The organism is Massilia eburnea, from assembly GCF_009720745.1.
Classification (GTDB): domain Bacteria; phylum Pseudomonadota; class Gammaproteobacteria; order Burkholderiales; family Burkholderiaceae_D; genus Rugamonas; species Rugamonas eburnea.
The window spans coordinates 113,780-167,614 of record NZ_WNKX01000002.1; the positions used below are offsets into that span (position 1 = coordinate 113,780).

58 protein-coding genes and 1 tRNA gene (1 of these 59 running past the window's edge) are annotated in these 53,835 nt (G+C 61.9%); 28 read left to right on the top strand and 31 right to left on the bottom strand.

The features are described 5' to 3' along the window. Positions 1 to 51 precede the first annotated feature (51 nt). On the top strand, positions 52 to 300 hold the full coding sequence (locus GM658_RS02995) for a hypothetical protein (RefSeq protein ID WP_028101568.1): 249 nt from the start codon (positions 52 to 54) through the stop codon (positions 298 to 300). 190 nt (positions 301 to 490) lie between these two features. Beyond that, the gene (locus tag GM658_RS03000; protein ID WP_155452540.1) at positions 491 to 1,156 is read left to right on the top strand and encodes a PEP-CTERM sorting domain-containing protein; all 666 of its coding nucleotides are present in this window, start codon (positions 491 to 493) and stop codon (positions 1,154 to 1,156) included. Here the strand turns inward: GM658_RS03000 and GM658_RS03005 are convergent, their stop codons facing one another. The 4 genes from GM658_RS03005 to GM658_RS03020 all read right to left on the bottom strand — a co-directional run bounded on the left by GM658_RS03005 (position 1,157) and on the right by GM658_RS03020 (position 6,735). After that, positions 1,157 to 1,576, bottom strand: a complete 420-nt coding sequence (locus GM658_RS03005; RefSeq protein WP_155452541.1) for a gamma-butyrobetaine hydroxylase family protein — start codon at positions 1,574 to 1,576, stop codon at positions 1,157 to 1,159. It lies immediately after the preceding gene. Continuing rightward, complete coding sequence (locus tag GM658_RS03010; protein ID WP_155452542.1) at positions 1,573 to 2,028, bottom strand: HIT family protein; 456 nt, start codon at positions 2,026 to 2,028, stop codon at positions 1,573 to 1,575. The genes GM658_RS03005 and GM658_RS03010 overlap by 4 nt, the downstream gene beginning before the upstream one ends. After that, a complete protein-coding gene (locus tag GM658_RS03015) occupies positions 2,025 to 6,032 on the bottom strand; it encodes a DUF3683 domain-containing protein (protein ID WP_155452543.1) in 4,008 nt (1,335 codons plus the stop codon). The genes GM658_RS03010 and GM658_RS03015 overlap by 4 nt, the downstream gene beginning before the upstream one ends. Positions 6,033 to 6,240: 208 nt before the next feature. Continuing rightward, positions 6,241 to 6,735 (bottom strand): YqaA family protein, encoded by a 495-nt coding sequence (locus GM658_RS03020; RefSeq protein ID WP_155452544.1) that lies wholly within the window; start codon positions 6,733 to 6,735, stop codon positions 6,241 to 6,243. Between the two features lie 139 nt (positions 6,736 to 6,874). Between GM658_RS03020 and ilvA the strand changes: the two genes are divergently transcribed. From ilvA to rapZ, 5 genes are all read left to right on the top strand, one after another. Then, a complete protein-coding gene (gene ilvA / locus GM658_RS03025; RefSeq protein WP_155452545.1) occupies positions 6,875 to 8,407 on the top strand; it encodes a threonine ammonia-lyase, biosynthetic in 1,533 nt (510 codons plus the stop codon). 176 nt (positions 8,408 to 8,583) lie between these two features. Beyond that, entirely contained in the window at positions 8,584 to 9,414 is an 831-nt protein-coding gene (gene queF, locus GM658_RS03030) for an NADPH-dependent 7-cyano-7-deazaguanine reductase QueF (RefSeq protein ID WP_155452546.1), read from the top strand. A gap of 95 nt (positions 9,415 to 9,509) precedes the next feature. Further along, a complete protein-coding gene (locus tag GM658_RS03035) occupies positions 9,510 to 9,992 on the top strand; it encodes a PTS sugar transporter subunit IIA (protein WP_028101575.1) in 483 nt (160 codons plus the stop codon). A 2-nt stretch (positions 9,993 to 9,994) separates the two neighbouring features. Further along, a complete protein-coding gene (gene hprK / locus GM658_RS03040; protein WP_028101576.1) occupies positions 9,995 to 10,930 on the top strand; it encodes an HPr(Ser) kinase/phosphatase in 936 nt (311 codons plus the stop codon). 16 nt (positions 10,931 to 10,946) lie between these two features. Further along, positions 10,947 to 11,810, top strand: coding sequence for an RNase adapter RapZ (gene rapZ / locus GM658_RS03045; RefSeq protein WP_155452547.1), 864 nt, complete (start codon positions 10,947 to 10,949; stop codon positions 11,808 to 11,810). Between the two features lie 31 nt (positions 11,811 to 11,841). Here the strand turns inward: rapZ and GM658_RS03050 are convergent, their stop codons facing one another. After that, positions 11,842 to 12,858, bottom strand: a complete 1,017-nt coding sequence (locus GM658_RS03050; protein ID WP_155452548.1) for a GlxA family transcriptional regulator — start codon at positions 12,856 to 12,858, stop codon at positions 11,842 to 11,844. Between the two features lie 67 nt (positions 12,859 to 12,925). Here GM658_RS03050 and GM658_RS03055 point away from each other — a divergent pair, with 67 nt between their 5' ends. Beyond that, positions 12,926 to 13,405 carry a carboxymuconolactone decarboxylase family protein gene (locus GM658_RS03055; RefSeq protein WP_155452549.1) on the top strand — a complete coding sequence of 160 codons (480 nt, stop codon included), beginning with the start codon at positions 12,926 to 12,928 and terminating at the stop codon, positions 13,403 to 13,405. 10 nt (positions 13,406 to 13,415) lie between these two features. Beyond that, positions 13,416 to 14,162: an SDR family oxidoreductase gene (locus GM658_RS03060; protein ID WP_155452550.1), complete on the top strand. Its 747-nt coding sequence runs from the start codon at positions 13,416 to 13,418 to the stop codon at positions 14,160 to 14,162. Between the two features lie 89 nt (positions 14,163 to 14,251). Here GM658_RS03060 and GM658_RS03065 read toward each other — a convergent pair whose 3' ends face one another. Continuing rightward, positions 14,252 to 14,746: an arsinothricin resistance N-acetyltransferase ArsN1 family B gene (locus GM658_RS03065; RefSeq protein WP_155452551.1), complete on the bottom strand. Its 495-nt coding sequence runs from the start codon at positions 14,744 to 14,746 to the stop codon at positions 14,252 to 14,254. Positions 14,747 to 14,823: 77 nt separating this feature from the next. Further along, positions 14,824 to 15,198, bottom strand: coding sequence for a VOC family protein (locus GM658_RS03070; protein WP_155452552.1), 375 nt, complete (start codon positions 15,196 to 15,198; stop codon positions 14,824 to 14,826). A gap of 142 nt (positions 15,199 to 15,340) precedes the next feature. On the opposite strand from GM658_RS03070, the gene GM658_RS03075 reads away from it, so the two are divergent. From GM658_RS03075 to GM658_RS03085, 3 genes are read left to right on the top strand one after another with little or no spacing between them, the layout of a single operon-like run. After that, complete coding sequence (locus tag GM658_RS03075; protein ID WP_155452553.1) at positions 15,341 to 16,075, top strand: hypothetical protein; 735 nt, start codon at positions 15,341 to 15,343, stop codon at positions 16,073 to 16,075. 46 nt (positions 16,076 to 16,121) lie between these two features. After that, positions 16,122 to 16,451 (top strand): hypothetical protein, encoded by a 330-nt coding sequence (locus tag GM658_RS03080; RefSeq protein WP_155452554.1) that lies wholly within the window; start codon positions 16,122 to 16,124, stop codon positions 16,449 to 16,451. Positions 16,452 to 16,509: 58 nt separating this feature from the next. Continuing rightward, on the top strand, positions 16,510 to 17,526 hold the full coding sequence (locus GM658_RS03085; protein ID WP_155452555.1) for a metal-dependent hydrolase: 1,017 nt from the start codon (positions 16,510 to 16,512) through the stop codon (positions 17,524 to 17,526). A gap of 7 nt (positions 17,527 to 17,533) precedes the next feature. On the opposite strand, the gene GM658_RS03090 is transcribed toward GM658_RS03085, so the two are convergent. The 9 genes from GM658_RS03090 to GM658_RS03130 form a co-directional block, all read right to left on the bottom strand. Beyond that, a complete protein-coding gene (locus GM658_RS03090) occupies positions 17,534 to 17,995 on the bottom strand; it encodes an Lrp/AsnC family transcriptional regulator (RefSeq protein WP_130315875.1) in 462 nt (153 codons plus the stop codon). Continuing rightward, positions 17,992 to 19,077 (bottom strand): enoyl-CoA hydratase/isomerase family protein, encoded by a 1,086-nt coding sequence (locus GM658_RS03095; protein ID WP_155452556.1) that lies wholly within the window; start codon positions 19,075 to 19,077, stop codon positions 17,992 to 17,994. The genes GM658_RS03090 and GM658_RS03095 overlap by 4 nt, the downstream gene beginning before the upstream one ends. Positions 19,078 to 19,142: 65 nt before the next feature. After that, the gene (gene hpf, locus GM658_RS03100) at positions 19,143 to 19,502 is read right to left on the bottom strand and encodes a ribosome hibernation-promoting factor, HPF/YfiA family (protein ID WP_155452557.1); all 360 of its coding nucleotides are present in this window, start codon (positions 19,500 to 19,502) and stop codon (positions 19,143 to 19,145) included. 72 nt (positions 19,503 to 19,574) lie between these two features. Beyond that, positions 19,575 to 21,068, bottom strand: coding sequence for an RNA polymerase factor sigma-54 (locus GM658_RS03105; RefSeq protein ID WP_155452558.1), 1,494 nt, complete (start codon positions 21,066 to 21,068; stop codon positions 19,575 to 19,577). A 9-nt stretch (positions 21,069 to 21,077) separates the two neighbouring features. Further along, entirely contained in the window at positions 21,078 to 21,833 is a 756-nt protein-coding gene (gene lptB / locus GM658_RS03110; protein ID WP_155452559.1) for an LPS export ABC transporter ATP-binding protein, read from the bottom strand. A 2-nt stretch (positions 21,834 to 21,835) separates the two neighbouring features. Then, positions 21,836 to 22,465 (bottom strand): lipopolysaccharide transport periplasmic protein LptA, encoded by a 630-nt coding sequence (lptA, locus tag GM658_RS03115; protein WP_155452560.1) that lies wholly within the window; start codon positions 22,463 to 22,465, stop codon positions 21,836 to 21,838. A 12-nt stretch (positions 22,466 to 22,477) separates the two neighbouring features. Next, a complete protein-coding gene (gene lptC, locus GM658_RS03120) occupies positions 22,478 to 23,071 on the bottom strand; it encodes an LPS export ABC transporter periplasmic protein LptC (protein WP_155452561.1) in 594 nt (197 codons plus the stop codon). A gap of 12 nt (positions 23,072 to 23,083) precedes the next feature. Then, positions 23,084 to 23,620 carry a KdsC family phosphatase gene (locus GM658_RS03125; protein ID WP_155452562.1) on the bottom strand — a complete coding sequence of 179 codons (537 nt, stop codon included), beginning with the start codon at positions 23,618 to 23,620 and terminating at the stop codon, positions 23,084 to 23,086. After that, complete coding sequence (locus GM658_RS03130; protein ID WP_211841806.1) at positions 23,620 to 24,618, bottom strand: KpsF/GutQ family sugar-phosphate isomerase; 999 nt, start codon at positions 24,616 to 24,618, stop codon at positions 23,620 to 23,622. The genes GM658_RS03125 and GM658_RS03130 overlap by 1 nt, the downstream gene beginning before the upstream one ends. 81 nt (positions 24,619 to 24,699) lie before the next feature. Here GM658_RS03130 and GM658_RS03135 point away from each other — a divergent pair, with 81 nt between their 5' ends. Continuing rightward, positions 24,700 to 26,679, top strand: coding sequence for a monovalent cation:proton antiporter family protein (locus tag GM658_RS03135; protein ID WP_155452564.1), 1,980 nt, complete (start codon positions 24,700 to 24,702; stop codon positions 26,677 to 26,679). 51 nt (positions 26,680 to 26,730) lie between these two features. On the opposite strand, the gene GM658_RS03140 is transcribed toward GM658_RS03135, so the two are convergent. The 3 genes from GM658_RS03140 to GM658_RS03150 form a co-directional block, all read right to left on the bottom strand. After that, positions 26,731 to 27,870, bottom strand: a complete 1,140-nt coding sequence (locus tag GM658_RS03140) for a GGDEF domain-containing protein (protein WP_155452565.1) — start codon at positions 27,868 to 27,870, stop codon at positions 26,731 to 26,733. A 19-nt stretch (positions 27,871 to 27,889) separates the two neighbouring features. Further along, on the bottom strand, positions 27,890 to 28,741 hold the full coding sequence (locus GM658_RS03145; protein ID WP_155452566.1) for an MOSC domain-containing protein: 852 nt from the start codon (positions 28,739 to 28,741) through the stop codon (positions 27,890 to 27,892). Between the two features lie 86 nt (positions 28,742 to 28,827). Continuing rightward, positions 28,828 to 30,186 carry an NYN domain-containing protein gene (locus tag GM658_RS03150; protein ID WP_371865021.1) on the bottom strand — a complete coding sequence of 453 codons (1,359 nt, stop codon included), beginning with the start codon at positions 30,184 to 30,186 and terminating at the stop codon, positions 28,828 to 28,830. 95 nt (positions 30,187 to 30,281) lie between these two features. Here GM658_RS03150 and GM658_RS03155 point away from each other — a divergent pair, with 95 nt between their 5' ends. From GM658_RS03155 to GM658_RS03180, 6 genes are all read left to right on the top strand, one after another. After that, a complete protein-coding gene (locus tag GM658_RS03155) occupies positions 30,282 to 30,770 on the top strand; it encodes a nuclear transport factor 2 family protein (RefSeq protein WP_155452568.1) in 489 nt (162 codons plus the stop codon). Between the two features lie 145 nt (positions 30,771 to 30,915). Further along, the gene (locus tag GM658_RS03160) at positions 30,916 to 32,124 is read left to right on the top strand and encodes a glycosyltransferase family 2 protein (protein ID WP_155452569.1); all 1,209 of its coding nucleotides are present in this window, start codon (positions 30,916 to 30,918) and stop codon (positions 32,122 to 32,124) included. Between the two features lie 50 nt (positions 32,125 to 32,174). Then, on the top strand, positions 32,175 to 32,744 hold the full coding sequence (locus GM658_RS03165) for a class I SAM-dependent methyltransferase (RefSeq protein ID WP_155452570.1): 570 nt from the start codon (positions 32,175 to 32,177) through the stop codon (positions 32,742 to 32,744). Further along, on the top strand, positions 32,744 to 33,154 hold the full coding sequence (locus tag GM658_RS03170) for a GtrA family protein (protein WP_155452571.1): 411 nt from the start codon (positions 32,744 to 32,746) through the stop codon (positions 33,152 to 33,154). Before GM658_RS03165 ends, GM658_RS03170 begins: the two co-directional genes overlap by 1 nt. Before the next feature lie 8 nt (positions 33,155 to 33,162). Next, on the top strand, positions 33,163 to 34,311 hold the full coding sequence (locus tag GM658_RS03175) for a glycosyltransferase family 4 protein (RefSeq protein WP_170298646.1): 1,149 nt from the start codon (positions 33,163 to 33,165) through the stop codon (positions 34,309 to 34,311). Continuing rightward, positions 34,308 to 35,954, top strand: coding sequence for a hypothetical protein (locus GM658_RS03180; protein ID WP_155452573.1), 1,647 nt, complete (start codon positions 34,308 to 34,310; stop codon positions 35,952 to 35,954). The genes GM658_RS03175 and GM658_RS03180 overlap by 4 nt, the downstream gene beginning before the upstream one ends. Positions 35,955 to 35,960: 6 nt before the next feature. Here GM658_RS03180 and GM658_RS03185 read toward each other — a convergent pair whose 3' ends face one another. After that, the gene (locus GM658_RS03185) at positions 35,961 to 36,854 is read right to left on the bottom strand and encodes a LysR substrate-binding domain-containing protein (RefSeq protein ID WP_155452574.1); all 894 of its coding nucleotides are present in this window, start codon (positions 36,852 to 36,854) and stop codon (positions 35,961 to 35,963) included. Positions 36,855 to 36,972: 118 nt separating this feature from the next. Here GM658_RS03185 and GM658_RS03190 point away from each other — a divergent pair, with 118 nt between their 5' ends. Beyond that, on the top strand, positions 36,973 to 37,158 hold the full coding sequence (locus tag GM658_RS03190; protein ID WP_155452575.1) for a 4-oxalocrotonate tautomerase: 186 nt from the start codon (positions 36,973 to 36,975) through the stop codon (positions 37,156 to 37,158). Positions 37,159 to 37,190: 32 nt separating this feature from the next. On the opposite strand, the gene GM658_RS03195 is transcribed toward GM658_RS03190, so the two are convergent. Together GM658_RS03195 and ychF are read right to left on the bottom strand one after the other, a co-directional pair. Further along, entirely contained in the window at positions 37,191 to 37,625 is a 435-nt protein-coding gene (locus GM658_RS03195) for a hypothetical protein (RefSeq protein ID WP_155452576.1), read from the bottom strand. A 175-nt stretch (positions 37,626 to 37,800) separates the two neighbouring features. After that, positions 37,801 to 38,892 (bottom strand): redox-regulated ATPase YchF, encoded by a 1,092-nt coding sequence (ychF, locus tag GM658_RS03200; protein WP_155452577.1) that lies wholly within the window; start codon positions 38,890 to 38,892, stop codon positions 37,801 to 37,803. A 69-nt stretch (positions 38,893 to 38,961) separates the two neighbouring features. On the opposite strand from ychF, the gene GM658_RS03205 reads away from it, so the two are divergent. The 3 genes from GM658_RS03205 to GM658_RS03215 all read left to right on the top strand — a co-directional run bounded on the left by GM658_RS03205 (position 38,962) and on the right by GM658_RS03215 (position 44,254). Further along, positions 38,962 to 39,501 carry a DinB family protein gene (locus GM658_RS03205; RefSeq protein ID WP_155452578.1) on the top strand — a complete coding sequence of 180 codons (540 nt, stop codon included), beginning with the start codon at positions 38,962 to 38,964 and terminating at the stop codon, positions 39,499 to 39,501. 113 nt (positions 39,502 to 39,614) lie between these two features. Beyond that, complete coding sequence (locus GM658_RS03210) at positions 39,615 to 42,872, top strand: DUF2339 domain-containing protein (RefSeq protein WP_155452579.1); 3,258 nt, start codon at positions 39,615 to 39,617, stop codon at positions 42,870 to 42,872. Next, entirely contained in the window at positions 42,869 to 44,254 is a 1,386-nt protein-coding gene (locus GM658_RS03215) for a DUF3999 family protein (protein WP_155452580.1), read from the top strand. The genes GM658_RS03210 and GM658_RS03215 overlap by 4 nt, the downstream gene beginning before the upstream one ends. Here GM658_RS03215 and pth read toward each other — a convergent pair. The 3 genes from pth to GM658_RS03230 form a co-directional block, all read right to left on the bottom strand. Continuing rightward, positions 44,251 to 44,835 (bottom strand): aminoacyl-tRNA hydrolase, encoded by a 585-nt coding sequence (pth, locus tag GM658_RS03220; RefSeq protein ID WP_155452581.1) that lies wholly within the window; start codon positions 44,833 to 44,835, stop codon positions 44,251 to 44,253. The two genes, GM658_RS03215 and pth, sit on opposite strands and share 4 nt — an antisense overlap. Before the next feature lie 48 nt (positions 44,836 to 44,883). Beyond that, positions 44,884 to 45,249, bottom strand: a complete 366-nt coding sequence (locus tag GM658_RS03225; protein WP_155452582.1) for a hypothetical protein — start codon at positions 45,247 to 45,249, stop codon at positions 44,884 to 44,886. Between the two features lie 84 nt (positions 45,250 to 45,333). Next, a complete protein-coding gene (locus tag GM658_RS03230) occupies positions 45,334 to 45,798 on the bottom strand; it encodes a YybH family protein (RefSeq protein WP_170298647.1) in 465 nt (154 codons plus the stop codon). A gap of 114 nt (positions 45,799 to 45,912) precedes the next feature. Here GM658_RS03230 and GM658_RS03235 point away from each other — a divergent pair, with 114 nt between their 5' ends. The 4 genes from GM658_RS03235 to GM658_RS03250 are packed head-to-tail and all read left to right on the top strand — an operon-like array spanning position 45,913 to position 47,750. Continuing rightward, positions 45,913 to 46,215, top strand: coding sequence for an ArsR/SmtB family transcription factor (locus GM658_RS03235; RefSeq protein WP_155452584.1), 303 nt, complete (start codon positions 45,913 to 45,915; stop codon positions 46,213 to 46,215). Positions 46,216 to 46,219: 4 nt separating this feature from the next. Next, on the top strand, positions 46,220 to 46,477 hold the full coding sequence (locus GM658_RS03240) for a hypothetical protein (protein WP_155452585.1): 258 nt from the start codon (positions 46,220 to 46,222) through the stop codon (positions 46,475 to 46,477). Beyond that, positions 46,477 to 46,917: a hypothetical protein gene (locus GM658_RS03245; RefSeq protein ID WP_155452586.1), complete on the top strand. Its 441-nt coding sequence runs from the start codon at positions 46,477 to 46,479 to the stop codon at positions 46,915 to 46,917. Before GM658_RS03240 ends, GM658_RS03245 begins: the two co-directional genes overlap by 1 nt. 2 nt (positions 46,918 to 46,919) lie before the next feature. Beyond that, positions 46,920 to 47,750: an N-acetylmuramoyl-L-alanine amidase-like domain-containing protein gene (locus tag GM658_RS03250; protein WP_155452587.1), complete on the top strand. Its 831-nt coding sequence runs from the start codon at positions 46,920 to 46,922 to the stop codon at positions 47,748 to 47,750. Positions 47,751 to 47,814: 64 nt separating this feature from the next. Here GM658_RS03250 and GM658_RS03255 read toward each other — a convergent pair whose 3' ends face one another. The 6 genes from GM658_RS03255 to GM658_RS03280 form a co-directional block, all read right to left on the bottom strand. Beyond that, positions 47,815 to 48,408, bottom strand: coding sequence for a 50S ribosomal protein L25/general stress protein Ctc (locus GM658_RS03255; RefSeq protein WP_155452588.1), 594 nt, complete (start codon positions 48,406 to 48,408; stop codon positions 47,815 to 47,817). A gap of 112 nt (positions 48,409 to 48,520) precedes the next feature. Then, positions 48,521 to 49,471, bottom strand: a complete 951-nt coding sequence (locus GM658_RS03260; protein ID WP_155452589.1) for a ribose-phosphate pyrophosphokinase — start codon at positions 49,469 to 49,471, stop codon at positions 48,521 to 48,523. A gap of 110 nt (positions 49,472 to 49,581) precedes the next feature. Further along, positions 49,582 to 49,658, bottom strand: a tRNA-Gln gene (locus GM658_RS03265). A 77-nt stretch (positions 49,659 to 49,735) separates the two neighbouring features. Next, positions 49,736 to 50,614, bottom strand: coding sequence for a 4-(cytidine 5'-diphospho)-2-C-methyl-D-erythritol kinase (gene ispE / locus GM658_RS03270; protein ID WP_155452590.1), 879 nt, complete (start codon positions 50,612 to 50,614; stop codon positions 49,736 to 49,738). Beyond that, positions 50,611 to 51,210, bottom strand: coding sequence for an outer membrane lipoprotein LolB (locus tag GM658_RS03275; protein ID WP_155452591.1), 600 nt, complete (start codon positions 51,208 to 51,210; stop codon positions 50,611 to 50,613). Before GM658_RS03275 ends, ispE begins: the two co-directional genes overlap by 4 nt. Next, positions 51,210 to 52,991 carry a tetratricopeptide repeat protein gene (locus GM658_RS03280; protein ID WP_155452592.1) on the bottom strand — a complete coding sequence of 594 codons (1,782 nt, stop codon included), beginning with the start codon at positions 52,989 to 52,991 and terminating at the stop codon, positions 51,210 to 51,212. The genes GM658_RS03275 and GM658_RS03280 overlap by 1 nt, the downstream gene beginning before the upstream one ends. A 74-nt stretch (positions 52,992 to 53,065) precedes the next feature. Between GM658_RS03280 and mutM the strand changes: the two genes are divergently transcribed. After that, positions 53,066 to 53,835 carry the 5' portion of a bifunctional DNA-formamidopyrimidine glycosylase/DNA-(apurinic or apyrimidinic site) lyase gene (gene mutM / locus GM658_RS03285; protein ID WP_155452593.1) on the top strand. 64 nt of this gene lie beyond the right edge of the window, so 770 of the gene's 834 nt are visible here — the first part of the coding sequence; it begins with the start codon at positions 53,066 to 53,068; its stop codon lies beyond the right edge, outside the window.

The following is a 53,835-nucleotide window of genomic DNA, read 5'->3' on the forward strand; positions in this document are numbered from 1 at the left end:
CCTCGGGTCGTTTTATGGCTCAGACACTTTGTCGTACTTAGGAGATTTCAGATGGAGCTTCAGCAAAAATTGCCCGCGGACATTTTTTTCCCGGATATCGACGAAGCCACCAAGCAGTTCATCGATGCCACCCGCGCCCAGTCGCGCGCCCTGGCGTCCGCTGAACCGCATCCGATGACCTTCAACGTTGAGGCAATCCGCCGCCTGACTCCAGAGGCCCGCGCCGCCTTCCGCTATATCTGGGAACGCGAACAGCAGCGCTACGAAGAGTTCCAGCGCCGCAAAATGATGGTCAACTGATTCTCCTCCCAGCCACACCCGGCGTCCGCGCCGGGTGTCGGAAAATTTTACATTTCCACAACATTGCAACCGAGTCAGCCTTGCAATTTGCTTGCAAGTAATTGATTTGTTTCCGTTTTTCAGTCTGAGTTTCTAGGCTGGAACGAAGATTGCTCTTCCCTCAGCGTTCGTCCAATAACTGAGGGAAAATATGTTAAAAAAACAAATCGCAGCAATCGTCGCCGTCCTGGCTTGCGCCGGCAGCGCCCACGCAGCCTACCTGCCGGTTGGTCCGGTCAACGACGTGTCCTACAACACGGTCGTGAACAACTGGGGCTGGTCCCTGATCAGCAGCAGCAACTACGGCAGCAACGTGTCGATCGCCGACCTGTTTGCGGGCCACGGCGACTACGTGATGATTGGCGCCATGCATAAGGATTCCGGCGTGATCGACGTCCTGTCCGGCGCGCTTTACACCGACGTAACCACCTACACGACGCAAAACGCTGTGCACGTCGCCAATGGCACCGAATGGTATTTCAACGCTTTGTCGATGGGCTTTGCCGGCCTTGGCGATACCGTTTGCCAGACCACCGCTGATACCTGCGGCATGTCCGAGCGTGACCGTCTGAGCTGGCACACCACCACGCAGGCAAACACCTGGGCCCAGACTGACGCCGTGGCGCCATCGTACGTTTTCAACGGCTGGCGCAGCGGCGCCAACGTCTGGATTTACGATAACACCGACTGGACCCGCGTCGTGTTCACCGCCAGCGACCTGGCAGATCCTGCCAGCCAAGTGCCGGAACCGGCTTCCCTGGGCCTGGTCGGCCTGGGTCTCGCAGCATTGGCAATGCGCCGCCGCAAGTCCCGCTAATTAGTGGTGATGGCCGCAACCGTGCGGCTTGGCCGATGCGCCAGGCAGTACGGTTCCTGGCTCGCGGCCAGAGTCGCCCGGGAAACCGGCGGCTTCCAATCGCTTCAGGTAATCGGCCCAGTGGTGCTCCATGCGGGCGCCCAGGCCGTATAGATAATCCCAGGTGTAGAGGCCGGAATTGTGGCCGTCGTCGAAAGTCGGCTTGACGGCGTAATTGCCGACCGGCTCGAGGTTGGTCATCGCCACATCGCGCTTCCCGACTTGCAGTACTTCCTGGCCCGGTCCGTGGCCCTTCACTTCCGCCGACGGCGAATACACGCGCAGCAGCTCGAATGGAATATTGAAGCTCGCGCCATCGTCGAAAGAGATTTCGAGGTAGCGCGATTTGCTGTGGACTGTCAGGCCGGTTGGTGTGTTCATTTCAAGTTCAGGATGATCGCCGCGCGCAGGGCCGGCAGCAAGGCCGCGCGCGCTGCCACGGCGGCCGGATCGGCTTCGCGCTGCTTCGCGCCCCAGGTCGGGTTCGGGAAGTGCGCATCGTCAGTGTAACGCGGGATGACGTGCCAGTGCACGTGCGGCGTCATATTGCCGAAGCTGGCCACGTTGACTTTATGCGGCGCCATGGTCGTGCGCTGCGCCTGTTCCACCGCCCACACGGTTTTCATTACGTGGCCGCGGTCTTCCGGCGACAGGTCGGTCATCTCGCGCACGTGCTCATGCCACACCACGCGGGCGTAGCCGGGATAGCCCGGCTCGTCAACCAGCACGACAGCCAGGCGCTCGTCGCGCCAGACCAGCGGGCTCGCAGCGCCGGCAGGCGCCGCGTCAAAGCTGGCCAGCAGCTTGCACAGGTCGCAATTTGCGTTCGTCATACCAGGACCCTTTCGATGCCGCCATCATTGGCGCGCGCCACGTAATCCACCAGCCAGTTGTCGCCCAGCTTGTGCTTGGCGATCTCGATCACGATGTAATCGGCGGTAGTGCCGGAATCGTCGTTGTAGCGGGTCAGGCCCTGCATGCAGGATGGGCAGGACGTCAGGATCTTGACGTCGCCCTTGAAGCCGTCGGCGCGCAGCTTGTCCGCGCCCGACACCATCTCCTGCTCCTTGCGGAAGCGGACCTGGGTCGAAATATCCGGACGGGCATTGGCCAGCGAGCCCGATTCGCCGCAGCAGCGGTCGTTCTTCTCGATCTTCACGTTGTCGATGGTGGACACCAGCGCATTCACGGTCTTGATCGGATCCTGCTGCTTCATCGGCGTATGGCAAGGATCGTGGTACATGTAGCGCGTGCCTTCCACGCCTTCCAGCTTGACACCCTTCTCCAGCAGGAACTCGTGGATGTCCATGATGCGGCAGCCTGGGAAGATCTTCTCGAACTCATAGGTCGCCAGCTGGTCGTAGCAAGTGCCGCAGGACACCACCACGGTCTTGATATCCAGGTAGTTCAGCGTATTCGCCATGCGGTGGAAGAGGACGCGGTTATCCGTCATCATCTTCTCGGCCTTGTCGAAATCGCCCGCGCCACGCTGCGGGTAGCCGCAGCACAGGTAGCCTGGCGGCAGCACGGTCTGCACGCCTACTTCCCACAGCATGGCTTGCGTTGCCAGGCCAACCTGCGAGAACAGCCGCTCCGACCCGCAGCCCGGGAAGTAGAACACCGCCTCGGTATTGGCATTGGTCTTCTTCGGATCGCGGATGATCGGGATCATCTTGTTGTCTTCGATGTCCAGCAGCGCACGCGCGGTCTTCTTCGGCAGGTTGCCCGGCATCTTCTTGTTCACGAAGTGGATCACCTGCTCGCGCACGGCCGGCTTGCCGACCGTCGGAGGCGGCGCCTTGGTCTGCTTGCGCGCCACGGCCTTGAACACTTCGTGCCCCAGGCGCTGCGCCTTGTAGCCCCAGCCGATCATGGTCTGGCGGGTCGCGTTGATGGTCGCGGGATCGGTCGCGTTCAGGAAGAACATCGTCGCCTTCTTGCCCGGATTGAACGACCGCTTGTTCATCTTGCGCAGCAGGTTACGCATGTTCATCGACACGTCGCCGAAGTCGATATTGACCGGGCACGGCGTAGCGCACTTGTGGCACACGGTGCAGTGGTCGCTGACGTCTTCGAATTCTTCCCAGTGTCGAATCGAGATGCCGCGGCGTGTCTGCTCTTCGTACAGGAAAGCTTCGATCAGCGATGAGGTGGCGAGGATCTTGTCGCGCGGCGAATACAGCAGGTTGGCGCGCGGCACGTGGGTCGAGCACACCGGTTTGCACTTGCCGCAGCGCAGGCAGTCCTTGACGCTGTTGGCGATGTCGCCGATATCGCTTTGCTGCATGATCAGCGATTCGTGGCCCATCAGGCCGAAGGACGGCGTGTAGGCGTTTTCCAGCGTCGCCTCCATGCCCGGCAGGTTGAGCAGCTTGCCCTTGTTGAAGCGGCCTTCCGGGTCGACGCGCTTCTTGTACTCGCGGAATGCGCCGATTTCTTCATCGGTCAGGAATTCCAGCTTGGTGATGCCGATGCCGTGTTCGCCCGAGATCACGCCGTTCAGCGAACGGGCCAGCTTCATGATGCGCGCGACTGCCTTGTGCGCATCCTGCAGCATTTCGTAATGGTCCGAATTGACCGGCAGGTTGGTGTGCACGTTGCCGTCGCCGGCGTGCATGTGCAGCGCCACGAACACGCGGCCGTGCAGCACGCGCTTGTGGATCGCCTGCGCTTCTTCGAGGATCTGCTTGTAGGCGCCGCCGTTGAAGATCTGGCGCAGCTGGGCGCGGATTTCCTGCTTCCAGCTGATACGCACGGTGCGGTCTTGCGCTACGTCGAACAAGGTCGCTTGCGGCTGGTGCTGCAGGCGGTCGTCCAGCGCGCCGGCCAGGTGCTGCAGGCCCAGCGCCAGCAGGTCGCCGCGCACATCGGCCAGCGGTTTGTCCAGGTTGGCGAGGATGAACGTCCAGCGCGCGTGCACCTGGTCCACCAGCGCCAGCGCCTGGGCCTGGCGGTCGCCCAGCATTTCGTCGTAGCCGACCTTGTCGTCGGACGCATCGTCGCTCTTGCCGATCGGGAGCTTGTCAGCCGCCAGGAATTCGCGCAGTTCTTCCGCCAGCTGAAGCTTGTTCTTGATCGACAGCTCGATGTTGATGCGTTCGATGCCGTCGGTGTATTCGCCCATGCGGTTCAGCGGAATCACCACGTCTTCATTGATCTTGAAGGCGTTGGTGTGCTTCGCGATCGCCGCGGTGCGGGCGCGGTCCAGCCAGAATTTCTTGCGTGCTTCCGGGCTCACGGCCACGAAGCCTTCGCCGACACGGGTGTTTGCCAGGCGCACCACTTCGGACGCGGCCAGCGCCACGGCGCCTTCATCGTCGCCGACGATGTCGCCGAACAGCGCCATTTTCGGCAGCACGCCGCGCTTGGACTTGGTGGCGTAGCCGACGGCGCGCAGGTAGCGCTCGTCCAGGTGCTCCAGGCCTGCCAGGCGGATGGTCTTGAACTGCTCGCCCTGCGCCGGCAAGCCGTCCAGGTAATCCTTGATTTCGACGATCGACGGAATCGCATCGCGGGCCTGGCCGAAGAATTCCAGGCAGACGGTGCGCGTGAACTTCGGCATCTTGTGCAGGATCCAGCGGGCGGACGTGATCAGGCCGTCGGTGCCCTCTTTCTGCACGCCCGGCAGGCCGGCCAGGAATTTGTCGGTGACGTCCTTGCCCAGGCCTTCCTTGCGGAACTTGCGGCCTTCGATCTCCAGGATCTCGGTCTTGAACGGCTCGCCCTTGGCTTCACCACGGCCGTTCGGATGCGTCCATTCCAGCTTGAAGCGCGCCAGCGGCGTATCGTGGATCTTGGACAGGTTGTGGTCCAGGCGCGTGACTTCCAGCCAGTCGCCGTTCGGGTCCACCATGCGCCACGAAGCCAGGTTGTCCAGCGCGGTGCCCCACAGCACCGCCTTCTTGCCGCCCGCGTTCATGGCGATATTGCCGCCGATGCAGGAAGCGTGGGCCGAAGTCGGGTCGACCGCAAACACGAAGCCCGCCTTCTCGGCCGCTTCGCTGACCTTGTTGGTGATGACGCCCGCTTCCGAATGGACGGTCGCGTACTCGCGGTCCAGGCCGGGCAGCACTTTCATTTCAACGGCGCCCAGCTTGAGCAGCTTCTCGGTGTTGATCACGGCCGACAGCGGCGTCAGCGGAATCGCACCGCCGGTGTAGCCGGTGCCGCCGCCGCGCGGGATGATGGTCAGGCCAAGTTCGATGCAGCCTTTCACCAGGCCGGCCATTTCATCTTCGCTGTCCGGGGTCAGCACCACGAACGGATACTCCACGCGCCAGTCGGTGGCGTCGGTCACGTGGGTGATGCGCTTCATGCCGTCGAAGCAGATATTGTGCTTCTCGGTGTACTTGCCCAGGACTTTCTGCGTGCGCTTGCGCAGGTCGTACATCTGGCGGAATTCTTCGCCGAAGTCGGCCACTGCCTTGCTGGCGGCGCGCAACAGCTTCTCCACGTTGCCGCTGCGCTTCTGCGACTCGGCATCGGCGGCATCGACGGTGTTGCGGCGCTTGTCCACTTCCGTCAGGCGGTGGTGCAGCGCGTCGATCAGGGCCTGGCGGCGCTTGGGGTTATCCAGCAAGTCGTCCTGCAGGTAAGGGTTGCGGCGCACGACCCAGATATCGCCCAGCACCTCATACAGCATGCGTGCGGAGCGGCCAGTCTGGCGGGAAGCCCTCAATTCATCCAGCAACGCCCAGGACTCTTCGCCCAACAGGCGAATCACAATCTCGCGATCGGAGAAGGACGTGTAGTTGTACGGAATTTCCCGCAAGCGGGTAGGGGCGTGACCATCTGGCGATTCGGCGAGCAGTGCCTGGATTTGTGCTGGTGCGTTCATTATGCGAGGACGGGGGAGCTGACGCTGGGACAGGACATTCTATCTTATTGCGGCGCACAAGATGGGAACAGCCTTAGTAGGCATCAGGGTTCCGTTAACGTCAACCACCTGAATAATGCATGGCAAATGCGCAGCCAAACCATTGTTCATTCAGAAAATATCGCCAATTTCTCATCGCAATTTTGCATCATTGCTGCTATGCGGAAGTTTATCCGCCAAGCGTATGCGCCAGCGAGCGCCAGAAGCCATCCGGCACGTACAACAGCAGGGACGTCATGGTCAGGTAACGCACGCCTTTGCCGATCGCCATATACAGGGTCGATGGCCAGAACGGCAGCTTCAGCCAGCCGCCAAGCGTGCACAGCGGGTCGCCGATGCCCGGCACCCAGGACAGCAGCATGGTCTTGGCCCCATAGTGCGCCAGCCAGCCAAACCAGCGGCTGGAGCGTTCTTCAGTGAAGGCCTTCTTGGCGTAATAGCCGATCCAGTAATCGACCACGCCGCCCAGCGTATTGCCCAGGGTGGCGACCGCCATGGCCGGCCAGAACAGCTCGGGATTGGCTTTACAGACGGCAAAGACAGCGGGCTCCGACCCCAAGGGCACCAGTGTGGCCGAAACAAAACTGATGATAAATACCGAGGCCAGCCCCACTTCGGGCGCCGCCAAAAGGTTCAGCAGCCAGTGGATAGCGTGTTCAATCATGGCTTCAATTATAATCATCCATACCAAGCTCTCTGCACGTTAGACAGCCCGCCACCCGCATACCCGCATGGCAGGCGTGCGCCTCCTCCGGTTACCCGCCGTTGACAGTCTTTGCACCACACCTTTTACTTTGCAAACCATGACTATCGACTACCTGAAGAAAATCCTGACTTCCCGCGTCTACGACGTGGCCCATGAAACTTCGCTTGAACTGGCGCCGATTCTCTCGCAGCGAATTGGCAACCAGATTTACTTCAAGCGCGAGGACATGCAGGACGTCTTTAGCTTCAAGGTACGCGGCGCTTACAACAAGATGGCGAATCTGAGCGACGCGCAATTGAAGCGCGGCGTCATTTGCGCCTCGGCCGGCAACCATGCGCAGGGCGTTGCCCTGTCCGCAGCCAAACTCGGTTGCCGTGCACTCATCGTCATGCCGGCCACCACGCCGCAGCTGAAAGTTGAATCCGTGCGTCGCCGCGGCGGCGCCAGCGTGGAAGTGGTGCTGCATGGCGAGTCCTATACGGACGCCTACAACCACGCCCTGCAGCTGGAAAAAGAACAGAAGCTGACCTTCGTGCATCCGTTCGACGATCCGGAAGTGATCGCCGGCCAGGGCACGATTGCCATGGAAATCCTGCGCCAGCATTCCGGCCCGATCCATGCCATCTTCGTGCCGATCGGCGGCGGCGGCCTGATTGCGGGTGTAGCCGCGTATGTGAAGCAGCTGCGCCCGGACATCAAGGTGATCGGCGTGCAGACCATGGATTCGGACGCGATGGGCCGTTCGCTCAAGGCAGGCGAGCGCGTGACATTGTCCGACGTCGGCCTGTTTGCGGACGGCACCGCAGTGCGCCTGGTGGGCGAGGAAACCTTCCGCCTGGCGCAGCAGTTCGTCGACGAGGTGATCGTGGTCGATACCGATGCGATCTGCGCAGCGATCAAGGATGTGTTCACCGATACGCGCTCGATCCTGGAGCCTTCGGGCGCGCTGGCCGTTGCCGGCGCCAAGGCTTATGTGGAACGTGCTGAGATGAGCAAGTATCCGATCAAGGGCGAGACGCTGGTGACCGTGTGCAGCGGCGCCAATATGAACTTCGACCGCTTGCGCTTTGTGGCGGAGCGCGCGGAGCTGGGCGAGGCGCGCGAGGCGGTGTTTGCGGTCACCATTCCGGAACAGCGCGGCAGCTTCAAGCGCTTCTGCGGGCTGGTTGGTCCACGCAATGTGACCGAGTTCAATTACCGTATCAGCGACAAAGAGCAGGCGCACGTATTTGTGGGTGTGCAGATTGCCGACCGCAGCGAGTCGTCGGCCATTGCGCGGCGCTTTGAGGAGAATGACTTCAAGACGCTTGACCTCACGCACGATGAATTGGCCAAGTCGCACCTGCGCCACCTGGTGGGAGGCAAGAGCGAGCTGGCGAAAGATGAATTGCTGTATCGCTTTGAGTTCCCGGAACGCCCGGGGGCGCTGATGCGCTTCCTTGATTCGATGGAGCCGGAGTGGAACATCTCGCTGTGCCATTACCGCTCGCAGGGCGGGGACGTGGGGCGGATCCTGATCGGCTTGCAGGTGCCTGCGCAGGATGCGGAGAAATTCACCCAGTTCCTGGCGACGCTGGGGTATCGCTATTGGGATGAGTCGCAGAATCCGGTGTATAAGCTGTTCCTTTAAACCCGGTAAACCAGGGTCTGACCCAAGGGTCAGACCCTGTCTGCGCCGCCGCCAAGGGTTTGAGTTGTGCGCCGTTGATCTTCTCAACAAGAACCAACCCCGCGCCCCCAAGACCGTTGGGGGTCTGACCCTTGGGTCAGACCCGGGTTTACCGGGTTTCAGGTAAACTGTCGAACATGAACCTCCCAGAGCACTCCCCCCTCGGCAAAACCTCCGCCTACCGCACCGACTACGCGCCAGAACTGCTGTTCCCCATCCCGCGCCAGGGCAAGCGCGATGAGCTGGGCCTGAAAGGCACCCTGCCCTTCTTCGGCGTGGACATCTGGAACGGCTACGAGCTCTCCTGGCTGAACATGCGCGGCAAGCCGCAAGTGGCGGTGGCGCGCTTCACCATCCCGGCCGACTCGCCGAACTTGATCGAATCGAAATCTTTCAAGCTTTACCTCAATTCCTTCAACCAGACCAGGCTGGCCGGCCCGGATGCGCTGAAAATGCTGCTGCAGCAGGATTTGTCGGCCGCCGCCGGCGCCAATGTGCACGTCACCCTGACCATGCAGGAAGACTTCGCCAAGCTGGAAATGGGTGAACTCGAAGGCCAGCTGCTGGACCGCCTGGACATCGACGTCGACAACTATTCGCCGCAGCCGGAAACCCTGAAAGCCAACTTCGACGAACTGCCAGTAGAGGAAACCCTCGTTTCCCACCTGCTCAAGTCAAACTGCCTGGTCACCGGCCAGCCCGACTGGGGCAGCGTGCAGATCAGCTACTACGGTCCGCAGATCGACCAGGAGAGCTTGCTCAAGTACCTGATCGGTTTCCGGGAGCATAATGAGTTCCATGAACAGTGCGTCGAGCGCATCTTTACCGACATACTACGTCAATGCAAGCCTCAACATTTGACGGTGTATGCCCGATATACCCGTAGGGGCGGCCTTGATATCAACCCATGGCGCACCAACTTTAGTAGTGCACAGCGGCCGTCCAATTTGCGCAACGCCCGCCAGTAAAAGGTTTTTCCAACGGGAAACATTGCGTGAAATTCGAGTTACACGGCTGAGAAACAAGCCTATAATGCGCTCGCAACAGCACCTAATGTCGTGTCATGAATAACCTGAGCAAAATCCTTTCGCTAGAGAACGTCCAGCTCGACCTGGAAGTCTCCAGCAAAAAGCGCGCTTTCGAGCAAGCCGGCCTGATCTTTGAGAACAACTGCGGCATTGCTCGCTCCACCGTTTCGGACAACCTGTTCGCGCGCGAACGCCTGGGCTCCACCGGCCTCGGTCACGGCGTGGCGGTACCGCACGGGCGCATCAAGGGTTCCAAGAGCCTGAAGGCGCCGCTGGCCGCCTTCGTCCGCCTGGCTGAGCCGATTCCTTTCGAATCGCCGGACGGCAAGCCGGTGAACCTGCTGTTCTTCCTGCTCATCCCTGATCACGTGACACAGCAGCACCTCGAAATCCTGTCCGAGATTGCGGAAATGTTCTCGGACGATGCCTTCCGCCAGGCCCTGACGGAAGACCCGGACCCGAAATCGGTCTACAGCCGCATCGTCAACTGGCAGCCTAGCCTGCAAGCGGCAGGTTGAACATGCTGCAAACGCCGCTGACGATCCAGAGACTGTACGACGATAATCGCGAAACCCTGCAGCTGGGCTGGTTCGCCGGCTTCCCTGGCGGCGAGCGCCTGATCTCCGGCGACGTGGCTTCGGCCGCCGACCAGGTCGGCCACTTGAATACCATCCACCCTGGACGCATCCAGGTGTTCGGCCACCAGGAAATCAACTACTACCAGCGCCTCAAATCGCTGACGCGCGCCCATGTGATCGGTGAGCTGATCGCGGGCGGCCCACCGGCGCTGATCATCGCCCAGGGCCTTGAGACCCCGCCGGACATCCTGGCGATCTGCGACGAAAAGAATATCCCGCTGTTCTCCACCCCGCTTCCGGCGGCACAGGTGATCGACTTCCTGCGCGTCTATCTGTCGAAAAAGCTGGCGCAGCGCATCATCATGCACGGCGTATTCATGGACGTGCTGGGGGTGGGCGTGCTGATCACCGGCGACTCCGGCCTCGGTAAATCCGAACTGGGTCTTGAATTGATTTCACGTTCGCACGGCCTGGTGGCCGATGATGCGGTGGAATTCGCGCGCATTGCACCGAACATGATTGAAGGCCGCTGCCCACCGCTGCTGCAAAACCTGCTGGAAGTGCGCGGCCTGGGCCTGCTCGATATCAAAGCGATCTTTGGCGAGACCGCCGTGCGCCGCAAGATGCGATTGAAACTGATCGTGCACCTGGTGCGCCGCTCGGCGCTGGAAGAAGAAGTGGAGCGACTGCCGTTCCAGTTCCCGACCGAAGACGTGCTGGGGCTTCCGATCCGCAAGGTCGTGATTCCCGTCGCCGCCGGCCGCAATATCGCGGTGCTGCTGGAAGCCGCGGTACGCAACACCATCCTGCAGTTGCGCGGCATCGACACCCTGCAAGAATTCATGGAGCGCCAGCGCCAAGCCATGTCCGGCGACTGATGGTACTATCAGTCACATGCGAATCGTCCTACTCACTGGTATTTCCGGCGCAGGCAAGTCCGTTGCGCTGAACGTGCTCGAAGACACAGGTTACTACTGCGTCGACAACCTGCCGCCCGCGCTGCTGCCCGACCTGGTCAACCGCCTTGCGTTGGACGGCACGTCGGCGCTCGCCGTTGCGGTCGATGCGCGCAGTGCATCCAGCCTTGCCAGCCTGCCCGGTGAATACCGCAAGCTGAAAGAGGACGGCCACGAGGTCAAGGTGATCTTCCTTACCGCGAACACACACTCGCTGGTGGCACGCTTTTCGGAAACCCGCCGCAGCCATCCCCTGTCGCATGAAGTCCACCCGGGCCAGAATCCTGCCGGCCGCCGCACGCTGATTGAAAGTATCGCCGAAGAACGCGAACGCCTGTCTGCCATCCAGCAGCTTGGCCACGTGATCGACACTTCGGAGATGAGCGCCAACAAGCTGCGCGCCTGGATCAAGGACCTGGTGCACAGCGAAAACGCGCCGTTGACGCTGCTGTTCGAATCGTTCGCCTTCAAGGTTGGCGTGCCGCTCGACGCCGACTTCATGTTCGACGTGCGCGCCATCCCGAATCCCTATTATGACCTGGCGCTGCGTCCGCTGAACGGCCGCGACGCGCCAGTGATCGCCTTCCTCGATGCACAGGAAAGCGCGGAAGAGATGTTCCAGGATATCAAAAACTTCGTCACCAAATGGCTGCCGCACTTCAAGCGCGACAACCGTTCCTACCTGACGGTCGCGGTCGGCTGCACTGGCGGCCAGCACCGCTCAGTCTATATGGCTGAACGCCTGGCGCGCCATTTCGCACCGGTCGAAACCGTGGTGCTGCGCCACCGCGAGCAAACCTGAAGACCGCAGGTTCATCCAGCCACTTTGGCGCCTACACGGAGGAATCAGCCTTGACGGCAAAACACCTGCGGTAATCTCGCGGTGCCACGCCAAGGGTGCGCTGAAACACTGACCGTAGGCGCTCCTCGTTGCCGAAACCGCACAGCCGCGCGATTTGCTCCACTTTGCGCGGCGAACCCTCCAGCATGCGGCGCGCAGCTTCTATCCGCAACACCTCCACGCCCTTGGCAGGAGTGCGCCCCGTTTTCTGTTTATAGACGCGAGCGAAATTGCGCGGGCTCATATTCACCCGCTCTGCCATGACCTCCACCGACATCGGCTCAAGCGTCAAGTTATCCATGATCCAGAGATGCAGGCGTTCGAAAAGTTCCCCCTCCTCCGACTGCGCCAGCAAAAGTTCGCTGAACTGTGCTTGTCCACCGGGGCGCTTGAGGAATACCACCAGCTCGCGCGCCACCTGCATGGCGATGGCGTGTCCGCAATCGGCTTCCACCAGCGCAAGCGCGAGATCGACGCCCGCACTGACACCGGCCGAAGTCCACACCGCCTGCTGCCGCACGAAGATTGCGTCGCTATCGACTTCAACAGATGGGAAGCGCTCCCTGAGCAAGTCGCACATGGCCCAATGCGTGGCCGCGCGCTTGCCGTTAAGCAGCCCTGCCTGCGCCAGCAGGAACGTGCCGCTGCATACAGAAACCGTACGGCGCGATTGCGAAGAAGCCTGGCGCAACCAGTCCGTCAGCTTCTGTTGCAGCCACTGGATACGCGGCATGTGCGGCGAGCCTGGAACGACAATGGTATCGACGTCCATCGGGTCGAAGGCGTCGAGCGGCTCCGTCATGATTGCCAGCCCCTCTGCGGAGCCTACCAGTCCCCCACTCACACTGGCCGTATGCAGCACATAGCCTGCCTGGCCACGCGCGCGCAAGCGCTTGTCGGCTGCCCAGAACACGGTCTGGGGACCGGTCAAATCAAACAGGCCGACTTCCTCATAAGCCAGGAAAAGCACCAGGCGGGACGTTGGCAGGAATTCAGGGGTATTCGTCATTTCAGCTGATTCTCCGTCGCCTAACATGAGGCTGTCAATGTGACCCCGGCACCTGAAAGGATAGACCATGAGCCAGCGTATCAACTACTTCCAACAATCCCCGGAACTCGTCAAGAAGATGATTGAGCTCGGCAATGCACTGGAGTCCAGCAGCATCGAACAATCGATTCGCCATCTGGTGGAAATTCGCGCCTCGCAGATGAACGGCTGCGCCTTTTGCCTGGACATGCACATCAAGCAAGCCCGCATGCACGGCGAACGGGAACTGCGCTTGCACCATCTGGTGAACTGGCGTGAGTCGCCCCTGTTTGAACAGCGCGAACGCGCCGCGCTGGCCTGGACCGAGATCCTGACCAGAATTCCTGAACAGGGAGTCCCCACAGATGTCTATGAGCGCGTACGTACGCAATACTCGGAAAAGGAATTGTCCGACCTGACCTTCGTGATCATGTCCATCAACGCATGGAACCGCGCCAATATAGCCTTCACGCTGGTGCCGGGTTCGTTCGACAAGAATTTCGGCCTGGACCAATCCGGCCTGGTATAAGGAGCTTGAAATGAAAATCGTAATTATCGGCGGCACTGGCCTGATAGGCAGCAAAGTAGTCGCCATCCTGAGTGGCAAGGGTCATGCAGTGATTGCCGCCTCACCCAAAGGCGGTGTAAATGCGGTCACGGGCGAAGGCCTGGAAGATGCGCTGGCAGGTGCGGATGTCGTGGTCGACGTAGCCAACTCGCCCTCCTGGGCTGACGACGATGTAATGGCCTTCTTCACTGGATCTAGCCGCAACCTGCTGGCGGCTGAATCACAAGCGGGCGTGAAGCATCACGTGGCGCTGTCCATCGTCAACGCAGAGCGCATGCCAAATAGCGGCTACATGCGTGCCAAGGTCGCGCAGGAGAATATCATCAAGGATGGCCGAATTCCCTACACCATCGTGCGCGCCACCCAATTCATGGAATTCATGGCCGGGATCGGGCAAGGTTCAGTGGTAGAGGGGGCGATTCGCCTGTCGCCCGCGCTGATCCAGCCTATCGCTTCGGACGACGTCGCTGCGGCAGTAGCCGAAGCGGCCATTGCGGCGCCGCTTAACGGCACCGTGGAAGTGGCAGGTCCTGAACAATTCCGGCTCGACCTGATCGTCGGCCGCGCACTGGCGGCAATTGGCGAAACGCGCGCTATCGTCACCGATCCGAAAGCGCTGTACTTTGGTACGGAACTGGATGATACGAGCTTGGTGCCCGCATCCAACTCAAAAGTCCGCCTCGGCAAACTGCGTTATGACGATTGGCAGAGGCAATGAGCTCGGCCATTTCTGGGAAGTGGCAGTCGGCATCTGCGGCCAGTCCGCTGCGGCGCGCGATCTTGCGGGCGACAACGCCATTGGGGCCCTCACTCCAGCCGCAACTGCCAATAGCTGACGTCGATCCAGCGGCCGAACTTGCGGCCGACTTCCTTGAAGGCGCCAACAGGCTGGAAGCCCATTTTTTCGTGCAGGCCCACGCTGGCCTCGTTGGGTAACGCCACCCCGCCAATCACCAAGTGCACACCGCTTTGGCGCAGCAGGTTGAACAGATGCTGGTACAGCCTGCGCGCAAGGCCTTTTCCGCGCGCCGCCTGATGCAGGTAGATCGAACTCTCGACCGAAAAGCGGTAGGCGGAGCGTTCTTTCCATTTGCTGGCGTAGGCATAGCCGAGGATGTTGCCTTCCTGCTCCAGCACCAGCCATGGAAGCTTGGAAGAGATGACTTTCGCGATGCGGCTGGCCATGTCGTCGATGCCGACTTCCGCTTCCTCGAAAGTGATGGTGGTGGTAGCGACGTAGTGGTTGTAAATTGCCGCGATCGCGGCGGCATCGGCCGGGTGGGCTGAGCGGATGGTGGTCATGAGCGCTTCGGTAAAGTGAATGATCCAAGCGTTACAGCAAGATGCGGGCCAGCCGTCGGCCGGCCCCGTGCACCAAATTAGTCCATCCAGTGCACCACTTCGATCGTATGCTGGTCCGGATCGGTGATCATGGTCCCAAAATAGCGCTCGTTGACGTCAGGACGCAGGCCCGGGGCGCGCAGCGAGGCCGCACCTTGCGCGATGGCGTTGGCGTGGAAGGCGTGCGTCGCCAGCTGCGACTTGGCCCTGATGGCGATATGGCCGCGCTGTCCCACCAGGGGCGCGTCGCCTTGCGCCGGATAGATGGCGAAGGCCCAGTGGCCGTCTGCGCCGAAGATGGCCTGTCCAGCGTCCTGGTGCTGCACGCTGTAGCCGAGCGGCTCCAGGCAAGCCTTGTAGAATTCCACGGCGCGCGGCAGGTCGCAGGTGGCGATGGATACGTGGTCAATCATGATGCTCTCCTTTCAAACGACGAGCGCTCATCTTAGGCAGTCCGAGTGGAACGGTTTCCCGATTTCACACAGGCCAGTGGGAAATTTTTTCACTTAGCTTTATGCTAAGCTCACTTCTTCATGCGCGAAGGAGCGGAGAACAATGAGCTTACTCGTACTGCTGGCAGCTGCCGCCGTTGGCGCCGCCGGCGCCGATGTCGACCCTGATCCGGCTTGGCTCTGCACTGGGAAGTACTATGGGGCCTTCGTTTCCCCATCCGGCACCTCGGCCAAATGGCCCGTGCTGAAATCCTTGCCGGAACATCTGCGCGGCAAAAGCACCATCTTGCTTGCCACCCCGGGCGCATACGCCGGCGGCAAGTCGCACGTGATGTATGCGGATACCAAGAGCGGCAAGGCTTATATCGAGCAAGCCGCCGGGACGCTGGATTCCGTGGTGATCTTCGGCCCCTTGCCAAAGATCCCCTGTAGCGATCCCGCGGCCACCGACATCCTCGATCTTGCGCAGTTCTTCATGCGCACCTACGCCGACGACCTCGCCGCAGGCGACCGTAAGGCACTTGCCAACCGCTATTCCCGGCGGGGCACCATCTTCATTGGCGGAGAGTGGAAGGAAGAAGTTCCGTTCGACAAACTGTCGAAGGAATATGCGAGCAGCTGGAAACCGCCCGTCATGTTCCATTGGCAAGGATTAGCATTCGAAAAGATCGGCGACCAGGCGGTGATGATCACCGGCGGCGTCGCGCGTAGCGATCAGACCGGCGCAGCATCGACCTCGCACTCTTACGCCGTTCTGCTGGTCAAGGAAGACGGCGTGCTGCGCATCCGTATGGAAAGCGGAGCGCCACCAGCCAGGCCACAGCTCAGCCAAAGGTAACAAATTAATCTGATGCGTCACCAGACTATTGATCTATCATCAGCATATGGCGATCTCATTACTGCTTGCAGCAGCGCTAGGCTCTGCACCCGTTGAGCCGGACCCGATCTGGCGCTGCACAGCCGCGCACTACGGCCACTTCGTGTCGCCGTCCGGCACGCAGGAAAAATGGCCCACCGTGCCCAAGCTGCCAGAGCATCTGCGCGACACACGCCAGATCAACCTCAATTCCCCCGGCATGCTGCCCGGCGGCCGTGCACACATGATGTACATCGACACCGCCGCCAAAGTCGTCTACATCCTGCAGACTTCCGGCCCGCCGGAATCCGAAGTCGTGTTTGGTCCGCTGCCTCCAGTCGATTGCCCTAAAGAGTGACAGCGCAGCAAGCATTCCGGTCCGCAGTCCTCGTGCTCGCGCACTACGAGTAAGCACCATGCCGACTATTCTCACGCACGCCGCGATCCCGCTGGCACTCGGCTTCGCGCTCGGACCGCGACGCATTTCACGCAAGCTGCTTATCGCAGGAATGCTTGCTTCGATGATGCCTGACCTGGACGTCATCGGACTCAAACTCGGCATCGAGTACGGCGACCAATTCGGCCATCGGGGGGCTTCGCACTCGATCGTATTTGCGCTTGCATTGGGCATGCTGGCGGCCCTGTTTGCACCATGGTTGCATGCGGGCCGACGGACCGCAGCGGCCTTTGTAGCGTTCGCCTGCGTCTCGCATCCATTGCTTGATATGTGCACAACCGGCGGCCTAGGTGCGGCGCTTTGGTGGCCGCTATCGGAGCAACGAATGTTCTTCGCCGCGCAGCTCATCAAGGTTTCTCCTTTGACCGCGGATCGCTTCTTCGGCCCTGGCGGTGTCGCGGCCATCAAATCCGAAATTCTCTGGGTCTGGCTGCCATGTTGTGCGGTGATGCTGGCAGCCTGGGATCGGAGAACGCAGCTTCCTTCTTTCCACGTAACGCAACATGGCGTCTTCAAACCGATCGCCATGACCCGCGAGCTGGGTCTCTATGCCATCGGGGCTGCGCTGGCCCTGTTCTATCACTTCGCGGGCAACGGCCATTTGCTGGGGGCCGTTGGCATGTTCGTGGCCATGGCAATCATGCGCTGCTTCCAGATGCGCAAGCTCGGGCCGGATGGCGAGCCGATCGTCGCCGTCTTGGAACACACCCTGCTATTCCGAAATCCAGGATTCAGGCAAACAGTGGAAGCCATGCCCCTTGCAGAGATAGATCAGCTTAAAGTCTACGGCCAGCAGGGAAATCGGCACTATCGGTTTCTGCTTGCAGGGCAGGACGCGAAGGACCTTTCCCTGATGCAGAACAAGGATGCAGAGCAGGCCGTGATCGCATTCCTTGAAAAGACCCTGCCAGGGAAAGTCATCGTTGCCAAAGCGCCGCAGACATTCTTTGAAAAAGTACGCGGAGAGCAAATGTAATGCAAGCTCAAAGCGTCAGCTTGGTCTCGAACTTCGAGCAGTTCATGGCGAACAGGCTCTTGACGTTGATGACGTTGTGGTGGGAGGTGAAGACGCGGCGGGTGAAGGCGCTGTATTCTTCCATCGATTCCACTGTGACGATCAGGTGGAAGTCGAATTCGCCCGCCACTTCGTAGCAGGACATCACCTCCGGTTCGGAGCGCATGCGGTGCTCGAATTGCTTGAGGATGTCGGTGTTCTGCTTTTCCAGTTCTACCGACACGAAGACCGTCAGCGGGCGGCCAGCCAGCGCGCGATCGACCAGTGCGACCGCTTTCACCAGTACGCCGTCGGCGCGCAGCTTTTCGATGCGGCGCTGACAGGTGGCGACCGACGAATGCACGCGCTCTGCGATTTCGCGCAGCGGCGTGCTGGCATCTTCTTGCAGGATATTGAGGATGCCGCGATCGATCCGGTCCAGTTCCCTCATGCGAGATGGCGCAGCGGATGCGCCCAGGCCGGCCAGCATGGCTCGAAGAAGCGGGCCACCATCTCGGGTGAGACCTCGGCCAGCGTAGCGGGATTCCACTTCGGCTGGTTGTCCTTGTCGATCACCAGCGCACGCACGCCTTCATAGATTTCTCCGTGCTCGAAGTTGCGGCGCACGAGGTTGCGCTCCATGCGCAGGCAATCGGACACGCCCGATGCGGCGCCGCGCTTGAGCAGTTCGTGGGTCACGCACATCATCAATGGCGAACGCAATTCCATCGCTTTCAGGGACTTCTGCGCGAACGGATGGCTGTCGCCGCGCAGCGATTCCATGATGGCGGGCACCGAGCCTGCCGAGAAATGCTGGTCGATCAGCGCGCGTTGCACTTCCAGCTCGCTGTCCCCAGCAAAGGCGTTATGCGGGCCGGCGAAGACGGCAATCGCGTCGCGCAGAGACTTGCCGGGAGTGGATTCGACCAGCGCGGTCAGCGCGGCCAGTTCGGTCTCCGGCACGAAGTAGTCGGCCAGGTCCAGGTAAAGCGCATCGGCAGCGCCGACGGTCAGGCCCGTCAGGCCCAGCCACATTCCCAACTGGCCGGGCGCATGCGACAGGAAGTGGCTGCCGCCGACGTCCGGGAACAGGCCGATATTCACTTCCGGCATGGCCATCTTGGTGCGGCCGGTGACGATGCGTACGCCGCAATCCGGACCGCCCTGGGCGATGCCCATGCCGCCGCCCATTACCACGCCATCCATCAGCGCCACATAAGGCTTGGGATAGAAATGGATCAGGTGGTTGAGCGCATATTCTTCGGTGAAGAAGTCCTCCAGCAGTGCGCTGCCGCCTTGGGTGCTGGCGCGGCCGACATCGTGGAAGAAGCGGATATCGCCACCGGCGCACAAGGCGCGCTCGCTGCTGCTGCGTACGACCACCGCGGCCACGGACGCGTCGTCGCGCCAATCCAGCAGCGCCTGGGTCATTGCGCGCACCATGTCGAGGGACAGGGAATTAAGGGCCTTGGGGCGGTCCAGCGTGATGAAGCCGGTGCCGTTGGAGATATGGGTTTGGACGTGTTCGCTCATGCAATTATTTTAACCGCAAAAAAGGGCGCCAATTGCGCCCTTTGGTGTGCTACACGGCCAGTCCTTTATATGGCGGTGGGTGGTGCTTCGTACGTATCCGGGAAATGCTTGATGGCCGCATGATTGTGGTTCTGCACACGGTCTTTGTACTTCATGACCTGGCGATCCAGTTTATCAATCAGGGTGTCGATGGCGGCGTAGAGATCTTGCGACAGGCTTTCGACGTAAACAGTTTTGCCAGACATGCGCAGGTTGATTTCCGCTTTCTGGCGTTTCTCTTTCTCGGTGAGGTTATCTACAGTCAGGATGACAGCAATATCGATTACTTGATCGAAATGGCGCTTGACTCGTTCCAGCTTGTTCTGAACGTACTCGCGAATGGCCGGGGTCACTTCGACATGATGTCCACTGATGGTGAGATTCATACACACTCCTAAAGATGATGTCGCTCTCGAGTTCGTACGCGCCGTGGCGCACAGAGGAACCCATGCACTGCACTACAAAGATTTGCGGAGGCTTACCGGAGGGATTTTCAACGCTTCTCGATATTTGGCAACAGTCCGTCGCGCAATCACCATGCCTTGTTCTCCCAGCATGTCCGCAATCTTACTGTCGGATAAAGGATTTTTCGGGTCTTCTGCTCCTGTCAATTGCACGATCAGTGCCCGTATCGCGGTCGATGAAGCCTCACCCCCAGCTTCGGTCGCGACGTGGCTACCAAAGAAATATTTCAACTCAAACATGCCATGCGGGGTGAGCATATATTTTTGAGTTGTTACGCGAGAAATAGTGCTCTCGTGTAGTCCCAGTGTATCAGCAATTTCACGCAACACAAGGGGCCTCATGGCGACCGCGCCATGGCTGAAAAAATTCTTTTGTCTTTCTACTATCGCTTCCGCTACGCGCAGGATGGTGTCAAAGCGCTGGCGCATATTTTTGATCAGCCATTTTGCTTCCTGCAGCTGGCCGTTCATCTGCGACTCGCCCTTGCCCTGCTTGAGCAGGTTGGCGTACAGCGCATTCACGCGCAGGCGCGGCACCACATCGTTATTGAGCGTGACCAGCCAGCCGTTGCGGCCCTTCTTCACGATCACGTCGGGCACGACGTAATCGGATTCGCCGGACGCGAACTCGGCGCCCGGATGCGGATTGCACTGGCGGATCACGCACTGCGCCTCGCGCAAGTCTTCGTCGTCGCAGTCGAGCGCTTTTTTCAGCTTGTTGAATTCGCGCTGGGCGAACCAGGTCAGGTATTTCTCCACGATCAGCAGGGCCATGCGGCGCGTCACCAGCGGTACGCCGGGCATGCGCTTGATCTGCAGCGCCAGGCACTCCGAGGCATTGCGCGCAGCGACGCCGGGCGGGTCGAAGCTTTGCAGCAGCACCAGGCTGCAGCGCAGGTCATCCAGTTCGATTTCCAGCTCGGGCGGCAGGCGCTCATGGATTTCTTCCAGCGGTTCTTCCAGGTAGCCGTTGTCGTCCAGTGCGTCGATGATCATTTCCATCAGGGCACGGTCGCGCGGCTCCTGCACCGTCACGCGCATCTGTTCCAGCAGGTGTTCACGCAGGGTGCAGCCGGAGGCTTCCAGCTGCGGGCGGCTGTCTTCGTCATCGGCGGACTTGCTGCCGGAGCTGCTGCTCCAGTCGCCATCGTCGCCGCCGTTGCTGCCTTCGCCTTCGCCGCCTTCATAGCCTTCGCCTTCGGCGGCGGCCGCCGTTTCGCCGCCTTCGCCTGGCGGGCCTTCTTGCGCAGGCGTGGCGGGACCTTCCGCGCCATTGCCGCTGCCCTGGCTGATGGCGCCATCGGCCAGCAGGCGCACCGAGTGGTCGAGCGGATCGTCGAGGCGCTCCAGCATGGGATTGTCGCCAAGCAGCTGTTCCAACTCCTGGTGCAGCTCCAGCGTGGACAGCTGCAGCAGGCGGATGGATTGTTGCAGCTGCGGCGTCAGCGCCAGGTGTTGCGAGGTTCGCAGTTGCAGTGTTTGTTTCATGACTTTCGCTTACATGCGGAAGTGTTCGCCGAGATACACGCGGCGCACGGATTCGTTGGCAATGATGTCGTCAGGACGTCCTGAAGCCAGCACAGCGCCCTGGTTGATGATGTAGGCGCGGTCGCAGATGCCGAGGGTCTCCCGCACATTATGGTCGGTGATCAGCACGCCGATATTGCGCTCCTTCAGGAAACGCACGATTCGTTGGATTTCGATCACGGCAATCGGGTCGACACCGGCGAACGGTTCGTCCAGCAGCACGAAGCGCGGGTTGGTGGCCAGGGCGCGTGCGATCTCCACGCGGCGCCGCTCGCCGCCGGAGAGGGACAGGGCCGGGTTCTCGCGCAGCTTTTCGATCTGCAGGTCCGCCAGCAGCGCTTCCAGGCGCTGGTCGATCTCGGCCTTGCTGAGCGGCTTGCCGTCGACCCTCTGGATCTCCAGCACGGCGCGGATGTTCTCTTCCACCGTCAGCTTGCGGAACACCGACGCTTCCTGCGGCAGGTAGGACAGGCCCAGCGTGGCGCGCTTGTGGATCGGCAGGCTCGACACGTCGATGCCGCCGATATCGATGGTGCCGGCGTCGGAAGCCACCAGGCCCACGATCATGTAAAAGGACGTGGTCTTGCCGGCGCCGTTGGGGCCCAGCAGGCCAACCACTTCGCCGCAGTCGACTTGCAGCGAGACGTCGTGCACTACCTGGCGCTTGCCATAGGTTTTCTGGAGGCCGCGCACGACCAGCGTGCTTGCACAGGAATTTGCTTGCATGCTTACTTCTTCTCCGGCGAGGTAGGAGGCGTGGTGAGTGGCGTCGTGGCAGGCGTGGCCGGCTGCGCGGCCGGCTTGGCAGCTGGCGGCGTGGCAGGAGGTTCGGTGCGCGATGGCTGGATCACCATGGTGCCGCGGCCGCCGCCCGGCTTGCTCTCACCGGTGGCGGTATTGCGCACGCTGAAGAATTCCTTCCGGCTGTCATAGGAGATGAACTCGCCCTGCACTTCGTCGTTCTGCTTGCCGCCTTCCAGGCGACGGATCGTGGCCTTGGCGAACATCTTCACCAGCTCGGCCTGCTCGTCGTATTCGATGCGGTCGGCGTCACCCTCCACCCACTGGTCGCCGGCGCCGTCGCGCTTCTGGCGGAAGGTCGCTTTTTTGCCGTCGCCAAACAGGGTCACCTGCTGGAAGCCTTCCGGCGACTGCTTGACGAAGGCGCGTTCGGCCGTCATTTTCAGGGTGCCGCGCGTGAGCACGACGCCGCCATTCAGCACCGTCACTTGCTTGACATCGTCAATGTCGAGCGAGCCATAGCTGATGTTGGTCGGTTTGTAAGAATCGGCCTTTTCTGCCAGTGCAGGCTCGGCTACGCAAAGCAGCAGGGCGGCCGACAACAGTAGTCGTTTCATTTTCATTCCTTTTTATTGTGCCTTGGGCGGCAGCACCAGCGTGCCGGCGCCTTGCAGGTGAACTTCGCGCGTTGCATTGTTGGCGCGCATGCTGTTGGCGGTGGCAGTCGCGTCGCCGAGTTTCATTTTCACGGGCAGGTCGGTTTCCATGCGATCCTCGTCGGGGAAGACCACCAGTTTTTCCGTTGCCATGTGCATGGCTTGCGCATCCGGCGCCGCCGCGCGGTCGATGGTGACGGTGCCGTTCAGGGTGACGCGGCTATTGCCCTGGTCCACGCGCGCCGTTTGCGACAGGATTTCCATCGGCGGCTTGTCGCTGGCCAGGCTGTGCACGCGCGGCTTGTCGATCACCGACGAATCGTCGATCGGACGGTGCGTCAGCTTGTCGCCGGCAATGATGTAGCTTGGCTTGCCCTCCTTCGACATGTGCACGAAGGAGAAGTTTTCGATGATGTAATCGGGCTCATTGGCACGCTTGTCGGCCTGAATCTGCTCGCCCGCCCGGTTCAGCAACTGGAGCAGGTAGAAGCTGCCGAGCGCCGCCGTCAGCACCAGGACCATGCCGACTGAAAGGCGGAAGCGGTGGGCTATCCTCTGGTTGCGCATCGCTTGCTCCTCTTACACCAGGAACTGCGCCATGACGCGTTCGTAATTGCCGGTAGCGTGCAGCACGAATTCGCAGGCTTCGCGCACCGCGCCGCGGCCGCCCGCCGCTTCGGTGATGTAATGGGCGTGCTGCTGCGCTTCCTTGCGGCCGTTCGGCACGCTCACGGCAAAGCCGACGCGGCGCAGCAGGGGCAGGTCCACCACGTCGTCGCCGATGAAGGCGACCTGCTCTTCGCCCAGGCCCAATTCGTTCAGCAGGGCTTTAAATGGGGTCAGCTTGTCGTGGCCGCCCTGGTGCACGTATTCGATGCCCAGGTCCTTGGCGCGCGCCAGCACGATGGGGGTGCGGCGCGCGCTGATGATGGCGGTCTTGATGCCCGCTTCCTGCAGCAGCTTGATACCCAGGCCGTCGTGCACATTGAAGGTCTTGACCGTTTCACCGTCGGCGCCATAGGTCAGGCTGCCGTCCGTCAGCACGCCGTCGACGTCGAAGATGAACAGGCGTACCTTGGCGGCGCGGGCGGCCAGGTCTTCGCTCTTGATACTCATCAGATCACCTTGGCGCGGGTCAGGTCGTGGATGTGCAGCGCGCCGACCAGCGTGCCGTCCGGGTCCACCACCAGCATCTGGTTGATGCGGAATTCTTCCATCACCGCCACGGCGTCCACCGCCAGCTGGTCGGGGCCGATCGTGCGCGGGTTCAGGTGCATCACGTCCTTGATCACGACCTTGGTGAAGTCCTGCACCTTCTCGATCATGCGGCGCAGGTCGCCGTCGGTGAAGACGCCGACCGGCTTGTTGCCGGCGTCGACAACGGCGGTCATGCCCATGCCCTTCTGGGTGATTTCCAGCAGGGCGTCCGGCAGGCGCGTCTCCAGGCCCACAGCCGGGATGGCGGCATCCTTGCGCATCACGTCGCGCACATGGGTCAGCAGGCGGCGGCCCAGGGCGCCGCCAGGATGGGAGCGGGCGAAATCTTCTTCCTTGAAGCCGCGCAGCTCCAGCAGCGCCACGGCGATCGCGTCGCCCAGCGCCAGCGTGACGGTGGTGGAAGCGGTCGGGGCCAGGTTCATCGGGCAGGCTTCCTTGGCCACGGAGACGTCCAGGTGCACGTCGGCCAGCTTGGCCAGGCTCGAGGTCGGCTTGCCGGTCATGGCGATCACGTGGCCGCCCATGCGCTTGACCACCGGCAGGATGGCCATCAGTTCGGCCGCTTCGCCGGAATAGGAAATGGCGATCACCACGTCTTCCGGGGTCACCATGCCCAGGTCGCCGTGCGCCGCTTCGGCCGGATGCACGAACAGGGCCGGGGTACCGGTGGATGCCAGCGTGGCGGCGATTTTCTTGCCGATATGGCCAGACTTGCCGATGCCGGAGACCACCACGCGGCCCTTGCATTGCAGCAACAAGGACACGGCCTGGCCCACGGTCTCGTCGTTGGCCAGGCGCGCGTTCAGCGCGGCCAGGGCGTCGGTCTCGATCTGCAGGGCCTCGCGCGCCAGTTCCAGGGCGCGGGTTGCGGTCTTGGCATCAAAAGATTTCAGCATTGTTTTTTCATGGGTTACACTCATGCCCGAAGTATAGCCGAATTAGATAAGCAAAAAACTTGCCAGACGAAACAACAACGGATGTTCACACCCCTTGAACTGACCCTCCTCCTCCTGGGCAGCGCCGTGTTAGGCGTGGTGGCCTTCCGCATGATGCATTTACCGCCGATGCTGGGCTACCTGGCTGTCGGCATCCTGCTCGGCCCCCACGCCATGGGGCTGGCCGAGCAAAGCCACGCCACCGAGCTGCTGGGCGAATTCGGGGTGGTGTTCCTGATGTTCTCGATCGGACTGGAGTTCTCCCTGCCCAAGCTGAAGGCCATGCGCTCCGTCGTGTTCGGGCTGGGTATGGCGCAGGTGGTGCTGACCATTGCCGCCACCATGGTGTTTGGCTGGATCATCCACTTCATGCTGCCGGCCTCGATCCACCTCGGCTGGCAGGCCTCGTTTGCACTGGGCGGCGCGCTGTCCATGTCCTCCACCGCGATTGTGGTCAAATTGCTCACGGAACGGCTGGAACTGGAAAGCGAGCATGGGCGCAAGATCATCGGCATCCTGCTGTTCCAGGATTTGGCGGTGGTGCCGTTGCTGATCCTGATTCCGGCTCTGGCCCAGAATCCGGCCGACCTGCCCAAGACCCTGGGCCTGGCGGCGCTGAAGGCAGCCGTGGTGCTGATCCTGCTGCTGTTCCTGGGCCAGAAGGTGATGCGCAAGTGGTTCACCATTGTCGTGCTGCGCCGCTCGCAGGAACTGTTCATGCTCAACCTCCTGCTGGTGACGCTGGGTGCGGCCTGGATCACCGAGCAGGCCGGCCTGTCGATGGCGCTGGGCGCCTTTGTGGCGGGCATGCTGATTTCCGAGACCGAATACAAGCACCAGGTGGAAGAGGACATCAAGCCCTTCCGCGACGTGCTGCTTGGCCTGTTCTTCATCACCGTCGGCATGCTGCTCAATGCGCGCGTGGTGCTGGAGAACTGGTGGCTGGTGCTGGTGCTGTTGACCGGCCCGGTGCTGCTCAAATTTGCCCTGATCGCGGGCCTGGCGCGCCTGTTTGGCGCCTCCACCTCGACTTCCATGCGTACCGGCCTGGCACTGGCGCAGGCGGGCGAATTCGGCTTCGTGCTGCTGAACGTGGTGGGCGGCATGCAGCTGGTCGATCCCTTCGTGGTGCAGGTGGTGCTGGCCTCGATGGTGCTGTCGATGCTGCTGGCGCCCTTCCTGATCGAGCATTCGGACAAGATCGTGCTGAAGTTCTCCGCCAACGAATGGATGATGCAGTCGCTGAACCTGACCAATATCGCGGCGCGCACGATGTCGGCGCAAAAGCATGTGATCGTGGCGGGCTTTGGCCGCTCCGGCCAGTCGCTGGCGACCCTGCTGACTGAGGAGAAAATTCCTTACCAGGCGCTGGACCTGGATCCGATGCGGGTGCAGGAAGCGCAGAATGCCGGCGCCAACGTATCCTACGGCGATGCGGCGCGGCGCGAGTCGCTGGTGGCGGCGGGCATCAAGCGGGCGTCGGCGGTGGTGATTACCTATGCTTCGACGCCCTCCGCATTGAAGGTGCTGCACCTGGTGCACGAGCTGGCGCCGGAGTTGCCGGTGATCGTGCGCTCGCATGATGATTCGGACCTCGACCGGCTGAAGGAAGCCGGCGCGGCGGAGGTGGTGCCTGAGCTGATGGAGGGCTCGCTGATGCTGGCTTCCCATGCGCTGGTGATGCTGGGCGTCCCGCTGCGGCGCGTGGTGCACCGCGTGCAGCGCGCGCGTGAGGAGCGGTATGCGTCTTTGCGCGGCTACTTCCACGGCGCCAGCGATAGCGGCGAGGAGGCGGAGATGGTGCGCTTGCATTCGGTGCCGCTGGGGGAGCAGGCTTCTTGCATCGGCAAGTGCGTGCGGGACTTGCGGCTGGATGAAAACGGCGCTGAGATTTCGGCGATCCGGCGCGGCAAGACGCGGCTGGAGGCTGAACCGGGCATGACGCTGGAAGCTGGGGATGTGGTGGTGTTGCGCGGCACGGCGGAAGAGGTGGCGCGCACGGAAAGCGATTTGCTGGCCTGAACCGGTAAACCGTTGCCTGACCCACGGGGTCAGACATCGGGGTACCGGTTTTCAGGCAGCAAACCGGATCACGCGATTACGCCCGCCTTCCTTAGCCTGGTACAAAGCCTCATCCGCCTGCTCAATCAGCTGCGCCGCCTGTTCCTCCGGTTTGCCATCGGCCGGCACCTGCGCCAGGCTGGACACGCCGACAGAGGCCGTAATCGACACCTTCACCCCATGCGACAGCTCGATCATGCTGGCCGCAATCCCCGCGCGGATGCGCTCGGCCACATACGCCGCGCTTTCCAGGTCCGCATCAATCAGCAGCACCACGAACTCTTCACCGCCAAAACGCGCCAGCGCGTCCGACAGCCGCAGCTCCGCCTTGATCCGGTTGGCCACCTCACGCAGCACCTCGTCGCCGCCGCCATGGCCGACCGTATCGTTGACCCGCTTGAAGTGATCGATATCGATGTACATGAACGACACCGGATACGACTGCCGGCGCGCCCGCGAAATCTCTTCCAGCAGGCGCCGATCCACATAGCGCCGGTTGAACACGCCGGTCAGCGCGTCGGTCAGCCCCATGTACTTCAGCATCTCATTGGAGATCACGTTCTCCAGGCAGATGGCAATGATGGAGGCCATGTGCTCGACGAAATCGGTGCCCAGGCTGGGCGAGAAACGCGTCGGATCCGCGCTGCCCAGGTTCAGCGAGCCAATCAGGCGCTTGTTGCGCAGCAGCGGCACCACACCCACGCTTTGCAGGCGCGCGCCCGGCCGCGGGAACTGGCGCGCATGCTTCTGCGCGTCGAACATGCCAAGTTGTGGCTTGGGTGCTTGGCCCGGCTCGAGATCGAAGGCCAGCTCCGAAACATCCGGCACAAACACCAGGTCGGGGAATTCCGCGAAATCGACGCCCAGCTTTTCCATCACGGTGCGGATATCGTCGTCCACGTCGACCAGGGTCAAGGTGACCGCGTCCAGGTCGGAAATCACCGGCAGGGTGCGGAAGATGGTGCCAATCAGCTCGGGAAAGCTGGCCGCGCCAACGATTTCCAGGTCAAACGCCTGGTGGCGCATCATGATGGAGTGATTGCGTTCGGCCTGGTCGATCAGGTAGGCAAGACGGCCGCGCAGGGACTGGTTTTCCGCTGCCAGTTCCGCCTGCGACGGCTGTTTGCCCGTGATTTTCTGCGTGATCTCCATCGCCCGCCGCCATTCACTTCTAAAACGACAGTGTAACCGCGATTTGGTCGCCAACCGATAGTTTTAGGCCATCACCTGTTGTTACGATTGCATTCATGCCGAAACAGATGCCGCCATCGACTTCTTGCTTGGCGCGGTAGCTTTGCAGGATGTCCAGCGGGTCGGGGCCGAATTCACCGGTAATCTGGTCGACCGAGGGCATGGGGCAGCGCGCGCAGGGCTTGACCGGCTTGAGGACGGCCTCGCCGATGCGGAATTCTTCGGTGTAGTCCTCTTCGAAGGCGTCCAGCTCGCCCACCACCAGGTTGGGGCGGAAGCGGTTCATGGGCAAGGGCTGCCGGCCTTGCTGCTGCAGCTTTTCATTGAGGTCTTGCAGCGAGCCTGTGCCGATCACCAGGATCGGGTAGCCGTCCGAGAACAGCGTCGGGTGCTGGTCGCCATTGGTCCATTTGCCGCTGGTCAGGCGCTTGGCGTTGGCGTGGAAGCGCACCAGGCGGCATTCGATGCCGAGGAATTTGCTGAACCAGGTCGCGGTAAGGTCGTCGCAGTCGTAGGCCAGAACCGTGTCGTCCCAGACCTGCACCTGCAGCGACGGTGCGCTATCGGGGTCGGGCAGGCCGAGGGGGATCTCCAGCTGCAGCATGCCGGGAGCGCGCAGCTCCATGGTTTCCGCTTTCAGGCGCGGCACGATCAGAGCCATGCGCGGGTGCTCGCGCTGGGTCAGCGCGATGCCGTTGGCGTCGACCAGCATCCATTCGCGGTCGTAGATTTGCTCGGTCATCAGGCCGGCGCGGGTGAGCGTGGCGTGCTTCAGCGACAGGCCGGCGCAGGACTTGATCGGGTAGAGGGTGAGTTCGGAGATGAAGGGCATAGTGCCCTGGAGTATGGCAGAAAACCGGTAAACCTGTGTCAGCCCCGCAGGGTCTGACACAGGCACGCGGCCGCCGCGTGACCGGTTTAGGCCGCTTCTGCCTTCGGCTTCTTCGGCAGCTTGCTGCGTGCCGAAGGTTTGTGGGTGCCTGGCTTCTTGGCGCGCTTCGGCGCTTCGGCCTTGGCTTCCGCAGGAGCGTCCACCTGTGGTTCCGCGGCCGCAGCCAGCACAGCCTCCGCCTGCTGCACAGCTTCCGCCGCATCGGCAGCGGCTTGCGCTACCTTGCTGCCGCGCGAGCTGGCCTTCTTGGCGGCCGGCTTCTTGGCCGCAGCGCGGGTGCGCTTGGCCGGCGCTTCCACCGGCGCTTCGGCGACCGCCTCCACCACCGGCGCCGCCTCTTCCACCGCCGCTACTGCCGCAACTTCCGCGTCAGCCGGCACTTCCACAGCGGTTGGCGCCGCGTCACCCTCGCCGCGGCGTCCACGGCCGCCACGGTTGCCGCGGTTGCGGCGGCCCTCGCGTTCGCGGCGGGCATCGCCAGCTTCGACCGGCGCAGCAGCGCCAGCTTCGGCCGCGCCTTCCGCCGCTTCGGCATTGACCGCATCCACTGCAGCTTCCTGTTCGACCGGCGCTTCTACAACAGGCAGCACGACCGGCTGGCTGCTGCGGTACACATACGCGCCCGACTTTTCATCGCGGCCGAATTCCAGCAGGCCGCGCGCTTTCATTTCTTCCAGCAGGTTGCCGAAGGTACGGAAACCATAATACGACTCGCTGAAGTCCGGCTTGCGGCGCTTGATCGCTTCCTTCAGCACGGACGCCCAGATCTTGCCTTCGCCGCGTTCGGCAGCCAGCGCGTCGAAGGTGGTGTAGGCAATCTCGACGCACTGGTTGCGGCGCTTGTCCATCTCTTCGCGGCGGCGCTTTTCCTCTTCCGGCGACCGCTTAGGCTGCTGCTCGCGGTCGTTGCGGGTGGCCTGGCGCTGGCGGCGCGATTCACGCACCAGGTCGTCGTAGAAAATGAATTCGTCGCAGTTGGCCACCAGCAGGTCGGAAGTCGAATCCTTCACGCCCACGCCGATCACGCGCTTGGCGTTCTCGCGCAGTTTGGACACCAGCGGCGAAAAGTCCGAATCGCCGGAAATGATGACGAAGGTGTTGACGTGGGATTTGGTGTAGCACAGGTCCAGCGCGTCGACCACCATGCGGATATCGGCCGAGTTCTTGCCCGACAGGCGCACGTGCGGAATCTCGATCAGTTCGAAGTTCGCCTCATGCATCGGGCCCTTGAAACCCTTGTAGCGGTCCCAGTCGCAGTAGGCCTTCTTGACCACGATGCTGCCCTTCAGCAGCAGGCGCTCCAGCACCGGCTTGATGTCGAATTTCTCGTAGTTGGCGTCGCGGACGCCCAGTGCGACGTTTTCGAAGTCGCAGAACAGTGCCATGCTGGCATTTTCGTTGGGTGAAGCCATTTTTTTACTGGAAGCTGTGCACAATCCAACGATTATACTATTTCGCTAACATGTACCGAGGAGACAATATGAAGCGCCTGCTAATCGCTGCCGCCACTGCCCTGATGATGCAAAGCGCCCTGGCGGCCGATCCCGACACCGAGTTCCGCCAGCAGGTCAACGCCTTCGTCGACAGCTGGCACGACGATGCGGCCAACACCCGTCCCGGCTATTGGGACAAGTTCACGCCGGATGCCGTCTTCATCGGCACCGACAAGAGCGAAGTGTGGAGCTATAAGGAATTCAAGGCCTGGGCCAAGCGCTTCTGGGACCGCAAGAAAGCCTGGAACTTCACCGCGCAAAAGCGCAATGTCTATTTTTCGCCCGATAAGCGATATGTATGGTTCGACGAACAGCTCAACACGCAGATGGGGACCTGCCAGGCCAGCGGTGTGCTGCGTAACACCGGCAAGGGCTTTTTGGTCGAGCACTACCAATTGTCGCTGGCTGTACCGAATCCCTTGATGGACAATTTCACCAAAGCCATCCAGGCGTACGAGGCGAAAGCGCAGCCTTAAACCTGGCCCGGTTTATCTGACGCGTCCAAGCCACGGCAGCGCAAGAGGTTCTATCGTCGAAATTGTTTTTGTGCAACAATGTGATCTTGCAGAGGGGAAAGATAACAAGCATTTTCCCGCAGCCTAACCATTAAATGATCTAACTATGAATCGTCCGCATGTGACCGCCGTGATGCCGTGCCTGAACGAGGAACGCACGGTAGGCCAGTGTGTCGCGAAGGCTGCCGCCTGTTTTGCCCGCTTGGGAATCCAGGGTGAAGTGCTGGTAGCCGATAACGGCTCGTCGGACCGCTCGGTCGCCGTTGCGCAGGCCGCCGGCGCTCGCGTGGTGCACGTGAGTACAAAGGGCTATGGCGCCGCCATATCTGCCGGAGTCCGCGCCGCGCAAGGCGACATCATCATCATGGCCGACTCGGACGAATCCTATGACTGGTCCCAGCTCGACCAGTTCATTCAGGCCATTGAAGCGGGCAACGATCTGGTCATGGGCAATCGCTTCCGCGGCGGTATCGAACCCGGGGCCATGCCCCCGCTGCACCGTTACCTGGGTAATCCCGTACTTTCCTTCATCTCCCGTATCGCATTCAGGGTGCCAGTCGGCGATTTCCACTGCGGCATGCGCGCCTTTACGCGCGCCGCGTTTGAACGTATGGACCTGAGCCTGCCGGGGATGGAATTTGCGACCGAAATGGTGGCCAGCGCGGCCCGGCACGGCTTACGGATATCTGAAGTGCCGATCAAGCTGTATCCCGATAAACGCGGCCGGCCGCCACACCTGCGCTCGTTCCGCGATGGCTGGCGCCATTTGCGCTTCATCATCAGCCATTGCCCTGACTACGTCTATATCCGCCCCGGTGGCACCATGCTGTTGCTGGGACTCGTGTTGATGGCAGTCCTGGTTGGCGGCCCGCTGACAATTGGCACCCACTATATCGGTGTTCACTTCATGGTGCTCGGCGCCATGCTGGCGCTGATCGGGGCCAACGTTATTTCGATGGGCGTCCTGGGCAAAGTTTTGTTGGCCCCCAATGTGCCGGATAACCTCGGGTTCGACCGTGTGCGCGAGATTCGTCCCCATGCATTGGAGATCACGCTCGCAGTCAGCGGGGCGCTCTTGTTGCTTGGCTTGGTGGTCGATACCGCTTTGCTGGTACGCTGGCTTAATTCCTCGACGGGCATGGAGGATACCGTGCACCTGGCCATCGCAGCTTCCACGGCAATCGTCATCGGTCTTGAGGCCATGTTCTCCGCATTCCTGATTTTCCTGGCAAAGACGCGCATGGAACCTGGCAGGCGGGAAGCTCAGGACGATGAGGCCACTCAGCAAAATGTTCTCACCTCCTCCAAACCATGAAGGACCGGCTTCGTCCGGCCATTTGGTTTTAGCTATCAAGAAAAGACGCGATGACAGAGTATAGGAACAATATACTGGCGCTGGCCCAGCCGATGCTGCAGCCCCTCGAGTGCGAATCGGTGCTTGATTTTGGCTGTGGCGACGGCTTTTTCGCCAAGAACTTCGCGGCAACGCTTTGGCCGGAGAAAATCACTCCGCTCGATGTCTACAAGCGCCCAAACTGCCTGGTCGACCCGGTCATCTATTCGGGTGACACGATTCCATTCAACGACCGGCAATTTACGCTGACCTATGCGATCGACGTGCTGCACCATTGCGCATCGCCGGAGGCCAGCCTGCTGGACCTGATCCGCTGTACCGACCGCTACCTGTTCATCAAGGACCATACCTATAGCTCGCCGCTGGGCTATGCCGCCCTTTGCATCCTGGATGAACTGGGCAACCGGCGCTTCCGCATTCCCTCGCTGTATCATTACCAGCGGCGCTGGGACTGGATCAAGCTCATCGAGTCGCATGGCATGCGCCGCGTAGCGCTGCAGCCGGCCGTTCCCGTGCACACCGGCTTGCTGGGGGCGATGACCAATGGTTTGCAGTTCATTGGCATGTGGGAGAGAATCTGATGCTTCCTGGCGCCAGGAAACCGCTCCGTTACCTGATGGTCGGGGCCTGTTGCGCCCTTCTGAATCTTTTGATACAGAACGGTGCCATCCTGGTTCTTGGCTTCAATTATGTGGCAGCGGCCCTGACCTCCTTCATGATTCTGACGCCGCTGAGTTACGCTTTGCACGCGACTATAACCTTTAATCAAAAGGAGCGTCAGTCGCTGGCGTCTTTCGCGCGCTATGCGCTGCAATGCGTCGCCCTGCTCGGTGCGAATATCCTGCTGATGGCTCTACTGGTGGAAGTGCTGGGGCTTAATATCAACCTGGCGATATGCGTAGCCACCGTCATGCTGCATGTGATTGGCTATCTGTCCACCCGCTACTTTGTTTTCGGGCGCGCAAAGGTTGGCCGCTCAAGCGTTTTATGAGAAGTCGGATGGGACGGAAATTCCGTATCGTCAGCGTCACCCATTTTTTCCCTTCGCGTCGCGGCGGCATCGAACTGGTGGCGGCCGCCATCAATCGCCGCCTGGCTGAACGCGGCCATGAAGTCGCCTGGTTTGCCAGCGCGGACGCGGAAACGCCCGGGCCAGATGGCGGCCTCAGCTATCATCCGATGCAGAACTGCGGCCTGGTGGAGCGCTTGACCGGCTTGCCACTGCCAATATGGATAGGGCGAGGCATTCCTGCGCTGTGGTCGGCCATCCGCGACTGCGATGCTGTCCATATTCATGACTTTATTTATCCTGGCTCCCTGCTTGCGCTGGCTTTCGCGCGCGTGCATGGCAAGACCACGGTACTTACCCAGCATATCGGCGAAATTCCATACAACAGCAAGGTCCTGTCTGCGACCCTGTCCGCTGTCAACCGCACCGTAGGCAGTCTGGCCTTGCGTTGTGCATCACGGGTGGTATTCATCAGCAACGTCGTCCAGGCATACTTCTGCTCGAAGATTGCGTTCCCGCGGGCGCCCCTTTATCTGCCGAATGGCGTGAACACGCAACTGTTTCATCCCGTACCTGCCAGTGAGCGCATGCTCATTCGCGCCCGGCTGGGAATACCTGAAAACGCTCCGGTATGCCTGTTTGTTGGCCGCATGGTGGAAAAGAAAGGCTTGCACCTGCTGCTACCGTTGGTGTCACGGTTACCCGCCATCCACTGGATTTTTGTCGGGCAGGGGCCGTTGCGGTCGGAACTGGCGCCCTCCAGCAATGTCAGGATATTCGACGGACTGGCGCATGCGGATTTGGCCGACTTGTATCGTGCTGCCGACCTGCTTGTCCTGCCCAGCCGGGGCGAAGGATTCCCGCTCGTGGTACAGGAAGCATTTGCTTGCGGGCTGCCGGCCCTGGTCAGCGACGAAACGGCCGCTGGTTGCGAGGCGGGCCGGCCGCTTCTGTTTGAGCTTTCGGTGACAGCGCCGGATACCGTTGAGCAGTGGCAGCGGCGCCTGGCCGACTTGACTGCGGATCGGGCCGTCCTGGAAGCACGGCGCGGCGCGGTGGCGGAATTCGCGGGCCAGGCCTGGAGCTGGGACCATGCGGTTGATGTGTACACCGAACTCTACCAAGGTTGTGTTGAATGAGCAGTGACCGTATCTCCACGCTTCCACGCTGGCAGTGGGCCAGCGTGCTGCTGGCCTTGGCCGGCATGGCTGCCGTCCTGGTTTTTTCCCGCTTTGGCAGCGGGCTATCGCCGATTTTTTCCGATCTGTTTGTCAGCTTCGATGGCCCCGCAAGTGCGCTGTCCTTGCTGCTGGCGGCGCTGGCCATGCTCTGCTGCGACCGCAGTGGCCGTCTGCAGAAGATGTTCGCAGCCATCGCTCGCCGTCCCGGCGCGCTCGCCTGCTCAGCCTTGGTCATCGCCGGCCTGGGGGCAGCGCTGGCCTACCATCGGCACCCGCTCTCGATGGACGAATACGCCTCTTACCTGCAAGCCCAGATCTTCGCCAGCGGACATTTGTCGGGACAACTTCCGCCCTCGCTGCTGGATGCGCTGGTGCCAGTGCGTTTTCAAGGTTCGTTCATCAACGTTTCCCATGCTTCCGGCGCGATCGCTGCCGTCTATTGGCCCAGTTTATCCGTGATCATGGCGCCGTTCAGTGCGCTGAACCTGGCATGGCTGTGCAACCCCGTGCTGACCGGCTTGACAGTACTGGGCCTGAGCAAACTGCTCAATGAACTGGTGGACGATGCCGCCGCGCGTGGCTTTGCGCTGCTGGCAACGCTCGCATCTCCGGTCATCCTGGTCGACGGCATGAGCTTCTACGGGATGCCGCTGCAGTTGTTCTGTACCGTCATGTTCACGCTCAATTATGTGCGTGGCACGACGACTGCGATGCTGGCGGCTGGCGTCTTCCTGTCGGTGGGCATGACGACCGTCAATCCATTTCCGGTCGCCATGTATGCCTTGCCATGGATCGTCGCCTTGCTGCTTGGCCCGTCCCGCAATTGGCGCAAATTGGGCTACCTGATCGCGGGCGCCTTGCCCCTGAGCCTGGTTTTCGGGCTGGGATGGCGCCTGTACCTGATGCACAATGTGTCCGATATGCATGCGGCTGCGCTGGGCGCCGATGCGGGCCGCATGCTCGGCAATTTCTCGCTCCCGAACGCTAGCATTTTCACCGCCCGCCTGGTGGGCGTTGTCAAACTGCTGGTATGGGCCGTGCCGGGACTGCCCGTGCTGGCCTGGATCGGCAGCCTGGACCAGCCTGGGCGACCTTGGTACAAGCTGCTGGCGGCATCGGCCTGGCTCAGCCTTCTCGGCTACTTCATCGTGCCATTCGACCAGGGACATGGATGGGGATATCGCTATTTTCATGCCGCCTGGCTGACCTTGCCAATCCTGGCCGCCGTGGCGCTGCAGCGGCTGGCGCTGTCCTCGCCAGCCCAGCAAGCCCGGGCGATTGGCTTCAGCTTTGCGTCATGTGCCGGAATGTTGATGCTCGCGTTGCCCTTGCGGGCGATGCAAGTCGAAGGGTTTATCCAGGCCCATTTGCACAACATCCCTGAGCCTGTTGCTTCCGCCGGCCGCCAGGCCGTCTTCATTGACATCCAGTGCGCACCTTATGTCGCCGACCTGGTGCAAAACGAGCCGTTCCTGCGCTCGAACGAGATACGGCTGGTGAGCGGCAATGCCGCACAGAACGCCAGACTGGCGCAAAGCCTTGGCCAGCATCCGCGCCTGGTTGCCAGCACGCTTTGCGCCAGCCGATGGCTGCTCGACTGAAGTGCCTTAGTTCGCCGGGCCGAAGCGCTCAAGCAGGAAGTCGATAATGCTGCGCAGTTTTGCGGTCGGCCTGCTGTCCTGGGCGTAGATCAGGTACATCGGCGTGGTGCGGAATTCCCAGTCGGGCAACACCTGCACCAGGCGCCCCGCCGCTATGTCTTCGGCCAGCACCGATTCCGGCTGCAGCACGATGCCGGCGCCATGCAGCGCCGCGATGCGCAAGGCGTTGCCCTGGTTGGCAATGAAGCGACCTTTGAACAGCACTTCCCGGATTTCCCCATTGGGGCCCTGCAGATGCCAGCGGTCATGGCGGCTCCAGTACGACAGGCCGAGGCAGCTATGTGCTGGCAGCTGGTCCGGATGTGCCGGCCGGCCGTGACGGGATAAATAGGCTGGCGCAGCTGCAAGAATCCTGCGATAAGGGCGCAAAGGCCGCGCCACCAGCTCCACGGCATCGATAGCGCCGATATGGATGCCCAGTTCGTGCCCGCCGTTGATCAGGTCCGGCTTGCGGTTATCCAGAGTCAGCTCGACGCTGACGTCGGGATAGCGCGCCTGGTAGTCCGTCAGGGCCGGCACCACGCTGTGGCTGCCGAAGCTGACCGGGGCCACCAGCCTGACCACTCCTCGCGGGCTGGCCCGTAGTTCAGCGGCACTGCCCTCGGCCAGCGCCACTTCCGACAGCACTTGCTTGCAGCGTTCATAGTACAGCCGCCCCACCTCGGTCAAATGCTGGCGGCGGGTCGTGCGATGAAGCAGCCGCGCGTCAAGGCGCTGTTCAATTGTTCGGATGTGCTTGGCGACCATGGTGGGTGAGACGCCGCTGAGGGCAGCGGCGGCGGCAAAGCTCCCTTCATCCACGACGCGCACAAACATCGCCATGCCGGCCAGCTTATCCATGATTAAGAACCTGCAGGTTGGGAATGACCCAAATTATTGCATGTTTATCTAATCAATGAAGTGGGTAACACTGTCTTCGTTGGCACCCATCCCGGCGTGCCGTATAAGGAGAAAAGTCATGCCTATCTTGTACCTGGAAATGCACCCCGGCCGTACCCTGGAACAAAAGCGCGCCTTCGTCAGTGAAGTTACCCGCGTCTCTGTCGAGACCCTGGCCTGTCCACCCGACAGCCTGCAAATCGTGATCACCGAGGTGCCGCGCGAACATTGGGCCAAGGCGGGAAAACTGCTGTCCGATTCGTAAGCCTGGGATTTGGGCGATCTCGAAGACTGCGATTAGCGGCGTTTGCTTTCCAGGACAAAGACGGGAAGGAATGTTGCACCAAAGTGGTCGCCCTTTCCATCGCCCATGTCCCCATAAGCAGCGAACGCCGCCGTGAGCTGCTCCTTCAAATGGCTTAGCAAATTTGGACGAACCTGCTCTTGCCCCCGAATTACGAATTGATTGGAGAACATTGTGCGCCGCTCCAGCTTGTACCACTCGCCTTCCGAGAACAGGTAATAAAATCGCTGTGATGTGCCTGATGTGGTGCATAAGGGAGCCCTGATCAGATACGACGTGCGCCAGCGGTCAACTGCCCAGCCGGGGTCTTCATAGAAGTAGGTGTCACCGTATTTGGCAAATTCAACTGCAGGCCCGTTGCCTTTATTGGCATCTGCAATGATCCGTTCTTTGTCCTCGTCCGAAATTTTCTCGAAAGTGAATTTCAATATTTGCCTCCCCGCGAAAGCAGCGATAGCATGACGCGCCCGGCATTCCGGTCAACGGTAACGGCGAAGAGCCAGCCGGCGTCTTCGGACGACATCTTCTCGACCCGATAGCCCATTTTTCGAAAATCCAATAAAAAAGCCGCGCAAGGCGCGGCTTCGTTGCGGTGGGAGCGTATCAGACGTTGAACAGGAAGTTCAGCACGTCGCCGTCCTTGACCACGTATTCCTTGCCTTCAGCGCGCATCTTGCCCGCTTCCTTGGCGCCGGACTCACCCTTGTAGGCGATGTAGTCGTCAAAGGCGATGGTCTGGGCACGGATGAAGCCGCGCTCGAAGTCGGTGTGGATCACGCCCGCCGCTTGCGGTGCGGTGTCGCCCACGTGGATGGTCCAGGCGCGCACTTCCTTCACGCCGGCGGTGAAGTAGGTTTGCAGGCCGAGCAGCTTGAAGCCGGCGCGGATCAGACGGTCCAGGCCCGGTTCGGCCATGCCCATGTCGGACAGGAACTCTTCCTTGTCGGCGTCGTCCAGTTCGGCGATTTCCGCTTCGATGGCAGCGCAGATGGCCACGATCGGCGCGTTCTGCTCTTCGGCGTATTTGGTCAGCTGGTCCAGCAGCGGGTTGTTGGTGAAGCCGCTGTCGGACACGTTGGCCACGTACATGGCCGGCTTGGCGGTGATCAGGCACAGTGGCTTGATCAGCTCCATCTTTTCAGCGTCAAGGCGCAGTGCGCGCACTGGCTTGGCTTCGTTCAGGTGCGGCACCAGGACTTCCAGCAGGGCTACCAGCTTGGCGGCGTCCTTGTCGCCGGAACGGGCTTTCTTCTGCTCGCGGTGGATGGCTTTTTCAACGGTGCCAAGGTCGGCCAGCGCCAGCTCGGTCTGGATCACTTCGATGTCGTCCAGCGGCGAAACGCGGCCGGACACGTGCACCACGTTGTCGTCTTCGAAGCAGCGCACCACGTTCACGATAGCGTCGGTTTCGCGGATGTGGGACAGGAACTGGTTGCCCAGGCCTTCGCCCTTGGATGCGCCAGCCACCAGGCCGGCGATGTCGACGAATTCCACGATCGCTGGCAGGATGCGCTCTGGCTTGACGATTTCCGCCAGCTGCTTCAGGCGCGGATCAGGCACTTCCACCACGCCGACGTTCGGTTCGATGGTGCAGAATGGATAGTTCTCAGCCGCGATACCGGCCTTGGTCAGTGCATTGAAAAGGGTGGACTTGCCGACGTTAGGCAGGCCGACGATGCCGCATTTGAGACTCATGGAAAACCTTTAAATATAATGTTCTGCTACGGAATTTTCCGCAAATAGACCGAGATTGTACCCCAGATCATGCCTGGAACCGCCCATATCGCCCTGCTGGCCCACTACAACGAGTGGATGAACAACAAGCTGTACGAAGCAGCGGCCAAGCTGCCTCCGGCAGAACTGGCGGCCGACCGCAAGGCCTTCTTCGGCTCGCTGCTGGCGACGCTGAACCACATTGCGGTGGCCGATACGATCTGGCTCAAGCGTTTTGCCGCCGATCCGCGCTTTGCCGACGCACTGGCGCCGATTGCCGCCCTGCCCGCCCCGGCCGCGCTGGACCAGATGCTGTTCGATTCGCTGGAAGCGCTGCGCGGGCGGCGCACCTTGCTCGACCGCCAAGTGCTGGAATGGGCGCCCACGCTGCGCGACCACGATCTGCATGCGGTCATCGCCTACCGGCGCTATAACGGCGACGCCCATCACAAGGCCCTGGGCCAGCTGCTGCTGCATTTCTTCAATCACCAGACCCACCATCGCGGACAGGCCACTACTTTGCTGACCCAGGCAGGAGTCGACGTCGGCGCCACGGACTTGCTGCTGCTGGTCCCCGAAGCAGAGTTGTGAGCAGGATCGAATCCTGATACGCCCATGGGCGGCTGGCGATACGGGTATCGCCAGGGCTTGCACTATTGTTACTGCTGGCAAATAATGCCAAGAGAACAATAGAAGGAGCAATCATGGGTTTGCTTTTGTTTATCGCACTGGTGGTTGTCGCGCGCTGGGCCTGGATGGCGCGGCGTGATGCCCGCCAGGCCCGCGAACACGTCCTCAAGCTGCAGCGCGACCTCGCTGCAGTGGAGATAACGCTGTTCGAGCTGCAGCAGCGGCCTGCCGGCGCGGCACCCAGCCATGGCTCTCCGCCCGCTGCCGCCACCGCGCCGCCAAGCGCGCAGCAGCCCACCGCCCCCGCCCCCGCAACGGCGGCCGAACGCGAACCACTGGTCGCCCGCACCGCAGCCATGCCCCCACTAGCCGCTAGCGCTGCCCCGCCCCGGGCCGTGCAGGAGGAGGAACCGCGCATCGTCCGCGTCGACGACGAAGCCCTGCCCCGGCTCGCTGCAAAACAAGCTGCCCCCAGTGCACAAGACCAAGCCTGGGCAGCTGCCAAGGAAGCGGTCCGCAGCGATGCGCCGCCGCCGGCGCCACCAGCTCCGCCCTCGCCGCCAGAACCGCCGCGGCTGCCGCCAAGCGAACCTCCCGCCTGGTTCAAGGCCGCCCGCAACTGGCTGTTTGAAGGCAACCTGGTCGCCAAGATTGGCCTGCTGATCCTCTTCATCGGCGTCAGCTTCCTGCTGAAATATGCGGCCGCCCGCATCACGGTGCCAATCGAACTGCGCCTGGCCGGCATGGTGCTGGCCGACCTGGCCGCGCTGGCCTGGGCCTGGCGCATCCGCAACGACAACCAGGGCGTCAGCCTGCCCCTGCAAGGCACTTGCATGGCCGTGCTGATGCTGGTGGTATTTGGCGCCTTCCGCATCTACCACCTGATCCCCGGCGGCATGGCCTTCGTCATGCTGTTCCTGCTCACGATCGGCACCTGCCTGCTGGCCGTGCTGCAGAACGCCCAATGGCTCGCCATCTTCGGCATCGTCGGCGGCTTTGCGGCGCCGATACTGGCGTCCACCGGCCAGGGCAGCCACATTGCCCTGTTCAGCTACTACGCCCTGCTCAACGCCGGCGTGCTGGCCATTGCCCTGATCCGCTCCTGGCGCGCGCTGAACCTGCTCGGCTTCGCCTTCACCTTCGCTATCGGTACCGCATGGGGCGTGCTGCGTTATGAGCCGCAATACTACCTGTCGGCCCAGGGTTTCCTTGTGCTGTTCTTCCTGTACTACGTCGGCATCGCCGTCGCGTACGCCCACCTGGAAGCGCCCAAGCTGAAAAGCTATGTGGACGGCACCCTGGTATTCGGTACGCCCATGCTGGCAGCCAGCCTGCAATTCGGGCTGGTGAAGGGATTCGAGTTCGGCATGGCGTATTCCGCCCTGGCGCTTGGCCTGTTCTACGGAGTGCTGTCGATGGTGCTGCAGCGCCGCCGCGCCACCTATGGCTTGCTGGTTGATGCCTTTACCGCGCTGGCCGTGGTATTCGGCACCCTGGCCATCCCCATGGCGCTCGATGGCCGCTGGACTTCCGCCGCATGGGCGCTGGAAGGCGCCGGCATCGTCTGGATCGGGCTGCGCCAGCGCCAGCCGCTGGCCTGGGGCTTCGGCCTGCTGGTGCAGCTGGGAGCATGGCTGAGCTTCACCGGCGCCATCACTGGCCTGGACAAGGAGGCGGCGCTGCACTCCAACCTGTGGCTGGGCTTCCTGCTGCTGGCGATCAGCGCCTGCATCATGGCGATGCGCTTCCGCAGCCATGCCGAGCAAGATGGCAAAGGAGGATTGCAGCTATTGGGCGGCCTGTTCCTGGCCGGCTCCGCGGCCTGGCTGATCGGCGGCGCCTGGACCGAAATCGTCCTGCGCACCAGCGGCGCCATGCAAGCCAACCTGCTGGCCGCCAGCGCCCTCGGCGCCGCCGTGGTCATGGCCCTGATCGGGCGCCAGCTGGCCTGGCAAATGGCGCGCGCGCTGTCCATGGCGGCGCAGCTGCTGGCTGGCCTGGTGCTGGCCTTCCTGATCACGCGGGATGGGCAGCTTGCCCCGGTCTCGCCGGACCTGTTCGCCACACCGATCGTCGGCAGCGTGCTGCTGCTTGTTGGCGCCCTGTTCACGGCCTTGATGCTGAAGCGCCACAGCGAACAGGCGCAGCTGTCGAACGCCGTGCTGGCCTACGCCGGCATGTGGTGGCTGTTCGTGGTCGCGCCCACCTTCTCCAACTGGCTGCTGGCGCACTACGAAATCCTCAGCACCGGCAACTTTGACATGTACAGCCCGCTGCGTGCCAGCTCGTACAGCCTGCTGATTGCGGCCAGCACGCCTTTGCTGCTCCATTTGGCGTCCCGCCTGCAATGGCGGGCGCTGGACGCCGCAGCGGTACCGGCATGGCTGCTGTTTGGCATTTCAACCGTATCCATGCTTGGCGTGCTGTATGGGAGCGGCGCCATGCCGGCCGGCGAAGCGTGGACCGCTTTTGCAGCGCTGTGGCTGCTGTCCGAATGGATGATGCGCCGCGCGACGCTGCCGAAGGCCGCACTGGTATTGCTGCATACTGTACGCAGCACCGGGCCGTGGCTGATGATCTGGCCGGTGGGCGCCCACTGGATTTCACGCGGCCTGGAAGGCAGCGGCGCCGATCCAGCCTGGGCCAGCTTCCTGCCAGCCTGGCTGATGATGGGCGGCCTGGCCTGGGTCATGCGCCGTGTGCGCGCCGACGGCTGGCCGGTCAGCCCTGTCGCCGCCTGGTACCGCGACATGCTGCTGCCGCTGGGCTGCGCCTGGTCGCTGCTGCTGGTGGCGGTATGGAACCTGACGCAGGATGGCGCCATGGCGCCGCTGCCCTACGTCCCCCTGGCCAATCCGCTCGACCTGACCAGCGTCTTTGCGCTGCTGCTGGCGGTGGCAGCTTATCGCCTGCAGCGCGACCTGCTGGAGCCGTACCGCCCGCAATTGCAGGCTGCCGCCGCACTGCTGGCCTACGCCTGGTTCAACCTGGCGCTGCTGCGCACCGTGTCGCACTACGTCGGCGTGCCGTACAACTTCGATGAGCTGTTCGCGTCCCAGTTCGTACAGGCGATGCTGTCCCTGGTATGGAGCGTGACCGCGCTGCCGCTGATGCGCCAGGCGGCGCGCAGGCAGGAGCGCAAGCTCTGGATCGCGGGTGCAGTGCTGCTTGCCGTGGTGGTGGCCAAGCTCTTCCTGGTCGATCTGTCGAACGTCGGCGGCGTGGAACGCATCGTTTCCTTCCTCGGCGTCGGTGCACTGATGGTCGGCATCGGCTACCTGGCGCCCTACCCGTCGGACCGCAACGGCGAAAAGCATAAGGAGGCCGCATGAATGTCCTGCTCCTGGCCGCAGCCCTGACTACCGCGGCGCCAAGCGATACGCCGCAGGACTACACCCACCTGATCCCGCTCGCTGTCAACGGCAAGCCGAGCGTAGTGCAGTTGCAGCTGCCGCGCGACGCCTACCTGAACGCGCGCTCGCCCTCGCTCACCGACTTGCGTGTGTTTGACGCGCATGGCGTACAACAGCCATTCGCGCTGCGCCATCCGGAAGCGGCAGCAGCCGTCACGCAGCGCGCTCTTCCAGTTCGCATCTTCCCCCTCATGGCAGAGCGCGCGGACGCACCGCTGGCGGGTCTGGAAGTGAACATCGGCACCGATGGCCGCATGGTCGCGGTGCATTTGCCGGCGGCACGCGATGCCGCCACGGCAAAGGCGCTGCAACGCCTGGCCGGACTGGTGCTCGACCTGCGCCAGGACGCCAGCGCGGAGCCGCCCGTGATCGATGCCCTGCAATTTACCCTGCCCCCGGGCCGCCACACCTATACCGGCCAGGTGTGGCTGGAGGCCAGCGACGACCTGAAGCACTGGGAAGCTGTCGGTGTCGCTGAATTGAGCTGGCTCGCCAATGACAGCGCGGAAACCCTGGCCAACGACAAGCTGGAATTCCCGGCGCGCCAGATGCGCTATGCGCGGCTCAGCTGGCGCGGCGGCGAGCCGCTGCAGTTCGGCAGCATCAGCGCGCAGTCACCGGTACAGGGCAATGCAGCTGCGCCGACCGAATCGCTGCTGCTGCCGGCGCAACCGGGCCGCGATCCGCGCGACCTGCAATACGCGATGCCTGCCGGCGTCACGCCGCAGCGGGTGGGGCTGCAGATCGACAGCGGCAATGTGGTGCTGCCCGTCACGCTGGGCAACTACGCCCAATTGCGCCGCTCGGGGCAGTTCCGCTTTGAACCTGCCGCACGCACCACCTTCTACCGCCTGGAGCAGAACGGCAGCGCGCGTACTTCGGGCGATGTTGCCGCGCCATGGGCGCTGGGCGCCCGCTGGGTGCTGCGCTTCGACCAGCCGCCGGCAGACAAGCCTGCATTGCGCGTAAGCTGGGAGCCGGCAACCTTGGTATTCGTCGCCGGCGGCACGCCGCCCTATGCGCTCGCTGTAGGCCGCGACAAGGCTGCGCCTGCGGCGCGCGATATCGGGGAAGTGGCGCCAGGCTTCACGCCAGCGGAACTGCGCACGCTCGAACGCGCCAGCGCCAGCCCGGCGCAAGCACAGGCGGACGTGCTGGCCGCTGCAGCGAAGCGCGCGGTGGACGACAACAGCTCCGCCCAGCGCCGCCTGATGGTGCTGTGGGGCGTGCTGGTGCTCGGCGTGGCCGTGGTGGCGGGAATGGTATGGCGCCTGCTGCGGCACGCAGGCACTACGACTTAAGGCGTGTGAAGCTCCATCGTCGCCTTGGCGAAATCGCCGGCGACGGCGGTGGGGATGATGCGCAGCGCCTTTTCAATCGCTTCTTCGATCAGCAATTGCTCTTCGCGGCGCGGACGGTGCAGCACGAAGTCCGCCACCGGCTGGTTCAGGTTCAGCGTACGCGGGTGGCCAATCCCGATGCGCAGGCGCCAGTAGTCCTGGGTGCCGAGGGCGGAGGTGATGTCCTTCAGGCCGTTGTGGCCGCCGGAGGAACCGCCTTTTTTCAGCTTCGCCGCGCCGGGCGGCAAATCCAGTTCGTCATGCACCACCAGCACTTCATCCGGCTGGATCTTGTAGAAGCGCGCAATTGCGCCGACCGACTGGCCGGAACGATTCATATAGGTTTGTGGCTCGAGCAGCCAGAGCTGGTTGCCGCCGATGATGGTCTTGGCCACCATGGCGTTGAAACCGGCCTCGCGCTGCAGGCGCGCATTCGGCAGCGAATTGGCGAGATTGTCCACCAGCCAGAAGCCGGCGTTGTGACGGGTTTGTTCGTATTCGGCGCCGGGATTGCCGAGGCCAACGATCAGGCGGATGGGCATGGTCTTGCGGTTGCGAGTGCAAAACCGCAGATTATACCCGCGCCTCCGTCACAACAGCCCACGCGCCGCCAGCGCGATAATGCCAACCAGTCCCGAGATGAGCAAGCCAATCGCCCAGTGAGTGCTCTTGTCGATCTTGACGCTCAGTTGCGCCGCTGATGCGGCCACAGCTTGGTCCGTATGCAGTTGCATTTCGAGCCGCAATTTGATGAGGCCGTTATCGACATATTGGCGCATGTTCGCATCCTGCGTTTCCAACATTACACGCATGCTGGCAAACTGTGCCTCAGACAGCTCGCGCATGCGCGTGAATTGAGCATCCATATGCTGTCGCAGCAAGGCTAGTTCGCAATTGACTGCATCCAAGGCCTTCTCCTGTGCGGCGATCCGGTCATCCGGAGTCAGCTGTTCCATGATGGTCTCCCGCTGTCGGCAGACCACCATTGTTTGCCATTCTCGCGCGGCGCGCCTTGAGCCGGCGCACAGGAAGGCGCGGAACTATTTCGGTGGCGGATTGTCGGCGTTCCAGGTATCGCGCCAGTACATCCACTTGCCGTTGACCTTCTTGTTCACGGACAGGTATTTGCCGGTCTCGACCACCTTGCCGTCCTTATCCTTCACGATATAGCTGCCCGACGACCAGCCCAGGTTGCCATTCGCGCCGCCATCGGACACATCGCCGAAAGTGAACACCATACCCGCCTTGCCGGCGCCTTGCGCTTCCTTCACCAGGAAATCGCGGATCGCCGCGCGGCCTTTCACGGCCGGCGCGCCCGGCGGCATCAGCACCGCATTCTCGTCGTACAGTCTGGCGATCGCATCGCCATCCGCAGCTGTGAACGCCTTCAGCCAGTGCTGGTCGAGGGCCTTGATCCCCGCCATATCGGCCTTGGCGTCAGCCGCATACGCCGGCGCCGCACATACGGCGGCAAGCACCATCATGCCTGCAAGTTGCGCTTTCATCTGTCCGCCCTCCTTGTGGTGAATCGTCCTCAAAAGCATAGAACACTTGACAATGATCCGCACCTGTAAGATATTTATTACACGTGTCTTCAATTTAAAACGGAAAGGAAATGCATGCGCAACCTGTTGCCGACGCTGGAAGCGCTCGCCAATCCGCACCGCCTGCGCATCATCGCCGCATTGAAAACGGAAGGCCGCAACTACGTCAGCCAGCTGGCGCGCGATGTAGGCATCAGCCGCCCGCTGCTGCACCTGCACCTTGCCAAGCTGGAGGCCGCTGGACTCGTGACCAGCAAGCACGAGCTCTCCAGCGACGGCAAGGCCCTGAATTATTTCGAAGTGGCGGATTTCTGCCTGACGCTCGATCCCGCAGCCATTGTGGAAGCCGCCAAGCATCTCAACCTGGAAGAGGAATGACAGTATGTCCGAACATGTTTACTTTCTGACCCTTGGCCTGCCGCTTGCCACGGTGCTGGTGATTTTTGGGATGAAGTACTGGTCCGCCGCCCACAAGGCAGGTGCCGAATCCGCCAGCGCTGACGCTTATCGCGAACTGGCCGCCAAGTCTGCCGCCGCACAGGCAGAAAATGCTGCCGCGCTGGCCGCCATGCAGATCACCCTGGCCGATATGAAAGGCCGCCTGGCCTCGGTCGAAACCATGCTGAAAGAGGTGGGCTGATGCTGGCCCGCCTGTGGCAACGCGACGCGCGGCATGAAGGCGTCATGCGCATCAACATCTACCTGCTGCGCCTGCTGTACGGACTGATGTTCTTCATGCTGGGCCAGACCACCTGGACTGAAATCCTGACCCACCAGGGCCAGTGGGCGCCGAACGATGCCGTGGCCTGGACTGTCTGGACCGCCTTCGCTACCTTGGCCGGCCTGGGCATCCTGCGCCCGGTGCGCATGCTGCCGATCATCCTGCTGGAGATCCTGTACAAGGTAATGTGGCTGTCGATCGTCGCCTATCCGCTGTGGAAGCGCGGCGCCCTGGCCGGTTCGCCGGCGGAAAGCACGACCTACGCCTTCCTCGGTGTGCTGCTGGCGATTATTGCCGTACCATGGGGCTATATCGCCAGGACCTATTTCACCTGGCCATCCAAAACCAAACCCGCCTGAACATGAGCTTTCTCGCCAGCGTCATGCTTGCCGCCGCCCTGGGCGCGGCGGCCGAGCCGAAACAGATTTACCAGATGACGCCACAGGAGGCCGGCGCCTTCATCGCCGAACAGCGGCGCGCCGAGCCCGACCTGCGCAAGCGTATCGCCGCGATCGGCCGCCGCAATATCGGCCAGCCGTACAAGCTGAACCTGCTGGGCGAGTTTCCTTACGAGCTGCACGACACGCTCCCTATGTATAGCCTGGAAGCCAGCGATTGCCTGGTATTCGCCGAGCATACGTACGCGATGGCGCTCAGCGGTTCGTGGGAGGAGTTCTTCTGGACCCTGCAGCGCATCCGCTACAAGGATGGCGTGATCGGCGTCGCCAGCCGCAACCACTATATGGAAGTGGACTGGAACACCAGCAACCGCTGGCTGCTCACCGACGCCAGCAACGGCGCCAGCTACGCCATGCATGTCGACCGCGCCCTGTTCCTGAAAACGCAGCACCACGTGCAGCGTGACATTCCGGTGCAGGATTCGGTGCAAGCCTACCTGCCGGTTGCGCAAGCCATGGCGCAATTCAGCACGCTGGATGAAGGCGATATGGTGGAAGTGGTCTCTGTTCGCAAAGGCCAGCATATGGTGACCCATGTTGGCCTGGTCGTGCTCGATACGCAGGGCCAGCGCCGCTTCCTGCATTCATCAGCGCCGCAAGTGCGCGAAGAACCGTTCGAAGACTTCATCGCACGCACCCAGGCGCGCGCCAGCAACGGCCTGGCGGGGTTCAAGTTTCTGCGCCTGAACGACCACATCGTCGTGCCGCCGGCGGCGCCCCAGCCACGGCCATAACAATAAAAAAGGGACGTACCCCTTTAAAAGGGTACATCCCCATTTTTGTTACAGCGAAAGAGGATTACTCTTTAGCGGCAGCGGCTTCAGCAGCAACAGCGCCGGCTGGCACGGATGCGGTAGCGATGGTGGCATCGGAACCGTGGGTCACGATGGTCACGCCTTTTGGCAGCTTCAGCTGGGAAGCGTGGATCGACTGGCCAACGTCCATAGCGGACAGGTCAACGGTCAGGAACTCTGGCAGGTCAGCTGGCAGGCAGGAGATTTCGATCTCGTTGGCCACGTGGCTGATGGTTGCAGCGTGCAGTTTCACAGCTGGGGACACTTCAGCGTTTTCGAAGTGCAGGGCAACTTTCACGTGCAGTGGCTTGTTGGCGTCAACGCGCTGGAAGTCAGCGTGCAGAACCAGTTGCTTGAACGCGTGCATCTGGAAGTCGCGCAGCAGCACTTTTTCTACTTTGCCGTCGATTTCCATGTCCAGGATGGACGAGTGGAAAGCTTCTTTTTTCAGCGCGTGGAACAGTGCGTTGTGGTCCAGGGCGATGGTCACAGGGGCTTCAACGCCACCGTAGATGATGCCAGGGGTCTGGCCGGAATTACGCAGGCGGCGGCTCGCACCCGTACCTTGCAGATCACGTTTGAATGCTACAACTTTCATGGAATACTCCAAAAAATAAAACAAGGCTCGCGCCTTGTCGATAAACGAAGTGCCCCGCGACCAGGGCACTTCAACAAATCGGCCGCGGCATGCGCCACGGCCGGAAAAACTGTCAGTCGACGAACAGGGAGATCACGGAATCGCCCTTGATGATGCGCTTGAAGGTCTCTGCCAGCAGCGGCGCGCAGGTCAGTTGACGGATCTTGCCGCATGCCTTGGCCGCTTCGGACAGAGGGATGGTGTCGGTCACCACCAGTTCGTCCAGCGAAGAGCCGCTGATGCGGTCGATTGCCGGACCGGACAGCACAGCGTGCGTGCAGTAAGCGGTCACTTTCTTGGCGCCGCGCTCTTTCAGCACTTCTGCAGCCTTGACCAGGGTACCTGCGGTATCGACCATATCGTCCATGATCACGCAGTTACGGCCTTCCACGTCGCCGATGATGTTCATCACTTCGGACACGTTGGCCTTTGGACGGCGCTTGTCGATGATGGCCAGGTCGCAGCCGAGGCGCTTGGCCAGCGCACGGGCGCGCACCACGCCGCCGACGTCCGGCGACACTACCAGCAGGTTTTCTTCGTTTTTCTTCTGCAGGTCGCCCAGCAGGATTGGCGAAGCGTAAATATTGTCAACCGGGATATCGAAGAAGCCCTGGATCTGGTCCGCGTGCAGGTCCATGATCAGGACGCGCTCGACGCCGGCGCCTTCCAGCATATTGGCAACGACTTTTGCCGAAATGGCTACGCGGGCGGAACGCGGACGGCGATCCTGGCGGGCATAGCCAAAGTAAGGAATTGCAGCGGTGATACGGCCAGCGGACGCACGTTTCAGGGCATCGACCATCAGGATCAGTTCCATCAGGCTGTCATTGGTTGGCGCGCAAGTCGATTGCAGCACGAACACGTCCTTACCACGGACGTTTTCGTTGATTTCGACCATGACTTCGCCGTCCGAGAACTTGGAAACGACTGCTTTGCCGAGTGGGATGCCGAGATTTTTTGCGACCCCTTCTGCTAAGGCTGGATTAGCGTTGCCGGTAAAAACCATCAGGTTTTCGTAAGCCATTGGGAGTCCCGAGAGGTAGTGTTGAATTCTTTGAGGCACTCCTGTGTTGCAGGAGTCTTTGTCTTAACCCTGGCTGGAGACTGCTGCCTCGACAGGCCCAGGGAAAACGGTGGCAGGGGAACAAGGATTCGAACCTTGGTATGCCGGAATCAAAATCCGGTGCCTTAACCAGCTTGGCGATTCCCCTACTCTTAACTGACTGTCTTCCGTCAGTAGGCCGACATTATATAGCCTATTTCACGAAAAACCAAATCTTTTTACGCTTCACAACTTTGCGATGATCGGATGCCGTTTCAGCGCCTTCGCTTTCCATCCGGTCCAGGCGGCTGGCACTTTCGCAAGCACCGCATCGGCCTGTTCTTCGCTATGGACTGCGACGAACACACAAGCTCCGGAGCCAGTCATCCTGGCATCGCCGTAAGCGCCCAGCCATTCTACCGCTTCTGCTACCTGCGGGAATAAGCGGCACGCCACTTGTTGCAAATCGTTCTTCCCGAACTGCCGCAGATCTTGTCGATTTGCATGGTAGCTGGAAAAGTCCGACATCTTAACGGGCGGCGTATTCCTTGTCAAATGCTCGGAGGTAAAAATCTGCCCGGTCGGACAGGCCACGCCGGGCTCGATAACAACATACCAACAGTCCGGCGCCGCCACCGGCTGCAGGTCCTCCCCCACGCCTTCGGCAAAGCCGGTCTCGCCGAAGATAAAGAAAGGCACGTCGGCGCCCAGCGGCAAGGCGAGGGCCATCAGTTCCTCACGGGTCAGGCCGGCATTCCACAGCTTGTTCAGGGCCATGAAAGTGGTAGCTGCATCGGAAGAGCCGCCACCCAGGCCGCCGCCCATGGGCAGGATCTTGTCGACCGTGATGTTCACGCCGGGCGGCATGGCGGCAGTGCGGCGCAGCACCTCGGCCTGCAGGATGCGGGCGGCGCGGATCACCAGATCCTGCTCGGCCGGCACGCCTTCGATATCGTTGGTACGGTGCAGTTCCTGGTCGTCGCGCAGGGAGAAGTGCAGCGTGTCGCTGCGGTCGATGATCTGGAATACCGATTGCAGCAAATGGTAGCCGTCGGCACGGCGGCCATTCACGTGCAGGAACAGGTTCAGCTTGGCCGGGGCCGGGCAATTCAACAGGCTTTTCATGATTCTTGATTGATCACGATCCGCAGCGACATCTGCTGCACGTCGCCGCCGCCGGGATGTTCGGCGTCGATGCGTTTCGGGCGCGGCGGCGAGCTGCCATCCTGCCAGTCGACGTATTGCAGATGCCAGCCTTCGCGCGTGGTCACCTCATTATTCGCCGGGCTGGCGGTCCATGTCTTGCCGTCGGCCGCGGTGGCGTGGCCTTGCAGCCAGCCGCGCAGGCCCGATACCGGCAGCGACCAGCCGAGGGCGCGGGCGCTCAGGGCGTCGATGCTGGGTGCGCGCAGCGGGGGCTTGTTGCCGCCCTCGCGCAGCGTGGCCCCTTGCGGCGTGACCTCAATCATGGCCACGATGTTGCCGAACTGCGTAGACAGGGCCACGTCGGTGCGCTGCGCATCCTGCTTCCAGGTGTAGTTGACGGTGGCCGATTCCTGCTTGCCATCCTTGATGTAGCGCACGTTCAGGCGGCCAGCCAGCGACAGGGTGTCCGTATAAGGTGCAACGGCGGCAGTGGATGGCGGCGTGGTGGGAGCGGTGGCGCAGCCGCACAGGATGGCGGCCGCGCCGGCAATGGCGGCGAGTGTCTTGAAGCTCATTAAATTCCAGCGTTGAGGCGCGCCAGCGTGCTGCGCAGCGCGTCGTTTTTCGGGTCCTTGGCGCGCGCTTCGCGCCACAGCTTGGCGGCGCCCGATTTGTCGCCCTGGGTCCACAGCACTTCACCCAGGTGCACGGCAATTTCCGCATCGCCGCGCAGGGCGTAGGCCTGGCGCAGCGATTGCTCGGCTTCTTTCAGCTTACCCATGCGGAACAGCACCCAGCCCATGCTGTCCATGATGTAAGGGTCACCGGGCGCCATCTTCAAGGCCTTGTCGATCAGCTCGTAGGCCTCATCCAGGCGGATATTGCGGTCGGCCAGCGAGTAGCCCAGCGCATTGTAGGCGTGGTGGTTGTCCGGCATCGATTCGATCACCTTGCGCAGCGCCGTTTCCATGGCGTCGACCTTGCCCAGCTTTTCTGCGGCCAGGGCATAGTCATACATCAGGTCAGGGCTGTTCGGGAAGCGCAGCACGCCATCCTGCAGGGTCTTGAAGGCTTCCACCGAGCGTCCGGAGTCGCGCAGCAGCTGGCCCTCGGTCTGCAGGATCTGCACCTGCTCGGCCTGGTCGGCTGGCGTGATGTCCTTCAACTGGGCGCGGGCGCCGTCGACATCGCCTTTGGCGGCGGTGATGTGGGCGCGTTTCAGGCGCGCCGCCAGGTTGCTGCGCGCATCGTCGCCATCGATCTTGTCGAGCCATGCCAGGGCGCCGTCGTAGTCGTGGTTTTCTTCTGCGATCTGCGCCAGCAGCATCAGCGCCTTGCTCGGATCACGATCCGGATCCGGCTGGTTCTCCAGCACTTGCACATAGCGCTTGAAATAATCTTCCGCCGCTTTGGTGTCCTGTCCTTGCAGCGACATGATGCCCAGTGCGTACAGCGTGCCTGGATTGTCGGGCTGCTCTTTCAGCAGGATCAGGAATTGTTCGCGCGCCTGGTCGTACTGCTTTTGTTCGACCAGCAGGCGGGCATAGGCCGAACGCACTTCGCGCGCGGCAGGGTACTTCTGCAGGAAGCCGGCGAACAGCTTCTGCGTGCCATCCAGGTCGCCCAGCATCTGTCCCAGGGTCAGGGTGGCCAGCTCGGAATCGGGCTTGATCTCCACGGCCTTTTTCGCTTCGGCGCGGGCGCGCTCGGCATCGCTGGCGGCGTTGGCGCCCTGCGCCAGCACCAGGTGCGATTCCTGGGTATTCAGGTACGGCTGCAGCACGCGCTCCATCAAGGCAAAGGCAGCTGCCTTGTCTTTCGCGCGCTGCAGGAACTGCTGCATCTGGAACATCAGCAGCGGGCGGCTATTGACCGGCGCGGCTTTCAGGCGCTGCGCAAACAGCGCTTCCGCCTCACCCAGGTCGTCGCCCAGCACGGCAAAGCCGAGGAAGTATTGCGCCGCCTCGTCGGATTCCGGCGCCAGCTCGCGCCACAGGCGGATTGCCGCCAGCGCCTCATTGCCCTGCTTGGCCGACAGCGCCATTTCCGATGCGCGCCGCGCCAGGCGCGGGTCGCGCGTCTGCTGCGCCAGCACCATCATCGTCACGTAAGCGCTTTGCCATTGGCCGCGCTTGAAATCGAGTTCGGCCTTGGTGAGCTTGTAGAACAAATCGCTGGTCAGCTCGACGCTGGGCAGCTTTTCATCGAGCGGCGCGGCCTTGGCGATCGCTTCAGCAGCTGGCGTCGGCGCCGGGACGGCGGGCGCTTCGGGCGCGGGCGCGGCCTGCTCCTTGGGCACGACTGCACAGGCCGACACAAGGGCCGACAGGGTTACAATGGCGAATGCGTTTTTCAAAGGAAGATCCTGCAAATCGGGCTCAAGACTTGATTCTACGCCAACCTGTAGAAAACTATCCTTATGCCTGACTTATGCCTGAATTACCAGAAGTAGAAGTCACCCGCCGCGGTGTCGCGCCCCATATCGAAGGCCGTATCGTGCGCGACGTAGTGCTGCGGCGCGACGGCTTGCGCTGGCCCTTCCCGGAAGACTTGCCGGCCCTGCTGGCAGGCCGCCGCATCATCGCAACCGATCGGCGCGGCAAATACCTGCTGCTGCAATTCGAGCATGGCACGCTGATCATCCATCTGGGCATGAGCGGACACTTGCGCGTGCTGCCGACTGGCATCCCGGCGGAAAAACATGATCATTTCGACATGGTGGTGGAAGGCGCAGATGGCAGGCACGTTCTGCGTCTGACCGACCCGCGTCGCTTTGGCGCCGTGTTGTGGCATTCAATGCAAGATGGCGGGCTGGAAGAACATTTGCTGCTGCGCGGCCTGGGCGTTGAACCGCTTGGGCCCGCATTTACCGGCAAATTGTTGTTCGAACAGACACGCAGCCGCAGCGCCGCGATCAAGCAAGTGTTGATGGCAGGCGACATTGTTGTCGGAGTAGGCAATATCTACTGCTCTGAAAGCCTGTTTCGCGCCGGGATCAACCCGAAAACGGCCGCTAACCGCATCAGCGCAGCACGCTACGACCGCCTGGCCCAGGCCATTCGCGAGGTGCTGGCCGAGGCAATTGTGCAAGGAGGCAGCACTTTACGCGACTTTATCGGTGTAAATGGACAATCAGGGTATTTCCAACAGACATATTTCGTCTATGATCGTGCTGGTGTCCCCTGCCGTCGTTGCGGCGC

Excerpts from the sequence above, each read along its gene's own strand:
- GM658_RS03105 (WP_155452558.1), bottom strand. The coding sequence starts at position 21,068 with ATGAAACAAACACTGCAACTGCGAACCTCGCAACACCTGGCGCTGACG.
- GM658_RS03070 (WP_155452552.1), bottom strand. The coding sequence starts at position 15,198 with ATGATTGACCACGTATCCATCGCCACCTGCGACCTGCCGCGCGCCGTG.
- hpf (WP_155452557.1), bottom strand. The coding sequence starts at position 19,502 with ATGAATCTCACCATCAGTGGACATCATGTCGAAGTGACCCCGGCCATT.
- GM658_RS03130 (WP_211841806.1), bottom strand. The coding sequence starts at position 24,618 with ATGCTGAAATCTTTTGATGCCAAGACCGCAACCCGCGCCCTGGAACTG.
- GM658_RS03170 (WP_155452571.1), top strand. The coding sequence starts at position 32,744 with ATGCTTCCTGGCGCCAGGAAACCGCTCCGTTACCTGATGGTCGGGGCC.
- GM658_RS03075 (WP_155452553.1), top strand. The coding sequence starts at position 15,341 with ATGAGCTTACTCGTACTGCTGGCAGCTGCCGCCGTTGGCGCCGCCGGC.
- GM658_RS03185 (WP_155452574.1), bottom strand. The coding sequence starts at position 36,854 with ATGGATAAGCTGGCCGGCATGGCGATGTTTGTGCGCGTCGTGGATGAA.
- GM658_RS03095 (WP_155452556.1), bottom strand. The coding sequence starts at position 19,077 with ATGAGCGAACACGTCCAAACCCATATCTCCAACGGCACCGGCTTCATC.
- GM658_RS03255 (WP_155452588.1), bottom strand. The coding sequence starts at position 48,408 with ATGAAAGTTGTAGCATTCAAACGTGATCTGCAAGGTACGGGTGCGAGC.
- GM658_RS03020 (WP_155452544.1), bottom strand. The coding sequence starts at position 6,735 with ATGATTGAACACGCTATCCACTGGCTGCTGAACCTTTTGGCGGCGCCC.
- GM658_RS03245 (WP_155452586.1), top strand. The coding sequence starts at position 46,477 with ATGCTGGCCCGCCTGTGGCAACGCGACGCGCGGCATGAAGGCGTCATG.
- GM658_RS03005 (WP_155452541.1), bottom strand. The coding sequence starts at position 1,576 with ATGAACACACCAACCGGCCTGACAGTCCACAGCAAATCGCGCTACCTC.
- GM658_RS03085 (WP_155452555.1), top strand. The coding sequence starts at position 16,510 with ATGCCGACTATTCTCACGCACGCCGCGATCCCGCTGGCACTCGGCTTC.
- GM658_RS03050 (WP_155452548.1), bottom strand. The coding sequence starts at position 12,858 with ATGACGAATACCCCTGAATTCCTGCCAACGTCCCGCCTGGTGCTTTTC.
- GM658_RS03080 (WP_155452554.1), top strand. The coding sequence starts at position 16,122 with ATGGCGATCTCATTACTGCTTGCAGCAGCGCTAGGCTCTGCACCCGTT.
- GM658_RS03225 (WP_155452582.1), bottom strand. The coding sequence starts at position 45,249 with ATGGAACAGCTGACTCCGGATGACCGGATCGCCGCACAGGAGAAGGCC.
- GM658_RS03155 (WP_155452568.1), top strand. The coding sequence starts at position 30,282 with ATGAAGCGCCTGCTAATCGCTGCCGCCACTGCCCTGATGATGCAAAGC.
- rapZ (WP_155452547.1), top strand. The coding sequence starts at position 10,947 with ATGCGAATCGTCCTACTCACTGGTATTTCCGGCGCAGGCAAGTCCGTT.
- ispE (WP_155452590.1), bottom strand. The coding sequence starts at position 50,614 with ATGAAAAGCCTGTTGAATTGCCCGGCCCCGGCCAAGCTGAACCTGTTC.
- GM658_RS03125 (WP_155452562.1), bottom strand. The coding sequence starts at position 23,620 with ATGAGTATCAAGAGCGAAGACCTGGCCGCCCGCGCCGCCAAGGTACGC.
- GM658_RS03145 (WP_155452566.1), bottom strand. The coding sequence starts at position 28,741 with ATGCCCTTCATCTCCGAACTCACCCTCTACCCGATCAAGTCCTGCGCC.
- lptA (WP_155452560.1), bottom strand. The coding sequence starts at position 22,465 with ATGAAACGACTACTGTTGTCGGCCGCCCTGCTGCTTTGCGTAGCCGAG.
- GM658_RS03000 (WP_155452540.1), top strand. The coding sequence starts at position 491 with ATGTTAAAAAAACAAATCGCAGCAATCGTCGCCGTCCTGGCTTGCGCC.
- GM658_RS03015 (WP_155452543.1), bottom strand. The coding sequence starts at position 6,032 with ATGAACGCACCAGCACAAATCCAGGCACTGCTCGCCGAATCGCCAGAT.
- ilvA (WP_155452545.1), top strand. The coding sequence starts at position 6,875 with ATGACTATCGACTACCTGAAGAAAATCCTGACTTCCCGCGTCTACGAC.
- GM658_RS03180 (WP_155452573.1), top strand. The coding sequence starts at position 34,308 with ATGAGCAGTGACCGTATCTCCACGCTTCCACGCTGGCAGTGGGCCAGC.
- GM658_RS03205 (WP_155452578.1), top strand. The coding sequence starts at position 38,962 with ATGCCTGGAACCGCCCATATCGCCCTGCTGGCCCACTACAACGAGTGG.
- GM658_RS03240 (WP_155452585.1), top strand. The coding sequence starts at position 46,220 with ATGTCCGAACATGTTTACTTTCTGACCCTTGGCCTGCCGCTTGCCACG.
- GM658_RS03235 (WP_155452584.1), top strand. The coding sequence starts at position 45,913 with ATGCGCAACCTGTTGCCGACGCTGGAAGCGCTCGCCAATCCGCACCGC.
- GM658_RS03165 (WP_155452570.1), top strand. The coding sequence starts at position 32,175 with ATGACAGAGTATAGGAACAATATACTGGCGCTGGCCCAGCCGATGCTG.
- queF (WP_155452546.1), top strand. The coding sequence starts at position 8,584 with ATGAACCTCCCAGAGCACTCCCCCCTCGGCAAAACCTCCGCCTACCGC.
- GM658_RS03065 (WP_155452551.1), bottom strand. The coding sequence starts at position 14,746 with ATGACCACCATCCGCTCAGCCCACCCGGCCGATGCCGCCGCGATCGCG.
- GM658_RS03275 (WP_155452591.1), bottom strand. The coding sequence starts at position 51,210 with ATGAGCTTCAAGACACTCGCCGCCATTGCCGGCGCGGCCGCCATCCTG.
- pth (WP_155452581.1), bottom strand. The coding sequence starts at position 44,835 with ATGCCCATCCGCCTGATCGTTGGCCTCGGCAATCCCGGCGCCGAATAC.
- GM658_RS03060 (WP_155452550.1), top strand. The coding sequence starts at position 13,416 with ATGAAAATCGTAATTATCGGCGGCACTGGCCTGATAGGCAGCAAAGTA.
- GM658_RS03135 (WP_155452564.1), top strand. The coding sequence starts at position 24,700 with ATGTTCACACCCCTTGAACTGACCCTCCTCCTCCTGGGCAGCGCCGTG.
- GM658_RS03175 (WP_170298646.1), top strand. The coding sequence starts at position 33,163 with ATGGGACGGAAATTCCGTATCGTCAGCGTCACCCATTTTTTCCCTTCG.
- GM658_RS03210 (WP_155452579.1), top strand. The coding sequence starts at position 39,615 with ATGGGTTTGCTTTTGTTTATCGCACTGGTGGTTGTCGCGCGCTGGGCC.
- ychF (WP_155452577.1), bottom strand. The coding sequence starts at position 38,892 with ATGAGTCTCAAATGCGGCATCGTCGGCCTGCCTAACGTCGGCAAGTCC.
- GM658_RS03230 (WP_170298647.1), bottom strand. The coding sequence starts at position 45,798 with ATGAAAGCGCAACTTGCAGGCATGATGGTGCTTGCCGCCGTATGTGCG.
- GM658_RS03010 (WP_155452542.1), bottom strand. The coding sequence starts at position 2,028 with ATGACGAACGCAAATTGCGACCTGTGCAAGCTGCTGGCCAGCTTTGAC.
- hprK (WP_028101576.1), top strand. The coding sequence starts at position 9,995 with ATGCTGCAAACGCCGCTGACGATCCAGAGACTGTACGACGATAATCGC.
- lptC (WP_155452561.1), bottom strand. The coding sequence starts at position 23,071 with ATGCGCAACCAGAGGATAGCCCACCGCTTCCGCCTTTCAGTCGGCATG.
- GM658_RS03250 (WP_155452587.1), top strand. The coding sequence starts at position 46,920 with ATGAGCTTTCTCGCCAGCGTCATGCTTGCCGCCGCCCTGGGCGCGGCG.
- GM658_RS03150 (WP_371865021.1), bottom strand. The coding sequence starts at position 30,186 with ATGGCACTGTTCTGCGACTTCGAAAACGTCGCACTGGGCGTCCGCGAC.
- GM658_RS03260 (WP_155452589.1), bottom strand. The coding sequence starts at position 49,471 with ATGGCTTACGAAAACCTGATGGTTTTTACCGGCAACGCTAATCCAGCC.
- GM658_RS03035 (WP_028101575.1), top strand. The coding sequence starts at position 9,510 with ATGAATAACCTGAGCAAAATCCTTTCGCTAGAGAACGTCCAGCTCGAC.
- GM658_RS03215 (WP_155452580.1), top strand. The coding sequence starts at position 42,869 with ATGAATGTCCTGCTCCTGGCCGCAGCCCTGACTACCGCGGCGCCAAGC.
- GM658_RS03190 (WP_155452575.1), top strand. The coding sequence starts at position 36,973 with ATGCCTATCTTGTACCTGGAAATGCACCCCGGCCGTACCCTGGAACAA.
- GM658_RS02995 (WP_028101568.1), top strand. The coding sequence starts at position 52 with ATGGAGCTTCAGCAAAAATTGCCCGCGGACATTTTTTTCCCGGATATC.
- GM658_RS03055 (WP_155452549.1), top strand. The coding sequence starts at position 12,926 with ATGAGCCAGCGTATCAACTACTTCCAACAATCCCCGGAACTCGTCAAG.
- lptB (WP_155452559.1), bottom strand. The coding sequence starts at position 21,833 with ATGCAAGCAAATTCCTGTGCAAGCACGCTGGTCGTGCGCGGCCTCCAG.
- GM658_RS03090 (WP_130315875.1), bottom strand. The coding sequence starts at position 17,995 with ATGAGGGAACTGGACCGGATCGATCGCGGCATCCTCAATATCCTGCAA.
- GM658_RS03160 (WP_155452569.1), top strand. The coding sequence starts at position 30,916 with ATGAATCGTCCGCATGTGACCGCCGTGATGCCGTGCCTGAACGAGGAA.
- GM658_RS03140 (WP_155452565.1), bottom strand. The coding sequence starts at position 27,870 with ATGGAGATCACGCAGAAAATCACGGGCAAACAGCCGTCGCAGGCGGAA.